The sequence below is a fragment of the Rhizobium sp. 10PS4 genome (assembly GCF_032464805.1).
Taxonomy (GTDB): Bacteria; Pseudomonadota; Alphaproteobacteria; order Rhizobiales; family Rhizobiaceae; genus Rhizobium; species Rhizobium laguerreae.
Genome location: NZ_JAWDIW010000002.1, coordinates 1 through 55,294, shown reverse-complemented (window position 1 = coordinate 55,294; position 55,294 = coordinate 1). Strand labels below are relative to the sequence as shown.

General features: G+C 61.4%; 55 protein-coding genes and 4 pseudogenes (1 of these 59 cut by a window edge). 33 read left to right on the top strand and 26 right to left on the bottom strand.

Features of this window, described 5'->3' with window-relative positions; genetic code table 11:
• Together RWJ89_RS03185 and RWJ89_RS03180 are read right to left on the bottom strand one after the other, a co-directional pair.
• Positions 1-421, bottom strand: partial view of a response regulator gene (locus tag RWJ89_RS03185; protein WP_011652933.1) — the 5' portion only. It extends 281 nt beyond the left edge of the window; 421 of the gene's 702 nt are visible here — the first part of the coding sequence; its start codon is at positions 419-421; its stop codon lies beyond the left edge, outside the window.
• Complete coding sequence (locus RWJ89_RS03180) at positions 422-913, bottom strand: MarR family winged helix-turn-helix transcriptional regulator (protein ID WP_017989072.1); 492 nt, start codon at positions 911-913, stop codon at positions 422-424.
• Between the two features lie 236 nt (positions 914-1,149).
• Here RWJ89_RS03180 and RWJ89_RS03175 point away from each other — a divergent pair.
• Positions 1,150-1,417: pseudogene (locus tag RWJ89_RS03175) on the top strand (aminotransferase class IV); the annotation flags it as partial.
• A 142-nt stretch (positions 1,418-1,559) separates the two neighbouring features.
• On the opposite strand, the gene RWJ89_RS03170 reads toward RWJ89_RS03175, so the two are convergent.
• A complete protein-coding gene (locus RWJ89_RS03170) occupies positions 1,560-1,829 on the bottom strand; it encodes a hypothetical protein (protein WP_003541697.1) in 270 nt (89 codons plus the stop codon).
• Positions 1,830-2,011: 182 nt separating this feature from the next.
• The gene (locus RWJ89_RS03165) at positions 2,012-2,629 is read right to left on the bottom strand and encodes a DUF1236 domain-containing protein (RefSeq protein WP_131630504.1); all 618 of its coding nucleotides are present in this window, start codon (positions 2,627-2,629) and stop codon (positions 2,012-2,014) included.
• Positions 2,630-2,916: 287 nt separating this feature from the next.
• On the opposite strand from RWJ89_RS03165, the gene RWJ89_RS03160 reads away from it, so the two are divergent.
• Positions 2,917-3,591 (top strand): MBL fold metallo-hydrolase, encoded by a 675-nt coding sequence (locus RWJ89_RS03160; protein ID WP_316030563.1) that lies wholly within the window; start codon positions 2,917-2,919, stop codon positions 3,589-3,591.
• Positions 3,592-3,621: 30 nt separating this feature from the next.
• Here the strand turns inward: RWJ89_RS03160 and RWJ89_RS03155 are convergent, their stop codons facing one another.
• The 4 genes from RWJ89_RS03155 to RWJ89_RS03140 all read right to left on the bottom strand — a co-directional run bounded on the left by RWJ89_RS03155 (position 3,622) and on the right by RWJ89_RS03140 (position 5,953).
• On the bottom strand, positions 3,622-3,963 hold the full coding sequence (locus RWJ89_RS03155; protein ID WP_131664610.1) for a tRNA-binding protein: 342 nt from the start codon (positions 3,961-3,963) through the stop codon (positions 3,622-3,624).
• A gap of 10 nt (positions 3,964-3,973) precedes the next feature.
• Positions 3,974-4,801 (bottom strand): pyrroline-5-carboxylate reductase, encoded by an 828-nt coding sequence (proC, locus tag RWJ89_RS03150; RefSeq protein ID WP_077978895.1) that lies wholly within the window; start codon positions 4,799-4,801, stop codon positions 3,974-3,976.
• Position 4,802: 1 nt separating this feature from the next.
• Entirely contained in the window at positions 4,803-5,303 is a 501-nt protein-coding gene (locus tag RWJ89_RS03145) for a YbjN domain-containing protein (protein ID WP_003541709.1), read from the bottom strand.
• A gap of 389 nt (positions 5,304-5,692) precedes the next feature.
• A complete protein-coding gene (locus RWJ89_RS03140) occupies positions 5,693-5,953 on the bottom strand; it encodes an accessory factor UbiK family protein (protein ID WP_003541711.1) in 261 nt (86 codons plus the stop codon).
• A 201-nt stretch (positions 5,954-6,154) separates the two neighbouring features.
• Between RWJ89_RS03140 and lgt the strand changes: the two genes are divergently transcribed.
• The 6 genes from lgt (at position 6,155) to RWJ89_RS03110 (ending at position 12,136) form a co-directional block, all read left to right on the top strand.
• On the top strand, positions 6,155-7,003 hold the full coding sequence (gene lgt / locus RWJ89_RS03135) for a prolipoprotein diacylglyceryl transferase (RefSeq protein WP_131664609.1): 849 nt from the start codon (positions 6,155-6,157) through the stop codon (positions 7,001-7,003).
• A gap of 18 nt (positions 7,004-7,021) precedes the next feature.
• Positions 7,022-8,122 carry a class I SAM-dependent methyltransferase gene (locus tag RWJ89_RS03130; protein WP_316030562.1) on the top strand — a complete coding sequence of 367 codons (1,101 nt, stop codon included), beginning with the start codon at positions 7,022-7,024 and terminating at the stop codon, positions 8,120-8,122.
• Positions 8,123-8,233: 111 nt separating this feature from the next.
• A complete protein-coding gene (gene pgeF, locus RWJ89_RS03125; RefSeq protein ID WP_316030561.1) occupies positions 8,234-9,028 on the top strand; it encodes a peptidoglycan editing factor PgeF in 795 nt (264 codons plus the stop codon).
• Between the two features lie 5 nt (positions 9,029-9,033).
• A complete protein-coding gene (locus RWJ89_RS03120; RefSeq protein WP_017961468.1) occupies positions 9,034-10,185 on the top strand; it encodes a M24 family metallopeptidase in 1,152 nt (383 codons plus the stop codon).
• 91 nt (positions 10,186-10,276) lie between these two features.
• Positions 10,277-11,098, top strand: coding sequence for a hypothetical protein (locus RWJ89_RS03115; RefSeq protein ID WP_316030560.1), 822 nt, complete (start codon positions 10,277-10,279; stop codon positions 11,096-11,098).
• A gap of 105 nt (positions 11,099-11,203) precedes the next feature.
• Positions 11,204-12,136 (top strand): ribose-phosphate pyrophosphokinase, encoded by a 933-nt coding sequence (locus RWJ89_RS03110; RefSeq protein WP_011652946.1) that lies wholly within the window; start codon positions 11,204-11,206, stop codon positions 12,134-12,136.
• A gap of 223 nt (positions 12,137-12,359) precedes the next feature.
• Here RWJ89_RS03110 and RWJ89_RS03105 read toward each other — a convergent pair whose 3' ends face one another.
• On the bottom strand, positions 12,360-13,895 hold the full coding sequence (locus RWJ89_RS03105) for a hypothetical protein (RefSeq protein WP_316030559.1): 1,536 nt from the start codon (positions 13,893-13,895) through the stop codon (positions 12,360-12,362).
• A 102-nt stretch (positions 13,896-13,997) separates the two neighbouring features.
• Positions 13,998-16,080, bottom strand: a pseudogene (locus tag RWJ89_RS03100) (putative bifunctional diguanylate cyclase/phosphodiesterase).
• A gap of 299 nt (positions 16,081-16,379) precedes the next feature.
• Between RWJ89_RS03100 and RWJ89_RS03095 the strand changes: the two are divergent.
• From RWJ89_RS03095 to RWJ89_RS03075, 5 genes and pseudogenes are all read left to right on the top strand, one after another.
• A complete protein-coding gene (locus tag RWJ89_RS03095; RefSeq protein ID WP_131664605.1) occupies positions 16,380-16,988 on the top strand; it encodes a 50S ribosomal protein L25/general stress protein Ctc in 609 nt (202 codons plus the stop codon).
• 183 nt (positions 16,989-17,171) lie between these two features.
• On the top strand, positions 17,172-19,523 hold the full coding sequence (locus RWJ89_RS03090) for an EAL domain-containing protein (protein WP_316030558.1): 2,352 nt from the start codon (positions 17,172-17,174) through the stop codon (positions 19,521-19,523).
• A gap of 25 nt (positions 19,524-19,548) precedes the next feature.
• A complete protein-coding gene (locus RWJ89_RS03085) occupies positions 19,549-20,262 on the top strand; it encodes a substrate-binding periplasmic protein (RefSeq protein ID WP_026265367.1) in 714 nt (237 codons plus the stop codon).
• A gap of 190 nt (positions 20,263-20,452) precedes the next feature.
• Positions 20,453-21,184, top strand: a complete 732-nt coding sequence (gene pth / locus RWJ89_RS03080; RefSeq protein WP_316030557.1) for an aminoacyl-tRNA hydrolase — start codon at positions 20,453-20,455, stop codon at positions 21,182-21,184.
• Positions 21,181-21,643: pseudogene (locus RWJ89_RS03075) on the top strand (N-acetyltransferase family protein). The gene pth and the pseudogene RWJ89_RS03075 overlap by 4 nt, the downstream one beginning before the upstream one ends.
• Before the next feature lie 28 nt (positions 21,644-21,671).
• On the opposite strand, the gene clpS reads toward RWJ89_RS03075, so the two are convergent.
• The 3 genes from clpS to RWJ89_RS03060 all read right to left on the bottom strand — a co-directional run bounded on the left by clpS (position 21,672) and on the right by RWJ89_RS03060 (position 22,745).
• A complete protein-coding gene (gene clpS, locus RWJ89_RS03070; protein ID WP_316030556.1) occupies positions 21,672-21,983 on the bottom strand; it encodes an ATP-dependent Clp protease adapter ClpS in 312 nt (103 codons plus the stop codon).
• 95 nt (positions 21,984-22,078) lie between these two features.
• Entirely contained in the window at positions 22,079-22,477 is a 399-nt protein-coding gene (locus tag RWJ89_RS03065; RefSeq protein WP_131664601.1) for a type II toxin-antitoxin system VapC family toxin, read from the bottom strand.
• The gene (locus RWJ89_RS03060; protein ID WP_131664600.1) at positions 22,467-22,745 is read right to left on the bottom strand and encodes an AbrB/MazE/SpoVT family DNA-binding domain-containing protein; all 279 of its coding nucleotides are present in this window, start codon (positions 22,743-22,745) and stop codon (positions 22,467-22,469) included. Before RWJ89_RS03060 ends, RWJ89_RS03065 begins: the two co-directional genes overlap by 11 nt.
• Positions 22,746-22,898: 153 nt before the next feature.
• On the opposite strand from RWJ89_RS03060, the gene ychF reads away from it, so the two are divergent.
• Entirely contained in the window at positions 22,899-24,002 is a 1,104-nt protein-coding gene (ychF, locus tag RWJ89_RS03055) for a redox-regulated ATPase YchF (RefSeq protein ID WP_221942435.1), read from the top strand.
• A gap of 16 nt (positions 24,003-24,018) precedes the next feature.
• Here ychF and RWJ89_RS03050 read toward each other — a convergent pair whose 3' ends face one another.
• Complete coding sequence (locus RWJ89_RS03050) at positions 24,019-25,098, bottom strand: hypothetical protein (protein ID WP_221942436.1); 1,080 nt, start codon at positions 25,096-25,098, stop codon at positions 24,019-24,021.
• 81 nt (positions 25,099-25,179) lie between these two features.
• Here RWJ89_RS03050 and RWJ89_RS03045 point away from each other — a divergent pair, with 81 nt between their 5' ends.
• Together RWJ89_RS03045 and RWJ89_RS03040 are read left to right on the top strand one after the other, a co-directional pair.
• Complete coding sequence (locus RWJ89_RS03045) at positions 25,180-25,671, top strand: MaoC family dehydratase (RefSeq protein WP_316030555.1); 492 nt, start codon at positions 25,180-25,182, stop codon at positions 25,669-25,671.
• Positions 25,668-26,135, top strand: coding sequence for a MaoC family dehydratase (locus RWJ89_RS03040; protein WP_131664597.1), 468 nt, complete (start codon positions 25,668-25,670; stop codon positions 26,133-26,135). The genes RWJ89_RS03045 and RWJ89_RS03040 overlap by 4 nt, the downstream gene beginning before the upstream one ends.
• Positions 26,136-26,156: 21 nt before the next feature.
• On the opposite strand, the gene RWJ89_RS03035 is transcribed toward RWJ89_RS03040, so the two are convergent.
• The 4 genes from RWJ89_RS03035 to petA all read right to left on the bottom strand — a co-directional run bounded on the left by RWJ89_RS03035 (position 26,157) and on the right by petA (position 29,585).
• The gene (locus tag RWJ89_RS03035; protein WP_131664596.1) at positions 26,157-26,699 is read right to left on the bottom strand and encodes an adenine phosphoribosyltransferase; all 543 of its coding nucleotides are present in this window, start codon (positions 26,697-26,699) and stop codon (positions 26,157-26,159) included.
• 115 nt (positions 26,700-26,814) lie between these two features.
• Positions 26,815-27,699 (bottom strand): cytochrome c1, encoded by an 885-nt coding sequence (locus RWJ89_RS03030; protein WP_131664595.1) that lies wholly within the window; start codon positions 27,697-27,699, stop codon positions 26,815-26,817.
• Between the two features lie 24 nt (positions 27,700-27,723).
• On the bottom strand, positions 27,724-28,992 hold the full coding sequence (locus RWJ89_RS03025; protein WP_131664594.1) for a cytochrome b: 1,269 nt from the start codon (positions 28,990-28,992) through the stop codon (positions 27,724-27,726).
• A gap of 14 nt (positions 28,993-29,006) precedes the next feature.
• A complete protein-coding gene (gene petA / locus RWJ89_RS03020; RefSeq protein WP_026265370.1) occupies positions 29,007-29,585 on the bottom strand; it encodes a ubiquinol-cytochrome c reductase iron-sulfur subunit in 579 nt (192 codons plus the stop codon).
• A gap of 283 nt (positions 29,586-29,868) precedes the next feature.
• On the opposite strand from petA, the gene RWJ89_RS03015 reads away from it, so the two are divergent.
• Entirely contained in the window at positions 29,869-30,801 is a 933-nt protein-coding gene (locus tag RWJ89_RS03015) for an endonuclease/exonuclease/phosphatase family protein (RefSeq protein ID WP_316030554.1), read from the top strand.
• On the opposite strand, the gene RWJ89_RS03010 is transcribed toward RWJ89_RS03015, so the two are convergent.
• Entirely contained in the window at positions 30,757-32,670 is a 1,914-nt protein-coding gene (locus RWJ89_RS03010; RefSeq protein WP_316030553.1) for an ABC transporter ATP-binding protein, read from the bottom strand. The two genes, RWJ89_RS03015 and RWJ89_RS03010, sit on opposite strands and share 45 nt — an antisense overlap.
• Before the next feature lie 161 nt (positions 32,671-32,831).
• Between RWJ89_RS03010 and RWJ89_RS03005 the strand changes: the two genes are divergently transcribed.
• Positions 32,832-33,062 carry a ribbon-helix-helix domain-containing protein gene (locus RWJ89_RS03005; RefSeq protein ID WP_026265371.1) on the top strand — a complete coding sequence of 77 codons (231 nt, stop codon included), beginning with the start codon at positions 32,832-32,834 and terminating at the stop codon, positions 33,060-33,062.
• 111 nt (positions 33,063-33,173) lie between these two features.
• Here the strand turns inward: RWJ89_RS03005 and RWJ89_RS03000 are convergent, their stop codons facing one another.
• Positions 33,174-35,030, bottom strand: coding sequence for an ABC transporter ATP-binding protein (locus RWJ89_RS03000; protein ID WP_221999395.1), 1,857 nt, complete (start codon positions 35,028-35,030; stop codon positions 33,174-33,176).
• A gap of 386 nt (positions 35,031-35,416) precedes the next feature.
• On the opposite strand from RWJ89_RS03000, the gene RWJ89_RS02995 reads away from it, so the two are divergent.
• Both RWJ89_RS02995 and RWJ89_RS02990 read left to right on the top strand, forming a co-directional pair.
• Positions 35,417-35,878 carry a tRNA (cytidine(34)-2'-O)-methyltransferase gene (locus tag RWJ89_RS02995; RefSeq protein ID WP_131664590.1) on the top strand — a complete coding sequence of 154 codons (462 nt, stop codon included), beginning with the start codon at positions 35,417-35,419 and terminating at the stop codon, positions 35,876-35,878.
• A 208-nt stretch (positions 35,879-36,086) separates the two neighbouring features.
• A complete protein-coding gene (locus RWJ89_RS02990) occupies positions 36,087-37,733 on the top strand; it encodes a Na/Pi cotransporter family protein (RefSeq protein ID WP_131664589.1) in 1,647 nt (548 codons plus the stop codon).
• A gap of 3 nt (positions 37,734-37,736) precedes the next feature.
• On the opposite strand, the gene RWJ89_RS02985 is transcribed toward RWJ89_RS02990, so the two are convergent.
• Positions 37,737-37,997 carry a hypothetical protein gene (locus RWJ89_RS02985; RefSeq protein WP_003541775.1) on the bottom strand — a complete coding sequence of 87 codons (261 nt, stop codon included), beginning with the start codon at positions 37,995-37,997 and terminating at the stop codon, positions 37,737-37,739.
• Between the two features lie 178 nt (positions 37,998-38,175).
• Here RWJ89_RS02985 and hemF point away from each other — a divergent pair, with 178 nt between their 5' ends.
• The 3 genes from hemF to RWJ89_RS02970 all read left to right on the top strand — a co-directional run bounded on the left by hemF (position 38,176) and on the right by RWJ89_RS02970 (position 39,760).
• On the top strand, positions 38,176-39,087 hold the full coding sequence (hemF, locus tag RWJ89_RS02980; protein WP_316030552.1) for an oxygen-dependent coproporphyrinogen oxidase: 912 nt from the start codon (positions 38,176-38,178) through the stop codon (positions 39,085-39,087).
• 103 nt (positions 39,088-39,190) lie between these two features.
• A complete protein-coding gene (locus tag RWJ89_RS02975; RefSeq protein WP_077978915.1) occupies positions 39,191-39,460 on the top strand; it encodes a hypothetical protein in 270 nt (89 codons plus the stop codon).
• A gap of 114 nt (positions 39,461-39,574) precedes the next feature.
• A complete protein-coding gene (locus tag RWJ89_RS02970) occupies positions 39,575-39,760 on the top strand; it encodes a DUF1059 domain-containing protein (RefSeq protein WP_003565542.1) in 186 nt (61 codons plus the stop codon).
• Here the strand turns inward: RWJ89_RS02970 and RWJ89_RS02965 are convergent, their stop codons facing one another.
• The 3 genes from RWJ89_RS02965 to RWJ89_RS02955 are packed head-to-tail and all read right to left on the bottom strand — an operon-like array spanning position 39,761 to position 42,281.
• A complete protein-coding gene (locus tag RWJ89_RS02965; RefSeq protein ID WP_077978916.1) occupies positions 39,761-41,014 on the bottom strand; it encodes a CCA tRNA nucleotidyltransferase in 1,254 nt (417 codons plus the stop codon).
• Positions 41,011-41,661 carry a CoA pyrophosphatase gene (locus RWJ89_RS02960; RefSeq protein ID WP_077978917.1) on the bottom strand — a complete coding sequence of 217 codons (651 nt, stop codon included), beginning with the start codon at positions 41,659-41,661 and terminating at the stop codon, positions 41,011-41,013. Before RWJ89_RS02960 ends, RWJ89_RS02965 begins: the two co-directional genes overlap by 4 nt.
• Positions 41,658-42,281 carry a DUF1285 domain-containing protein gene (locus RWJ89_RS02955; protein ID WP_168257513.1) on the bottom strand — a complete coding sequence of 208 codons (624 nt, stop codon included), beginning with the start codon at positions 42,279-42,281 and terminating at the stop codon, positions 41,658-41,660. The genes RWJ89_RS02960 and RWJ89_RS02955 overlap by 4 nt, the downstream gene beginning before the upstream one ends.
• Before the next feature lie 158 nt (positions 42,282-42,439).
• Between RWJ89_RS02955 and RWJ89_RS02950 the strand changes: the two genes are divergently transcribed.
• The 5 genes and pseudogenes from RWJ89_RS02950 to RWJ89_RS02930 all read left to right on the top strand — a co-directional run.
• Positions 42,440-43,450: an AAA family ATPase gene (locus RWJ89_RS02950; protein ID WP_017961495.1), complete on the top strand. Its 1,011-nt coding sequence runs from the start codon at positions 42,440-42,442 to the stop codon at positions 43,448-43,450.
• Between the two features lie 13 nt (positions 43,451-43,463).
• Positions 43,464-44,384, top strand: a complete 921-nt coding sequence (locus tag RWJ89_RS02945) for a DUF58 domain-containing protein (protein WP_077978919.1) — start codon at positions 43,464-43,466, stop codon at positions 44,382-44,384.
• Positions 44,381-47,194: a DUF4159 domain-containing protein gene (locus RWJ89_RS02940; RefSeq protein ID WP_077978920.1), complete on the top strand. Its 2,814-nt coding sequence runs from the start codon at positions 44,381-44,383 to the stop codon at positions 47,192-47,194. Before RWJ89_RS02945 ends, RWJ89_RS02940 begins: the two co-directional genes overlap by 4 nt.
• 1 nt (position 47,195) lies before the next feature.
• Positions 47,196-49,265: a hypothetical protein gene (locus RWJ89_RS02935; protein ID WP_077978921.1), complete on the top strand. Its 2,070-nt coding sequence runs from the start codon at positions 47,196-47,198 to the stop codon at positions 49,263-49,265.
• Between the two features lie 4 nt (positions 49,266-49,269).
• A pseudogene (locus RWJ89_RS02930) lies at positions 49,270-49,421 on the top strand (GNAT family N-acetyltransferase); the annotation flags it as partial.
• A gap of 52 nt (positions 49,422-49,473) precedes the next feature.
• Here RWJ89_RS02930 and RWJ89_RS02925 read toward each other — a convergent pair.
• Entirely contained in the window at positions 49,474-50,037 is a 564-nt protein-coding gene (locus RWJ89_RS02925; protein ID WP_316030551.1) for a GNAT family N-acetyltransferase, read from the bottom strand.
• A gap of 266 nt (positions 50,038-50,303) precedes the next feature.
• Between RWJ89_RS02925 and RWJ89_RS02920 the strand changes: the two genes are divergently transcribed.
• Positions 50,304-51,314 (top strand): glutathione S-transferase family protein, encoded by a 1,011-nt coding sequence (locus RWJ89_RS02920; protein WP_316030550.1) that lies wholly within the window; start codon positions 50,304-50,306, stop codon positions 51,312-51,314.
• Positions 51,315-51,395: 81 nt separating this feature from the next.
• Here RWJ89_RS02920 and RWJ89_RS02915 read toward each other — a convergent pair whose 3' ends face one another.
• The gene (locus tag RWJ89_RS02915) at positions 51,396-51,875 is read right to left on the bottom strand and encodes an NUDIX domain-containing protein (protein WP_017961501.1); all 480 of its coding nucleotides are present in this window, start codon (positions 51,873-51,875) and stop codon (positions 51,396-51,398) included.
• Positions 51,876-51,945: 70 nt separating this feature from the next.
• On the opposite strand from RWJ89_RS02915, the gene RWJ89_RS02910 reads away from it, so the two are divergent.
• From RWJ89_RS02910 to RWJ89_RS02895, 4 genes are all read left to right on the top strand, one after another.
• Positions 51,946-52,854, top strand: coding sequence for a metallophosphoesterase family protein (locus tag RWJ89_RS02910; RefSeq protein WP_017961502.1), 909 nt, complete (start codon positions 51,946-51,948; stop codon positions 52,852-52,854).
• A gap of 159 nt (positions 52,855-53,013) precedes the next feature.
• The gene (locus RWJ89_RS02905; protein WP_316030549.1) at positions 53,014-53,574 is read left to right on the top strand and encodes a tetratricopeptide repeat protein; all 561 of its coding nucleotides are present in this window, start codon (positions 53,014-53,016) and stop codon (positions 53,572-53,574) included.
• A gap of 187 nt (positions 53,575-53,761) precedes the next feature.
• Positions 53,762-54,271: an RNA polymerase sigma factor gene (locus RWJ89_RS02900; protein ID WP_017961504.1), complete on the top strand. Its 510-nt coding sequence runs from the start codon at positions 53,762-53,764 to the stop codon at positions 54,269-54,271.
• Positions 54,272-54,273: 2 nt separating this feature from the next.
• Positions 54,274-55,119, top strand: a complete 846-nt coding sequence (locus RWJ89_RS02895) for an anti-sigma factor family protein (RefSeq protein ID WP_077978924.1) — start codon at positions 54,274-54,276, stop codon at positions 55,117-55,119.
• The last annotated feature ends 175 nt before the right edge of the window (positions 55,120-55,294 follow it).

The window sequence follows — 55,294 nt, the reverse complement described above, 5'->3', positions numbered from 1 at the left end:
TCACCTGTTCGATCTTCGGTCCCTCGCCGCCGGCGTTGCGGCGCAGGATGTTGTTGATGCGCAGCACCAGTTCGCGCGGGTCGAAGGGCTTGGAAAGATAGTCGTCGGCGCCCGCCTCAAGGCCTTCGATGCGGTTGCCCGATTCTGCCAGAGCCGTCAGCATGATGATCGGGACGTTCTTGATGGCGCGAAGCCCGCGGGTAACCTCGATGCCGGATTCGCCGGGCATCATCACATCCATGATGATCAGGTCGAAATCGAGACCCGCAAGCTTGCGCTGCGCCTCAGCGCCGTCGGCGGCGACGGTGACGCGGAAGCCGTTCTCGGCGAGATAGCGATTGAGCAGCGCACGGATGCGGGAGTCGTCATCGACCACCAGCAAGTGCGCCGCATCGTCGGAAATATCTGTCTTGACCGCCATTCAATCCGCCTTCTGTCTGTCCCGCATGCCGCTGAGGAAAGCTTTTACGCCCTCCCGCACCTCCGCAGAAGCCCCTTCGAATGCCCGCTCAATGCGGCGCGATTGCGGCTCGGCAAGGGCAAGCGCCAGCTCTCGTCCCGATTTCGTCGGATAGAGCTTGCGCTGCCGCCGGTCTTCAGGACCTGCCACCTGGCGAATATAGCCTGAGTCGATCAGCTGTTTCAGCACCCTTGCAAGGCTCTGCTTGGTGATCTTCAGCGTTTCGAGAAGATCGGCTACCGTCATGCCGGGATTGCGGTTGACGAAATGTACGACGCGGTGATGCGCCCGGCCGAAGCCGCTCTTTTCGAGGATAGCGTCAGGATCGGAAACGAAGTCGCGATAGGCGAAGAAGAACAGCTCGATGATCTCGAAATCGATGATATCAGTATCTTCCATCGGCGTGGCTAGCGGCTCCGGCTTGCCTGCTTTCGGGCCGGTCTGTCGTGACACTCGGCATTTCCTTTCTTTTCCGCGCGCTGCCGGAAGCTTTCGCGAAGATATGTCAGCCTTATTGACATAAATTTGCGTCGCTATCAGCTTCCACGAACTCTGCGGGAGCCCGCACGGCCTCTCATTTCCCTGGCATTTCCCCGGAAAACAAGGCCCGTCCGGCACTCCGACGCAATACGCGATTTCCCCTTGCGTCTGTGGATAAAACGTAATGGGGATAACAATCAACAGGCATGGCGCGTGAAGCGCCGGAGGAGTCTGGGGAGATGATGCTCGATTATCTCGGTCAGGTCACTGATGCGACCGGCGCCAACATCTTCTTCATCAAGGATGGCGTCATTCACACGCCGACCCCGGGTTGCTTTCTGAACGGTATCACCCGCCAGACGTCATCAACCCGGTTTCCGAAATCGGCCCGTATCGCTTCACGCCATCGATGATCTCGAAACACGGATGAACGACCACATGAAGGAAGTCTATCCGGCGGCCGTCGCCGCCGAATAAGCCCCTCACGCAATCGGTCCGGCTACCGCATAATTCCTTAAATAGGAATCGATTTAAGGATGCAGCAGTTCAAAGTGCTACGGCGTCCTTTGCGGCTCTCGAAAAGACGTGCGGCGCTGTAGATACAGACCCATCGGGCCTTTTATCTATGCGCCCGTGCCATGACCAGTCCGGCGAGCGTCGAGAGAATGCCGCCGCCGATCAAGCCGCCGATGCCGTCGGCGATCAGGCCGGTCATAGCCGCTTCCCCACCGACCATGCTGAGCAGCATACCGCCGGCAACGCCGCCGATCGCACCCGCGATCGTACGGGCGACGACATTGATCGCCTGCTGCTTCAAAGCGGCGCTCGCGGCGTTGCCGCCGATTGCACCGGCAATCAATTGGGTGATGAGCGGAAGTAGCGCTTCCATGATTTCCTCCTCTGGCGATCTCCCCGACCGCCGATCCATGCCGAACCTTCGGCATATTAGTATATTATCATATTTCGGAGGAAAGCGTTAAGAAAAATCAACCGATGCGGGATTAAGGCAGGGAGAACCGCCCCGGAACGAGGCGGTCCGACGTCCGCCTCGCCTCGTTTCTGTCGATCACGTCACTGATAGACGTAGACGATCCGGCGTGTACCGGGATCGACCAGCACCGGCCGGTCGTTGATCCTGGTATAGCGATACTCGTAATCCGGGATCGACTGGAAGGTGACATCGGCAGGCACTTCCGCGCCGACGACGACGTCACCGCCGAGCTGCACCGTCTCACCCGGATTGGTCTCGATGTAGGTGCGGACTGTCTCCGGTGGGGTGATGGTCTCGACCGCACCGACGGGGCCGAGCAACTCGTCGCCCGGTGCCGGCTGCGGATCGGCCGGAACGACACTCGCGGTCGACTCGTAAGTCACGCTGGGAACGCCGATCTCGGCGCGGTGCTGTTCGACGATAACAGACGTGCCGCCATGATCGACCTGCAGATAATCAGCATAGACCCAGCCGCGCATGCCGTTGACGTCGACGCGGCACCAGCGGCTGCCTTCGATGCAGCCGTCGAGGACCGCGGTCGAGCCGCGGGTGGCAAGGCCGACCGAGGGATATTGCGGGCCCGGGCCGGCGCGAACGTTGAGATCATTGACCGTTGTCGCCATCATCTCCGCCTGCGCAAGACCGCCGCTCGCCAGGAGCACGGCTCCAGCCAACAGAATGTTTCTCTTCAACGTCATGTGAGCGTCTCCTTGGTTTCGATGCGCTGACAACGCGCGGGGTTCCCCGATGTTCCCCGGCACTCCGCCCAGCGAAACGCCGCTTGTCGGAGATTTCATCCAAGTACCTTGGAGAATTAAACAAAATTCGATTTTTCCGCTCTACGGCAGTGGCGAAGAGAGGCATAAACTCTTGTTTCAGTCCGTCTTTTTGCCGTGAGGCAGGCCGCAATGGCGGAAGATTCCGGCTGTCCTTGCCGTGGTTTCGGACTATACCCGAAGCAATAGAGACACGAAGCGAGGCACATATGGGCATGCTCCAGGCCGGCATCATTCCGGTGACACCCTTCCAGCAGAACTGCACGATCTTCTTCGATCCCGATACCAAGGAAGGCGTCGTCGTCGATCCCGGCGGCGACGTGCCGCTCATCCTGCAGGCGATTGCCCAGAACGGCCTGACCATCAATGAAATCTGGCTGACACACGGCCATCTCGACCATGCGGGCGGCGCCAGTGAATTGAAGGAGGCCCTCGGCGTCGACGTGGTCGGCCCGCATCAGGACGATCTGCCGCTGCTGCAACGGATCGAAACCCAGGCTGAAAAATACGGCATATCAGGATTGCGCGACGTCGTGCCCGACCGCTGGCTGAAGGACGGCGACAAGATCTCTTTCGGCGCCCATGAATTCGAAGTCTATCACACGCCCGGCCATGCCCCCGGCCACGTCATCTATTTCAACCGTGCGCAGAATTTCGCCCATCTCGGCGACGTGCTTTTCAACGGCTCGATCGGCCGCACCGACCTGCCGGGCGGCAATCATCAGCACCTTCTCGATTCGATCCGCGACAAGGTATTGCCGCTCGGCGACGACGTCGGCTTCATCTGCGGCCACGGCCCCGGCAGCCGCATCGGCGACGAGCGGCGAAGCAATCCATTCCTGCAGGAGATCAAACCTCGTGGAGGATCCGATCCTGCCACGTGAAGCCCGGAACAAATAGCTGTAAGCTCGCGCTCACATCATTCTTCTGCCGTTCGGCACCGGCTGTTCGACCGCAGCAAGCACGATCGCGCCGTTTTCGTCCTCGAATCCCAGCGTCAGCACTTCCGAGCGGAACGGCCCGATCTGGCGCGGCGGGAAATTGACGACGCCGAGCACCTGCCGGCCGATCAGGCTTTCCGTCGTATAATGCACGGTGATCTGCGCTGAGGACTTTTTGATGCCGATGTCAGGACCAAAATCGATCAGGAGTTTGAACGCCGGCTTGCGCGCCTCCGGAAAGGGGCTGGCTTCGATGATCGTGCCGACGCGGATATCGACACGCTCGAAATCGGCGTAGGTGATCTCTTCTGCCATATGGTCTCCGTCAGCCAGCCAGTTCCTCGGCTCGCTTGCGCGCCGCCGCAAGGGCTGCGTCGAACAAGGGCTGCATGCCGTCTTCGGCCATCAGCACGGCGAGCGCCGCCGCCGTCGTGCCGCCGGGAGAGGTCACATTTTCCCGCAGCCGCGAAGCGTCGTCGGGGGACTGGTGCATGAGTTCACCAGCCCCCGCGACTGTTTCCCGCGCAAGACGCATGGCGAGGTCCGCCTGCAGGCCGAGTTTACGGCCTGCCTCCGCCATACATTCGACGAGATAGAATACATAAGCCGGACCGCTGCCCGAAAGCGCCGTCACGGCATCGATATCGGCTTCCGCCGGCACCCATTCGACCGGCCCCGAGACGTGCAGAAGGGCATGGACGCGTTCGCGCTGCGGATCGCTGACCCCTGAATTCGCAAAAGCACCGGTGACGCCGCGCCCGACCATGGCTGGCGTGTTCGGCATGGCCCGCACCATGGCGGCCTTGCCGAGATGTTTCTCGAGGAAACCGAGCGTCTTGCCGGCCGCGACCGAGACGACGACCGTGTCCGGCCCGATGGCACTCTTCACCGCCGGCAGCACCGTCTCCATCACCTGCGGCTTGACTGCCAGAAACAGCACGCTTGCCTTCAAATCCGTAGGAAGCGCAGTCAGATGGGTCGCGCCAGCCTCGCTGATCGTCGAAAGCATCGCCGGCGACGGGCCCGGATCGACAACGATGACGGCCGAGCCCGGAACGCCGCTTTTCAGCCAGCCGGAGAGCATCGCCCCGCCCATGTTTCCGGCACCGATCAGAACGACGGGATGTGTCGAGGAGAAAGCCTTCGTCGGCATCTTATGCCTCGCCGACCGTTTCAAACAGCACGGCTTCCATCGCCTTCGTCGCTTCCATGCCGGACCAGACGACGAACTGGAATGCCTGGAAATAGGCCTCGCAGGTGTCAAGCGCGCTGGAAAGCAGCACCTCCACCTGGCGATTGGTAGGCTCCGCACCGCCGGCAAGCAGCAGCGATTGGCGGAAAATGACGACATCTTCCTGGCGCCAGAGGTCGAAATGACCCATCAGCACCTGCCCGTTGATCGCCGAGAGCAGCTTGACCACCTCGTTGACCCTGATGTCGGGAACTTTGATATCGAAGGCGCAGCCAAGGTGCAGCGCCTCGAATTCCTCCATCCAGGAGAAGGAGACGTGGTAGTCCGTCCAGCGGCCCTCGACCGTCATCGCGATCTCGTCCTCGCCGGACCGTTCGAACGACCAGTCATTGTTGGAGGCAACGTACTCGATCATATCGACCGGGTTCGACTGACGCTCGACTTCCAATTCCATCAGGTTCATGCAGCACCTTCTTGACCGGAACGAATGCGACCTAACTTGGTGTACGAACACAAGAAAGACACACGCAAAATACCGGAACCACCACTCGGATGATCGTTGAACCGCTGCCAGACTTAACGCAGATAACCTGCCCGGAGCTTACCACGTCGCTTCGAATCATCATTTAAAATCAGTGTATAGCGCCCCTGGTCCCCTGCCAGCCCCCTGAACCGAAAATAGGACCGACCACTGTGGAAAGGCTCTTCGAAATTCAATTCAGAAGGGAGAATAAGCGACTCTGCGAATTGGCTTTTTTGGCAGTGTCCACAGGTGGAAAACTCACCTGGTTTTTTTAAGGAAGATGCGGCGTGTGGCATGAAGGCAACGCCGCATCTGTGTCGTATCGGGACTTAAGCGCCCTCGCCGGCAAGCTTCGCCTCGAGTGCTGCGATGCGGGCGGCAAGCGCCTCGTTCTCGTCGCGTGCCTTGATCGCCATCTCGCGCACGGCCTCGAACTCCTCGCGCTTGACGATGTCCATGCTGTTCAGCCAACGCTCGGCCTGGGCGTTGAAGGCGGTTTCGATCTCCTTGCGGACGCCCTGGGCGGCACCGGCCGCATCGGTCATCAGCTTGGCGAATTCGTCCATGATGCGGTTCGTTCCGGTCGTCATGGCGTTTTTCTCCCTTCGCATGAGGTGAATTCAGCCCTTCAGGGCCTCGAGGATTGAGGTAGGGCTTCGCCATCGACGATGCAAGCGCTTTACACGGGATAAGCTTGCCGGAACCGGCCGGGAACGGGCCATCACGAACAATGGACTTGACCGTCCGGGATCGCAGCGGCATGTTCCGCGCAACTCAACAGGTGGAAAACCTTGCCGACAGCAGCCAATCTCCTTGCCATCATGCCTTTCCCGGATATCGATCCGATCGCCTTTTCGATCGGCCCGCTGGCGATTCATTGGTACGGTCTCGCCTATGTCGCCGGCATCCTGCTCGGCTGGGCCTATGCGCGTCGCATCGCCGCCAATGACAGTCTCTGGCCCGGCAACGTCTCGCCGATATCAAAGACGCAGCTCGATGATTTCATCGTCTGGGCAGCGCTTGGCGTCGTCCTCGGCGGTCGTCTCGGCTATATTTTCTTCTATGATCTCCCCGCCGTCCTGCGCACTCCCGTCCGTGCGCTCGAGATCTGGAACGGCGGCATGTCCTTCCATGGCGGTCTGACCGGCACGACGATCGCCATGATCCTCTTTGCCCGCCGTAACGCCATCCCGGTCTGGAGCCTGTTCGACATTGTCGCCGCCGTCGTTCCCTTCGGTCTGTTCTTCGGCCGCATCGCCAATTTCATCAATGGCGAGCTGTGGGGCCGGTTGACCGACGTGCCCTGGGCCGTTGTCTTCCCGACCGGCGGTCCCTTCGCCCGCCATCCGAGCCAGCTTTACGAAGCCGGTCTCGAAGGCATCGTTCTGCTCCTGGTGCTGGCCGCCTTCGTCTATGGCATGCGCGCGCTGAAAAGCCCCGGCTTCATTACAGGCGTCTTCGTCTGCGGTTATGCGCTGTCGCGCATCTTCGTCGAATTCTTCCGCGAGCCTGATGCCCAGCTCGGTTACCTCGTCGGCACGAGCTGGCTGACCATGGGCATGGTGCTCTCCTTCCCGATGATCCTGCTTGGCCTCTGGGCGATGCTGCGGGCCCGCCGCCAGGCTGCGCTGCAGCTCTGAAACGGCAGGACGCGCGACATGACCACCGCTCTAGGCGAAAAGATCAAGGCGATTATCCAGGCCAACGGCCCGATCAGCGTCACCGATTATTTCTCGCTCTGCCTCGCAGACCCCGAACACGGCTATTACCGCACCCGCGAGCCCTTCGGCCGTTCCGGTGATTTCGTCACCGCGCCGGAGGTCAGCCAGATCTTCGGCGAGATGATCGGCGTGTTCATCGTCCATGCGTGGCAGCGCCACGGCACACCGACAGACGTCCGCCTCGTCGAGATCGGCCCCGGCCGCGGCACCATGATATCAGACATGCTGCGCGTCATCTCCCGCATCGCTCCACCGCTTTTCGACGCCATGACCGTGCATCTCGTCGAAACCAGCGAGCGCCTGCGCGACATCCAGAGCCAGACGCTCGAACCCCACGGCGAGAAGATCACCTGGCACGATGGCTTCGACGAAGTACCACCCGGCTTCACGCTGATTGCCGCCAACGAACTCTTCGACGCCATCCCGATCCGCCAGTTCGTCCGCATGCCGATGGGGTTCCGTGAGCGCATGGTCGGTATCGACGCCGATGGCGAGCTGACTTTCGCCGCCGGCGTCGCCGGCCTCGATCCTACCTTGCTGCCCGAACCGGTGCAGAACGTGCCGGTCGGCACCCTCTTTGAGATCTCGCCTGCCCGCCAGGCGGTGATGATGGCGATCTGCGAGCGGCTGCGCGCCTTCGGCGGCACGGCGCTTACAATCGACTACGGCCATCTCGTCACCGGCTTCGGCGATACGCTGCAGGCCGTGCGCATGCATGAATTCGACCCGCCGCTCGCCCATCCCGGCGAAGCCGATCTGACGAGCCATGTCGACTTCCAGCAGCTCGCCGAAACGGCGCTTGCGGCCGGCCTCCATCTGAACGGCGCCCTGCATCAGGGTGATTTCCTGACCGGCCTCGGCATCATCGAGCGCGCAACCGCGCTCGGCCGCGATCGCGAACCGCAAACCCAGCAGGTCATCCAGGCGGCGGTCGAAAGGCTCGCCGGCGCCGGTGAAGGCCGGATGGGCGAACTGTTCAAGGTGATGGCGGTCTCCTATCCCCCCCTCGATCTCATGCCCTTTCGTCCGGTGGATTGACAGGGCGCACGCGGCTGGTTCAACATCGGCCCGAAACAAGAACTTGAAGCGCGCCGCATATGCGATGCGCTTGGGATAATAACAAACCCCTCGAAAACCCCGGAATCACAGATGCAGGACGCGGCCTCTCCCGCACCGATCGAAAGCGCGCTGCTGAACGAAGCAGCGGGCACCACGATCCGGCACGGTTATTTCACTCGGGCCGGCGGCGTTTCCGAAGGGCTGTATCGCGGCCTCAATGTCGGCCTCGGCTCCAGCGACGAACGCGACAAGGTCCTGGAAAACCGTCGTCGCGTCGCCGCCTGGTTCGGCCTGCCGGTTGAGCGGCTGGCAACCGTGCATCAGGTCCATTCCCCCGATGTCGTGACGATCGGCGCCGATTACGACGGCGCCCGCCCCGACGCGGATGCGATGGTAACGCGCACCCCTCGCATTGCGCTTGGCGTGCTCGCCGCCGATTGCGGACCCATCCTGTTTGCCGACCCGGACAATCGCGTCATCGGTGCTGCCCACGCCGGCTGGAAGGGCGCGCTGACGGGCGTGCTCGAAAACACCATCGCCGCCATGGAGGCACTGGGTGCGGACCGCGCTCGCATCGTCGCTTGCCTCGGCCCCTCAATCAGCCAGGCGAGCTATGAGGTCGGCCCTGAGTTCGTCGAGCGTTTCGTCGCCGAAAACCCGGAGGACGAGCGCTTTTTCGTGCCTTCCGCAACGCCCGGCCACGCCATGTTCGACCTGCCGGCGCTGACTGTCGACCGGTTGACGAAAGCCGGCGTGCGTGCGGAAAGCCTCGGCCTCTGCACCTATCCGGACAACGAGCGCTTCTTTTCCTACCGCAGGACGACACATCGCAAGGAGCCGGATTACGGCCGCCAGATTTCCGCGATATCAATCAGGGAGACTTGAGCAGAATGGCACTGCACTTCGAAAAGGCCGAATTCGCAAGCCGGCTTGCGCGCCTCACCGAGAAGATGAAGGAAGAAAAGCTCGACGCCTTGCTGCTCTTCGCCCAGGAAAGCATGTACTGGCTGACGGGCTACGACACCTTCGGCTACTGCTTCTTCCAGACGCTGGTCGTCAAGAGCGACGGCACCATGGCGCTGATCACCCGCTCGGCCGATCTTCGCCAGGCCAGGCATACCTCGATCCTCGAGGACATCCATATCTGGGTCGACCGGGTCAATGCCGACCCGACGCTCGACCTGAAGAACCTGCTGGTCGAGATGGACCTGCTCGGCGCCCGCATCGGCATCGAATATGATACGCACGGCATGACCGGCCGCGTCGCCCGGCTGCTCGACGCGCAATTGACCACCTTCGGCCAGATCGTCGACGCCTCCTACCTCGTCAGCCGCCTGCGCCTGATCAAGAGCCCGACGGAGGTCGCCTATGTCGAGCGTGCCGCCGTTCTCGCCGACGATGCGCTCGATGCCGCGATCCGGCTGACAAAACCCGGCGCCGACGAGGCCGATATCCTCGCCGCCATGCAGGGCGCGATCTTTTCCGGCGGCGGCGACTACCCCGCCAACGAGTTCATCATCGGCTCCGGCGCCGACGCCCTGCTTTGCCGCTACAAGGCCGGCCGCCGCAAGCTCGACGCCAACGACCAACTGACGCTCGAATGGGCCGGCGCCTATGCGCATTACCATGCCGCCATGATGCGCACGATCGTCATCGGCGAGCCGACGCATCGCCACCGCGAGCTATACAACGCCTGCCGCGAAACCATCGAGGCGATCGAGACCGTGCTCAAGCCCGGCCAGACCTTCGGCGATGTCTTCGACATGCATGCCAGGATCATCGACGAGCGCGGCCTGGCCCGCCACCGGCTGAATGCCTGCGGTTATTCGCTCGGCGCCCGCTTCTCGCCGTCCTGGATGGAGCATCAGATGTTCCATGTCGGCAATCCGCAGCCGATCGAGCCGAACATGTCGCTCTTCGTGCACATGATCATCGCCGATTCCGATACGGGAACGGCGATGACGCTCGGCCAGACCTATCTGACGACAGCGGATGCGCCGCGCGCGCTATCCCGTCATCCGCTCGATTTCATCGGGCTCTGACCGGTGAGAATCCGGAATTGACAGACGACCGTCCCCACCCGCATAAATTCGGGTGGGGCTGATTGCGATTGCGGGAAGGACGGACCAAGGGATGACGCGAGCTGCGATTGTGCCCACGCTCCTGTTCGTCATGGCTCTACTGATAGCCTGCAACACGACCGATGCGCTGACGCCACAGGTCGACATCGGCAATTCCTCCGGGGGCGCCCCGTCGAGCCCGGTGACGCAAAGCGAAGCCGAGCGCTTGGCAGGCACCCGCCAGCCGAGTTTCTCGGGAAACTCGCAGCAGGGCGGCTACCATCCAGCCTATGATCAGTCGCAGCGGGCCTATCGACCCGGCACCGGCGCGGCACCGACGACGATGCAGGAACAGGCAGATGCCCTGTCGAGAAGCGGCTCCTCACCGGCCGCCTCTGCCCCGATCGACGGACAATCGCTGCCCCCGCCGGCGGCCAGTGGTGAGCTTGCCGCACAGCCGGCTCCGCCGGCCGAGGCGCAACAGCCGCAGCAGACCGCCGCCCTCCCCCCCAGTTCCTCCTCCGCCCGCGGCAATACCGTGCGCTTCCTACCGATCATCGGCGCGCCGGTGCAGGCCGTGACACCGCTCTCGCGCCAGCTCGGTACCGAGGCGCGCGCGCACGGCCTTTCCATCAAAAGTTCGAACGATGCGAGCAGCGACTACATCCTCAAGGGCTACCTCTCCGCCTTCAGCGACGACGGCAAGGTCACCGTGGTCTATGTCTGGGACATTCTCGACAGCGGCGGGGGCCGCCTGCACCGCATCCAGGGACAGGAAAGCGTGCCGACGGCCGCGGCCGATCCCTGGGCGGGCGTTCCGGCTTCGGTGATGCAGCAGATCGCCTCGAAAACCATCGCGGAATTCACCTCCTGGCGGCAGGCTCAGGGCGGTTAGTCACAAACTTTTTGCAAATATGGAAGGCTGTGGCGCCTTTGCCCTTGCATTCACGGGGAAGCTGACTAAAAAGCGCGGCTATCAGCGCGTAACAGGCGGACCAAAATGAAGGTTTTCGCGGGCAATTCGAACCGGCAACTCGCCGAAGCGATCTGCAACTATCTCAACGTTCCCTTGGGGAAAGCCAGTGTTCGAAGGTTTGCCGATCAGGAAATCTTCGTGGAAATCCAGGAAAATGTGCGCGGCGAGGACGTTTTCCTTGTACAGCCCACCGCTTTTCCCGCAAACGACCACCTGATGGAACTGCTGATCATGATCGACGCTATGCGTCGTTCGTCAGCCCGCCGCATCACCGCCGTCCTTCCCTATTTCGGCTATGCCCGCCAGGACCGCCGAGCCTCCGGCCGCACGCCGATCTCCGCCAAGCTGGTCGCAAACCTCATTACCGAAGCCGGCGCCGACCGTGTCATGACGCTCGATCTCCATGCCGGGCAGATCCAGGGCTTCTTCGATATTCCGACCGACAATCTCTTCGCTATGCCCGTGCTGACGCGCGACATCAAGAGCCATTATGACCTCAGCAACGTCGTGGTCGTCTCGCCTGACGTCGGTGGTGTGGTGCGTGCCCGCGCGCTTGCCAAGCGGCTGGACTGTCTTCTGGCCATCGTCGACAAGCGTCGCGAGCGGCCGGGTGAATCCGAAGTCATGAACATCATCGGCGACATCACCGGCAAGGACTGCCTGCTGATCGACGATATCGTTGATTCCGGCGGCACGCTCTGCAACGCGGCCGACGCGATGCTGGCCAAGGGCGCATCCAGCGTCACCGCCTATATCACCCACGGCGTTCTCTCGGGCGGCGCAGTCACCCGCGTCACTTCCTCGAAGCTGCGCGAACTCGTCATCACGGATTCGATCCAGCCGACCACGGCGGTTCTCTCGGCGCACAATATCCGCATCGTAACGACGGCGCCGCTGATCGGCGAAGCCATCAGCCGAACGGCTCAGGAAGAGTCCGTCTCCAGCCTCTTCGATTAAAGAGAGCCGGCATTCGACCGGCTCTTTCAATTTCTGCATCAGATGGACTACCAAGCTATTACTGGGCATGCTCTTCGAGCCGCATGAATTGCTGGCCGTTGATAGTCGCCGAGCCGCGTTCGGTGACAACGAAAGCCCAGAATAAACCGCCGTTGCGATCGTTGGGCGCAAAAAAGCCGGCACAAGGCCGGCTTTTTCATTTCTGATCCTAATTTGATAATGCTCAAGGCTGCTGCGGCGGCGCAGGTACCGCGTCCTGATCCTGATCCGGTTCCTGCTCCTGGTCTGGCTCCTGATCCAGACTATCCGGCCCCTTGACCACCTGCCCGTTGACGGCGATCGCGCCGTCGCGGCTGACGCTGATGTCCCAGCGCGAGCGGCCATCTGCATCGGTCTTGGCGAAACCCTTCACCATCATGATGCCGAAGGAGACCTGGTTGAGATCGGGATCCGTCTTGGCAAGCTCCTGAACCGCGGCAATCGTCTTGTCGAGATCACGGGCAAGGATCGTCGCCTCCATCGAATAGTCCTTCTGGGTATCGACGCGTCCCTCGATCTTGCCGGTCATGTCGAGGTCATAGACATCGGACTTGGCGCTGACCTTCGGAAACTCGATGGCGAGCCGGCCATCGCGGAAGAGCTTCTTCGCCATCTCCTCGCCGCTCGTCTCCGGCGCCTCGGCGCTGCTGAAATCCACCGCCATGAAGGCGTCGCCGAAGGTGGCGAAATCCAGATTCGGCATGGCGAGTTGCAGCTCGAAGCTGGTCGGCATGAAAGGCGAATAGCTTGGCGGCATCAGCGGGCTGTCGAGTCTGATGTCCTGCGCATTCATGCCGAAGCCGAAACGCATGGCATCGCTCGGCCCATCGATGGCCAGGTTGTAACCAAACGCCTTGACGCCGCCATTGCCCATCTGGCTGCTGACGGTCAGATTGTTGACCCCGATTGTTTCGCTGAAAGAGGCAAGAATCGGGAAGGCTTGCTTGAGCATTCCCTTTATCTTGTCGCTATTCTCCGGGCTCAGTTCCTTCTCCTCGAGATGGTCGAGAACGAAAAGGACGATCTCGCGGATTTGCTTGGCCGGCAGGCCGTTCACCTTGGCATCGAAATCGATCGAATCGGCACGGATTTCAACGGGCGGCATTTGCAGGCCGGAAACCTGCTCCACGAAAGTGGACATCGAGCCGCTGCCCGCAAAATCGATACGCCCGTTGCCGCCTGCGCTGTCCGTCGAACTCAGCTTTTGGTCGATCGCGGCGATACTGGCATGGACTTCCTCGGTGTCGGACTTGCTGGTGACCTTGATGTCCTTGCCGGTGAAGGTGCCGGAGCGCAGATAGCTGATCGCCGGATCGAAGACGCCGGTGTAGACAAGCGAAGCGATGGAGTAGGAAAAGTCCGTCGGCTTCTGGTCGGGGCCTCTGAAATGGCCGGAAACGTTGAGGTTGTTGTCACCCTCGATGTTCCAGAGCCCGCTGTCGAGCGGCGTGGCGAACATCGAGAACGGCGTCAGCCCGTTGATCGCGAATGTCGCCGGATCGGCCTTGGCAAGCAGCTTCGCCAGATCGTAAATGATCTCATATCGCGCCCCCGCCGGATTGACGGTGATCAGGCCGCTCTTCGCCAGATCCTCGGGAAGCAGCTTCGTCAGCGTGTCCTTGACCGCATTGGCGCCATCCTGATTGATCTCGACACCCTGGGCCGTGGTGACAAGGCAAAGTGCCAGCAAGCTCGTTGCCGTGACAAGTTTGAGACGCATAGTCCGATTTCTCCTCAGCCGCTTTTTTGAATGCGGGCCATCCAAAGATGCGAAGCGCGCGGATGTCAACCTCAGCTGCGGCAGAGAAGGGCAATTTGCCGCTCACGCGGCCGCGGATTTCTTCACGACCGGCGCAAGAACCGTTTCGTGCTGTACGGCCGGCACCTCGCCGTTGACGATCGCCTCGATGCCCCGAGCGCGGTCCCGGCTTACCGAAGAGGAAGCCCTGCACTTGCAGACAGCCTTCCCGTCGCAGGAAGTCGATATGGTCTTCGTTTTCGACGCCTTCAGCAAGCACCGGTATGTCGAGGCTTGCTGCAAGAATTAGCGTCGAACGCACGATTGTCGCAGACTGCTTGTTGGTGACGACGCCGTCGACGAAGGCGCGGTCGATCTTGATCTTGTCGAACGGGAAGCTGTGCAGTGTCGACAGTGACGAATAACCCGTGCCGTAATCGTCCATCGCCACCTTTACGCCGAGCGCTTTCAGCCGGCGGATGGCCTGAAGCGCATGTTGATGATCGGCGATGATGCCGGATTCGGTGATTTCGATCTCGAGTCGCGCCGCCGGCAGGCCGGTCTCAAGCAGGATCTGATGCACGATCTGCGGTAGGCGGTTGTCGCCGAGCTGCTGCGGCGCGACGTTGACGGCGATGCGTAACGGGTTCTTCCAGGTCGCCGCTTCCGCGCAAGCGGCCCGCAGCACCCATTCACCAAGCTCAATGATAAAGCCGGTCTTCTCCGCGATCGGAATGAATTCGACGAGTGAGATGTAGCCGCGCACAGGATGTCTCCAGCGCAGGAGCACTTCCAGGCCAATGATGTCGCGCGTCACCGTGTCATTCTGCTGCTGGTAGAACAGCTCGAATTCGCCGCGTGCCAATCCCTCCCGCATCTCGCTCGCCAGCGCGTTGCGTTCGCGCGCTGCCTGGTCCATCGAGGGCTCGTAGAAGCATATGCTGTTGGTCGCTGTCGATTTTGCCCGATACATGGCCGTATCGGCCTGTGACAGCAGGTCGTCCAAAGTGTTCGCCTGTCCGGAATAGGTGGAGATACCGATACTGGAGCCGACGGTCAGCGCATGGCCGTTCCATTCGATCGGCCGGGCGATCTCGTCGAGCATGCGTTGCGCCAGTCCCTTGGCGTCCGAACGGACGAAATAATCGCACATGACCGCCACGAACTCGTCGCCGCCGACCCGCGCCACGAACCGGCCGTTCTGCATGATCCTGGACAGCCGTTCGGCGACGGCGCGCAGCACGGCATCGCCGGCGGCGTGGCCGTGAACGTCGTTGATTTCCTTGAAACGGTCGAGGTCGAAGGAGAGCACGGCGATATTGGCCGTCATGTCCTTCGGCTTGTTGACCAGCGCCGACAGATGCTCGTTGAAGGCGGCGCGATTGGCAAGATTGGTCAGCGGGTCATGCAGCGACAGATGGCGATAACGCTCGACGGCTGCCTGGGTCGACTGCATGTCGATGATATAGGTGGAGGCGCCCAGCGCCAGGATGATGATCATGACGGCGCTGACGAGACCGGTCATGATGCCGTCAGAGATGATCTCGGTGGGTGCCGCAACAGTGGCATCCGGCAGGATCGTCAGCCCCGCCATCCCGGTGAAATGCGTGAGCACGATCGCAAGGATCAGCGAAAGGGCAGCCCCGTGGCGGCAGAAACGCGTGATCGGCCGGCAGACGCGATTGGTGGCGACTGCGCCGAACAAGCCGGCCAAGACCAGCGAGGTGACGACATAGGAGGTCTGCCATTCGAGACGACCCTCGATCTCGTAACCGGCGATCCCGACATAGTGCATGACCGCGATGCCGAGGCCGACGATCACGCCGCCTGCCTCGATAAGCGCGCTCTTCTGCGCAATTGACGCGATGGCAAAGCCGATCATCGTCGTCGCGACGGCGGCAAACAGCGACAGCAGCGTCAGCGTCGGCCCATAGCCGTTCGCCACCGGCGTCTGGTAACCGAGCATGGCGATGAAATGCGTCGTCCAGATGGTCGAGCCGCCAACGAAACCGGAGAGAAACAGCCAGTTGGTTTTCTGCAGCCCCTGCGATCGGCGCACCCGGGTGAAGAGGCGCATCGACAGCATCGATCCGAGCACACAGATAACGGTGGCGAAGATCAGATGCGGAAGGCTGTGTTCGACTGTGATGCAGGAAAGGACGCGCAACGTGAGAGGCAACCGGCAAATTGAGACGGCCCTGCTTATATTGGCGGGTAAACGCAGGATTTATTAATCGCCGCCGATTTCGTTTTCGATGGTGAAACCTTGGCGAAAGCGTGTATATGGGCAAAAAACAACTCAAATCCGCAACTTGCGTTTCCGATCGACTTATAATATAGGCCACCGGTCCGTGTAGACACCCTTGGAGGCAACGCGGATGAGGTCGGGTCATCCCGCCTCCGGTTCGTCGGAACAAGGCTTTTGCCCGCCGCCGAACTCTCCAAATAACCTCGAAAGGAATAGCCATGAGCCAGGAAACTTACGAGCTCAAGGCCGAGGCGCGCGAACGGGTTGGTAAGGGGTCCGCCCGTGAACTTCGCCGCAACGGTTTGATTCCCGCTGTCATCTATGGTGACAAGCAGGCCCCCATTTCCATCGCTCTCAACACCAATGAGGTGACGAAGCGCATTCACGCCGGTGGTTTCATGACCACCGTGGCGACGATCGAAGTCGACGGCAAGAAGCACAAGGTTCTGCCGAAGGACTACCAGCTCGATCCGGTCCGTGACTTCACCATGCATGTCGATTTCCTGCGCGTCTCCGGCAACACCCAAGTGACCGTCGAAATCCCCGTGCACTTCATCAACGAAGAGAAGTCACCGGGCCTCAAGGTTGGCGGCGTTCTGAACATCGTTCGCCATGAAGTCGAAGTTCACTGCCCGGCCGATGCGATCCCCGAGTTCTTCAACATCGACCTCAGCGGCAAGAAGATCGGCGACAGCATCCATATCGCGGAAGTCACCCTGCCGAAGGGTGTCACCCCGGTCATCGACCGCGACTTCACGATCGCGACGATCATCGCTCCGGCTGCCGGCATCGATGAGAGCGCCGCGGAAGGCGAAGCCGAAGCCTGATCGCTTCGACCAATTTGTAAAGCATATGGCCCGCTTTCCCCTGGAAAGCGGGCTTTTCATTGCCCGGAAACACCCGTTTCAGCAACATTTAACAAATTCGTGAAAGCATGCTCCGTCAGCTGCGAAGAAGCCCGCCTCAACGCGCGACAGCAAATACGGCCGGCCCGGGGAGTAGACGGAACCATGAACAATTCCGTTGAGAACAGATTTTTTGCGATAGTTTGCGGAGCGCTGCTTGTTTTTGTCGCTCCCCTCTTTGTTCTCTTCCTTTTTCTTTCCTCGGAACGGGCCGACAAGGAAATACGCGACCATATCTCCGTTCTTCTTGTCGCCAATGCCCAGGCGCTGGCCAAACCCCTGTGGGACCTTGACGAGGACAGCGTCACCCAGATCAGCGCGACGGTCGTTTCCCAGGGCGCCATCGTCAAGGTCGAAGTGCGTGACCAGTCGGGCCAGCTCGACGTCAGCCAGTCCACCATTCCGCGCTCCTTCGACGGCAAGCTGGTGCAGGTGTCGCGCGCCATCATCTATAACAACGTCGACGGTCCGAAGAACCTCGGCAGCATCAGCGTCTATTATCCTGCGCTCGGCCTGTTTTCCGGCCTGAAGCAGGAAGAGGTCGTCTTCATCTCGATCTTCATCTTCGCGGTGCTGACCGTTTTCGGCACGGCGCTGATCGGCAACCGCTTCTTCGTCATCCAGCCGCTGATGCGGCTGACCGCGGCAATCGAGGCCACCCGCCAGTTGGGCTCCCGCCATCATGTCGACTGGCAGTCGAACGACGAGATGGGACGGCTTGCCCATAGCTTCAACGAGATGCAGACCAAGCTCGAAAGCGAGGAAAAGGAGCTGAAGTTCGCACACCGCCGCGCCACCGACATCTACAATCTGACGCCCGCCATGCTCTTCTCGCTCGACGAGGAAGACCGCATCACCGCCGTCAGCGATTATTGGCTGCTTGCCACAGGTTATAACCGCGCCGCCGTCATCGGCCGCAACTTCGCCAATCTCGTCACCCCCGCGACCCGCAACAAATTCGTCAAGCGCCGCCAAGCCGAAAGCGGCATGACCGTCACCGTCAAGTTCGTTTGCCTGGATGGCCGCACCATGGACGTCCTCATCATGGAATCGGAGGCGGGAGCTGGCGCTCAGGACCGCCTCTCGCTATCGGTCATGACCGATGTGACCGAACTCAAGGCGTCCGAGGACCGCAATCACCGCCAGGCAATCACCGATCACCTGACCGGGCTTCTCAATCGCCAGGGCTTCGAAGCCGTCCTCGACAACAAGATCGCCGCCGCCGATGCCGCCGGCCAGGAACTCGCCTGTCTCTTCGTCGATCTCGACCGTTTCAAGTGGATCAACGACAATATGGGCCATGCCGCCGGTGACATGGCGCTGGTCGAGCTAGTCGAGCGCCTGAAGACCCATCTTGCCCCCTCCGACGAGGCGGCCCGTCTCGGCGGCGACGAATTTGCCATCCTGCTGCCGGCCAAGGACGCCGAAAGCCGCGCCAAGGTGATGTGCGAGCAGATTGCCTCGATCTTCGAAACGCCATTCGCCCCCGACATGCATCTGAGCGCTTCCGTCGGCATCGCCATCTATCCGCATCATGCTGCAACCGCGGCCGAGCTGCTGCAAAAATCCGACATGGCGATGTATGCCAAGAAACGCGACGGCAAGAACGGCGCGCAGCTCTTCGACAATGCCATGCTCGACCGCGCTCGCAGCCGCGCCGAAATCGAGGCCAATATCGAAGCCGGCCTGGTCGACAACTGGTTCGAAGCCTTCCTGCAGCCGATCGTCACCCTGAACGGCCGCGGCATTGCCGGTTTCGAGGCGCTGATGCGCCTCAACCATCCGCAGAAGGGCATGATGCCGCCGGCCGAGATCATCAGCGTCGCCGAGGAAACGGCAAAGATCGTCCGCGTCGGCAACGTCATCATGGAAAAGGCGATCGCCAACCTCGCGAAGATTTCCCGCATATCAGGCATGCAGGATACCTATCTCGCCATCAACTTCTCGCCGCTGCAGTTCGAGCCGGCGCTGCCGGCCCGTCTTGCCGCCGTCATCGGCCGCCACGGCATCCGCCCCGAGCGCATCGTCGTCGAGATCACCGAAGCCGTGCTGATGCACGACAACCCGCAGATCCGCTTGATCGTCACGGAGCTTCGTCGTTTCGGCTGCCGCATCGCGCTTGACGATTTCGGCACGGGCTATTCGTCGCTGAGCTACCTCAACCGTTTCCCCGTCGACATCATCAAGATCGACCAGTCCTTCACTCGCGCGATCAACGACGGCGACGACGACGTGCGTCAGAAGAGCCGGATGCTGATCGAAGGCATCACCACGCTTTCCCACAAGATGAACTGCACCGTTATTGCCGAGGGCATCGAGACCGAAGAGGAATGCCGCACGCTCCACCAGATGGGGCTTGACTACGGCCAGGGCTATCTCTTCCATCGTCCGCAGCACGCCGCCACGCTGATCGACGAACTGACGGCCTCGCAATCGGCCGTCGCACGTGCCTCGTGAACGAAGAACCAAGGAGATGATACGGATGAAAAAGCTCCTGCTTCTCGCATGCCTGGCGCTGCCCTGCACCGCCCATGCGCAAACGGTGACGTTCACGACCGAGGACTATGCCCCCTTCAACTACCGCGAAGGCAAGGAGATCAAGGGCGCGACCGTCGAGCAGGTCGAAAAGGTGATGGCCGCGATCGGCGTCGACTACACGATCGAGATCATGCCCTGGGCGCGTGCTTTCAGCCTCGCCCGCACGGCGCCGATGACTTGTGTCTTTGCGACCGCCCACAACGGCGCACGCGACCCGTTGTTCAAGTGGGTCGAGCCGCTGCTCATCGACCGCAACATCCTGATCACCCGCAAGGGCTCGGGCGTCACCGCCGGCAATCTGGACGAGGCGAAGAAATATACGGTCGGCACGCAGCGCGAGGATTATACCGAGACGATCCTGAAGGAGAAGGGTTTCACCAAGCTCGATGTCGCCAGCGACTTCAATGCGACGCTGCGCAAACTGCTTGGCGGGCGCATCGACATGATGCCGATCTCCGAACTCTATTTCGAAAAACTGAAGGCCGACCAGCCGGTGGAATTGGTGACCGTGCTCTCCGCCCAGCCAATGGGCATCGCCTGCGAGAAGAACTTTCCGGACGATCTGCTCGCCAGGATGCAGGCTGCTCTCGATAAGCTGATCGCCGATGGCGACCAGAAGCAGATCTTCCTGAAATACGGCATGAACCTGTCGGAATGACTCCGGAGACAGCTGCCCTTTCCGCTTGACTTTGCTTTCATTTCGCGGTGGTGAACGGCGGGAAGTTCTAAAGCGCGTCGCGATCTTTCAGATTTGCTCCTCGCGCTTTAGGTCTTTGTTTTTACGCATGTGATTGTCGCAAAACCGCTGCACACTTTGCGCGACATGCTTTAGCGAGGAAAGACAGGCCATGCTGATCATCGCGGGTCTCGGCAATCCCGGCAGCAAATACGCCGGCAACCGCCACAATATCGGCTTCATGGCCGTCGACGCCATCCATCGGCGCCACGGCTTTTCGCCCTGGTCGAAGAAGTTCAGGGCCGAGATCGCCGAGGGCGAGGTCGGCGGCGAGAAAGTGCTGCTGATGAAGCCGCAGACCTTCATGAACCTTTCCGGCGAGTCCGTCGGCGAAGCGATGCGTTTCTACAAGCTCCAGCCGGCCGATCTCGTGGCCATCTACGACGAACTCGACCTTCCCCAGGGCAAGGCGCGGCTGAAGACCGGCGGCGGCCACAACGGCCACAACGGCATCAGGTCGCTCGACGCCCATTGCGGCAGGGAATACCGGCGGCTACGCCTCGGTATCGGCCATCCCGGCATCAAGGAAATGGTGCAGAACCATGTGCTCGGCGATTTCGCCAAGGCCGACAAGGCCTGGCTGGAGCCGCTTCTCGACACGCTCGCCGACAATGCCGACATGCTGGTGCGAAACGAAGATTCGCAGCTGATGAACAAGATTGCGCTGGCGCTCGGCGGAAAGGCCGAGGAGGAGAAACCGGCGAAAGAAAAGAAGGATGTCGAGAAGAAGCCGGCCGGCCAGTCGCATATCTATCAGGCCCGCAACCACAATCAGCCGAAGTTGCCGGCCACCGGCCCGATGGCCGACATGCTGAAAAAGATGTTCGGCAAAAAGGGCGATTGAGACCGATGCCGGATCAAGGCGTCATCATCCGCCCGGCTGCCCGCGGCGATCTCGCCGGTCTCATGACGCTTTACCGTCACCTGAACCCCGCCGATCCGGTTCTTGACGACGCCATTGCCGAAGAACGCTTTTCCGCCATCCTGGCCCAGCCCGGCATGACCATATTCATTGGTCTTGCGGGTGAGGTCGCCGTCGCCACCGTCACAAGCATCGTCCTGCCGAACCTGACACGGAACGGCGCGCCCTATGCGCTCATCGAAAACGTCGTCACCCATGCCGATCATCGCAAGCGCGGTTATGACCCGCGCCGTCATCGGCCACGCGCTTGCCGAGGCCTGGAACGCCGGATGCTACAAGGTGATGCTGCTTACCGGCTCCAAGAATCCGGCAACGTTGCGCTTCTATGAGAATTGCGGTTTCGTGCAGGAAAAGACCGGCTATCAGATCCGCCGGCCATGACTCCATCGGGGCGGCCCTCGGAAAGCGCCTATTCCTCCGGTTCGGTGGTGAACATCAGCGGAAAGCCCATGCCCTTGGCAAGGTCGATACCCTCCTTGGCCTTGGTCTCGGCGATATCCCTGGCGCAGACCACGACCACGCAGGAACCGAGCTTGTGCGCCGTCATCATCACCCGGTAACCCGTCTCCTCGCTCATGCGGAAGACGGCCTTCAGGATCATGATGACGAGTTCGCGTGGGGTATAATCGTCATTGACGAGGATGACCTTGTAGAGCTTCGGCTTGTCCAGCTTGGGCTTCACCTTGGTTTTCGGTTTCAGGGCAATGTCATTGTCACTCATCGGAAAAATCCACCCGTTGATGACATGGAAAAGGCGGAGAAAACGTCCACCACCAATATATTGCACCGTAAGCACGGCAGTTCAATGACGGAGTGTTATTCCGCGGAGAGCAGGAGGCAATTCTGACTGGCTATTTCCAGGATTGCGGCAGCCTTCTTGTCGAATGTCACGAATGTTTCGCCGCCAAGCCTGCGACCTTCGAAGACGATGATGCCATCGGCGAAGTCCCCGCCAGCATCGAGAAAGGATAATCCGGCTTCGACGGCAACTCTGTCGTAGACAACCTTCCTGTCCGATATCAGCAGCCGGATGGCCGCTGATATCTCTGAAGCGCTCTTGCGATAGACCCGGCTGGCGACCCAGACGAATTCGCAAAACGTCAGATTGGAAATGAACAGGCGTTCGGCCTCGCGCATGAACGTCCTTGCACGCTCAGTTTGCTTCGGATCGTCATGCACGGCCGAACGTACGAGCACATTCGTATCAACGATCATTGTCGACGCCGACCTCGCCTGCCCAGCCCGCCTTTATGGCCTCATCGATCTCTTCGAGCGTCGCATGTATATTCTCCTTGTTCTCCAGACTCCCGAAGAAGCTTTCCACCGAGCCCGCGACCGACCGCCTCTCAACAGCAATGACCTCGAGTTTGCCGCCAGGCAGGAGATCGACATCGATCCTGTCGCCAGGCCTGACCCCGAGATGCTGAAGCACCTCCTTTTTCAGGGTCACCTGCCCCTTTGCCGTCACAGTCAGAGTTGCCATGCTTATGGTATCCTTCGCTCCAAAAGTAAGGCTAAACCGCCTTACCTTCAAGCCGAGCGCCTCAGCTTTTTCGATTCATGTTGCGAACCCTTGACCCAGGGCGGCCATTCCCGCATAGGCAGGGCAAAGTTACCAATAGATATGGATCAAGCCATGGGCTTCAAATGCGGTATCGTCGGGCTGCCGAATGTCGGCAAATCGACCCTCTTCAACGCGCTCACCAAGACGGCGGCGGCACAGGCGGCGAACTACCCCTTCTGCACCATCGAGCCGAACACCGGCGAAGTCGCCGTTCCCGATCCGCGCATGCGCAAGCTTGCCGACGTCGCCAAATCGAAAGAACTGATCCCGACCCGCATCTCCTTCGTCGATATCGCCGGCCTGGTGCGCGGCGCCTCGAAGGGCGAAGGCCTCGGCAACCAGTTCCTCGCCAATATCCGCGAGGTCGACGCCATCGTCCATGTGCTCCGCTGCTTCGAAGACAGCGACATCACTCATGTCGAGGGCCGCATCAACCCGGTCGCCGATGCCGAGACGATCGAGACCGAGCTGATGCTTGCCGACCTCGAAAGCTTGGAGCGCCGCACCGAGCAGACGCGCAAGCGCGCCACCGGCAAGGACAAGGATTCGGTGGCGATGCTGCCGATCATGGAAGCGTCGCTGAAGCTGCTCAACGAAGGCAAGCCGGTGCGCACGCTGCTGTCGACGCTCGATGCGGAAGAGATCGTCATCCTCAAGAGCCTCAATCTTCTGACCTCGCATCCGGTGCTCTACGTCTGCAACGTCGCCGAAGGCGATGCCTCGACCGGCAACGAATTCACCGAGGTCGTCGCCGTCATGGCGAAGGAACAGGGTGCCGAAACCGTCGTCATCTCGGCGGCGATCGAAGCGGAAGTCGCCCAGCTTCCAGAAGAGGAAGCGAAGGAATTCCTCTCTGCCCTCGACCTTGACGAGGCGGGCCTCGACCGGCTGATCCGCGCCGGCTACAAGCTGCTCCACCTCATCACCTATTTTACCGTCGGCCCGAAGGAAACGCGCGCCTGGACGATCGAGCGCGGCACCAAGGCGCCACAGGCCGCAGGCGTCATCCATTCGGATTTCGAGCGCGGCTTCATCCGCGCCAACACCATCGCCTATGACGACTACATCAAATATAACGGCGAAGTCGGCGCCAAGGATGCCGGCAAGGCGCGCGACGAAGGCAAGGAATACGTCGTCCAAGACGGCGACGTCATCCACTTCCGCTTTAATACTTGATCAAATCGCTGCCGCCCTAACCAGGCGGCAGCCTGTTCGCGATTGCCGGAGGGAGTGCCCTAAGCAACAGCCGGCGCAGCGGCATCCAGCCCGTTCCGATAATGAGAACGATCGCGCCGACGACGATCAGCGTCGTGTAGATGTAGGTGTCGACAGTCGCACTTCCGTGCCGGAAGACGCTGAAGATCGCAACGCCGAGCGACAACAGCCCCGAAGTGACGAAGGCGCGGCGGTCGATGACGAGGCCGATCAGCATCAGCGCCGCCACCGTCGCCACGACCACAGGCGTCCGGGCCGACATGTTCGCCAAGTCGAAGATACGGCCGCCTTCCTCGAACGACAGCAGGGAAACGGTGCTGTAGAGCATCGCCGGCGCCGCGCCGAGATGCAGCCAGAAAGCGATATCCGAGCGCGTCGTCCGGCGCAGCCGGTCGCCGAGGTCGAAATAGAGCGCCGTCGCGAAGAGGCCGAGCGCGCAGACGAGCGAGACCGCAGCCAGCACGGCAAGATGGTCGGCGAAAAACGTCGGATTACCGCTTACCCATTGCACCAAACGCAAAAGCAGGGTGAGCACGAAGGCAAGCGTCGACATGATGGAGAGCGCCAGCGCCAAGGGCACGCGATAGCGGGCATAGTAAACGCCGAGGATGATCGGGAAGCCGGCAACGAGCTGTGTCACCTCCGCTCCGAAGGATCCGGAGGTCTGTGCCCACGGCGGGAAGAAGCCGGACATCAGCGGCCATGTCCAGCAGAACAGCGCGATCGTCAGGCTGACGGCCGGCAAAGCAAGCCGCTGACGCCGCACCAGGATTTCCGAAAGCACGATGATGGCAGCCGGCACGGCGTAAAGCGGCGCAAGGCCCCAGAGGCCGACGAGCGCGACGATAACGCCGATGGTGATCAGCACGTCGTGGAAGCCTCGCACGAAACGCGGCGTCTCCGTATCCGACCAGGCCTGCTCCTCGGCCACCATTCCAGGCGCCCCAGCGACGGCCACGCCCCGCTCAATGAGGAACGGCAAAAGCCGCCCGCCCGCCTCCGGCGAAATCAGCTCCTGGCGCACGGCCTCGTCGAGTATCGACCTTAGTTCAGTCATGCCGGTTTATCTCCCCGGAATCATTGAGCCCGCGCGGATGCTATTGTAAGCATTGTGCGCTGCATATGGCGGGAGGAGTGAATGTCGGCAGAAAAGCTTTCCTTCGAGGATTTCCAGCCCGGCCGCTGCTTCGCGCTTGGCCCGAAGCCGGTGACCACCGAGGAAATCATTGAGTTTGCAAGCGAATTCGACCCGCAACCGATGCATCTCGATGAGGCTGCCGGCCGCGCCAGCATTCTCGGCGGCCTTGCCGCCTCCGGTTGGCATACCTCTTCGATGTTCATGCGCATGATGGCCGACAGTTATGTGCTGCATTCGCTCTGCGAGGGTGCGCCGGGCGTCGATCTGATGGAATGGCGAAAGCCGGTGCTTGCCGGCGACACGCTGTCCGGCCATTCGACCGTGCTCGAAGCCCGGCCGATGCGCTCGCGCCCCGGAATGGGCATTGTCAAGTTTCGCCACGAGGTGAAAAACCAGCGCGGCGAACTCGTCTGCGTCTCGGAGAATTCGGTCATGTTCGGCATGCGCGTCCGGCCCGCGGATATCGGCATAAACCCGGAGACGTCAGCATGAGGATGTCCGAGCTTTACGCGGTTGGCGAGAAGGCCGAGATCGGCAGCTATACTTTTACCGAGGAAAACATCATCCGTTTCGCGACACGCTACGATCCGCAGCGTTTCCACCTCGACAAAGAAGCCGCCAAAGGCACCCTCTTCGGCGATCTCTGCGCCTCGGGCTGGCACACCACCGCAGGCTGGATGCGAACCTTCCTCGCCTTTTGGGAAAGACAGAGCGCCGCACTCGCGCAAAACGGCCTGACGTCGCCGAACCTCGGCCCCTCACCCGGTTTCCAGAAACTGCAATGGCTGCGGCCGGTCTTCGCAGGCGACGTCGTGACCTATTCCGTCGCCTTCCTCTCCAGCCGCGCACTCGCGTCGCGGCCGGGATGGCACCTCAACACCATCCTCTGCGAGGGCGTCAATCAAAACGGAGATGCCGTTATCCGCTTCGAAAGCAGCGTCCTCGAATTCGACTGACACAGCCGGAATGGCACCCGGTCAGTGACCGGAGAATTCGACCAGTGTGTGCACGACGACGCCGAGCTCTTCCAGCTTCCTGCGACCGCCAAGATCCGGCAGGTCGATGACGAAACAGGCACCGACGACTTCCGCACCAATCTGGCGCAATAGCCTCGTCGCGCCGACCGCGGTGCCGCCGGTGGCGATCAGGTCGTCGACCAGGATCACCTTCTCGCCGGGTTGGACAGCATCGCGATGCATCTCCATCTCGTCGACGCCATATTCCAGGCTGTAGGCGATGCGCACGGTCTCGTGCGGCAGCTTGCCCTTCTTGCGGATCGGTACGAAGCCTGAGGAAAGCTGGTGCGCCACCGCGCCGCCGAGGATGAAGCCGCGCGCCTCCATGCCGGCGATCTTGTCGATCTTCGTGCCGGCATAGGGCTGCACGAGTTCGTCGACCGCCCGGCGGAAAGCCCGAGGGTTGCCGAGCAGCGTGGTGATGTCGCGGAAGATGATGCCGGGCTTGGGATAGTCAGGAATGGAGCGGATGCTGGCTGCGAGCTCCGAAGTCGTATTATTCATGGAAAATCCATATCTGCGAACGCATGAAACTGGCCGCACCCTACCAATTACGAGGGGCGGAACCAACAAAAAAGGCGGCCCGTAGGCCGCCTTTCGAAATCCGGCGGGGAACCGCTTAATGTTCCTTATTGGCGTAGATCGAGCGCTTCGTCAGGTAGATCAGCACCGTGAAAATCGCCAGGAAGATCATGACCATGAAGCCCGTGCGTTTGCGCTCCTCAAGATGCGGCTCCGCCGCCCACATCAGGAAGGCGGTGACATCCTTCGAATACTGGTCGACCGTCGCCGGCGCGCCGTCGTCATAGGTCACCTGGCCGTCAGAGAGCGGCTTTGGCATGGCAAGGACGGCGGCAGCATTGAAATAAGGGTTATAATGTCCCCCCTGCGGCACCTGGAAACCGGCCGGCGGCTCTTCATAGCCGGTCAGCAGTGCGTGGATATAGTCCGGGCCGCTTTCCTGATATTGCGTAAAAATGTCGAAAACGAACTGCGGAAAGCCGCGCTCGACTGAGCGGGCCTTGGCAATCAGCGAAAAATCGGGCGGAGCCGCGCCATTGTTGGAAGCAGCCGCGGCTTCAGCATTGGGGAAAGGCGACGGGAAGTAATCGGAAGGAACCGCCTTGCGGGTAAACATCTCGCCACTGGCGTCGGGACCATCCTGGACCTCGTAGTTCGCGGCGAAGGCCTTCACCTGCGCCTCGGAATAGCCGAGCTCGTCGAGCGTGCGGAAAGGCACGAGCTTCATCGAATGACAGGCTGCACAGACTTCCGTGTAGACCTTGAGGCCGCGCTGGAGCTGGCCCTTGTCGTAATGGCCGAACGGACCGGCGAAAGACCATTCCTCCTCCTTCGGATGCTTCAGCGGATAGTGAGGCGTTTCGCTTTCCTCGTGATGGGCCGGAGCTGCACCGTTGGCGGGCGTCGCCTCCTGAGCCAGCACGGCACTGCCGAAACTGGCGGCGAATGCGAACGAAAGAATGCTTGTAACAAGCGTTTTCATATTTCTATTCCCTTCCGTCGCTCGCTATGCCTTGACCACTACGGTCTTGTTGCGCTTTTCGAGCACCGCTTCGGTAATCGAGTTCGGGATGCGGCGCGGTGTTTCCACCAAGCCGAGAACCGGCATCGCGACCAGGAAGAAAGCGAAGTAGAGGAGCGTGCAGATCTGCGAGATCGTGGTGAACAGGCCCTCCGCCGGCTGCGAGCCAAGCCAGCCGAGGATGATCGCGTTGATCACGAACAACCAGTAGAACAGCTTGTACCAGGGACGGTAGACGGCGGAACGGACCTTTGAGGTATCGAGCCAGGGCAGGAAGAACAGTACGATAATCGCGCCGAACATCACCAGCACGCCGCCGAGCTTGGAATCGATCGGGCCGACGTTGAAGGTGATCGAGCGCAGCATCGCATAGAACGGCAGGAAGTACCATTCCGGAACGATGTGGGCCGGCGTCTTCAACGGATCGGCCGGGATGTAGTTGTCGGCATGACCGAGGAAGTTCGGCAGGTAGAAGACGAAATAGGCATAGACCAGCAGGAAGATCGATACGCCAAGCGCATCCTTCATCGTCGCATAAGGCGTGAAACGCACCGTATCCGTCTTCGTTTTGACCTCGACGCCCGTTGGGTTCGTCTGGCCGGTGACGTGCAGCGCCCAGATATGCAGGACGACGACGCCGGCGATCATGAAGGGGAGCAGGTAATGCAGCGAAAAGAAGCGGTTCAGCGTCGGCTGTTCGACGGCAAAGCCGCCGAGTAGGAACTGCTGCAACCATTCGCCAATCAGGGGAAAGGCCGAGAAGAAGCCGGTGATGACGGTGGCGCCCCAGAAGGACATCTGGCCCCACGGCAGAACGTAACCCATGAAGCCGGTCGCCATCATCAGGAGATAAATGACCACGCCGAGAATCCAGAGAATTTCGCGCGGCGCCTTGTAGGAGCCGTAGTAGAGGCCGCGGGCAATATGCAGGTAGACCGCGACGAAGAAGAAAGACGCGCCATTGGCATGCATATAGCGCAGCAGCCAGCCATGATTGACGTCGCGCATGATCTTTTCAACGGAGTTGAAGGCAATCGTCGTCTCGGCGGCATAGTGCATGGCGAGAACCACACCCGTCAATATCTGCAGGATCAGCATGACGGAGAGCATTGCGCCAAAAGTATAGGCATAGTTCAGGTTACGCGGAACCGGATAGGCGACGAAACTATCATAGACCATGCGCGGCAGTGGAAGGCGCGCATCGACCCATTTCTCGAGGCCGGTTGATGGCTCGTAGCTGGAATGGCCACTCATATATCAGTCTCCCCTCAACCGATCTTGATTTTGGTATCGGACACAAATGAAAAGGTCGGAATCGGCAGGTTCTCGGGCGCAGGACCTTTGCGAACGCGGCCGGCCGTGTCGTAGACCGAGCCATGGCAGGGACAGAACCAACCATTGTATTCGCCGGCCTGGCCGAGCGGTACGCAGCCGAGATGCGTGCAGGTGCCGATCATGACGATCCAGTTTTCCTTGTCCTTGCCGCCCGAACGGTCAACACCCGTTGCCTGAGCGTCGGCGGGAAGGTTTGCATTGCGCGCGATCGGGTCCTTGAGATCCGACAGCGGAACATCGGCTGCGGCCGTTACTTCTTCCGGGGTGCGATTGCGGATGAAGATCGGCTTGCCGCGCCATTTGACCGTCAGCGACATGCCGGGTTCCAGGCTGGCAACGTCGACTTCGATTGAGGCGAGAGCGAGCGTCGAAGCGTCAGGACGCATCTGATCGATGAACGGCCAAGCGACCGCGACGGCGCCGACGGCGCCCGCCATACCAGTGGTGAGATAAAGGAAATCACGGCGAGTGGGTTCGCCCGTGCCCTCGCTTGTCGTTTCGTGTTCGCTCACGGCTAACATCCTCTGCGCAATTTTCGCGGAATTCCGCCCTACCCCTCTACCGGCGAATCTCTCTAGACACAATTCGGCCATAGATTCCCCAGCAATCCGGCGCGTTCTATGCTTGATCGCAAATTATGTCCAGCCTTGGCAAGGGGATGAGGGCACAATGTCGCGGGAAATTTGGGATGAATTTTTTAAGGCAAACACGCGCTTGCCATTATGTTGCATTGCAACAAAAATGCCCTCGTGATAGGCGCAGTCCGAGCCATGCAAGTGAGCCGGAACGGAGCGGATGAGAGACACGATTTTTTGCGTATTCAGCGTTCTCACGACGCTCGTTCTCGCCATTATCTCCCTGCGATACATCACCGATTTCTATTTGCTGTCCTTCTTTTACAGCTTCCAGGTTCATCTGGCGGCAGCCGGCGCGGTTGCCTCGGTTGCTGCCCTTCTCGTCAAGCGGCACTGGTATGGCCTGCTGACCCTCTCGGTATCGGTGGTTCTTGCAGTCCATGGCATCGTGATGATGCGCGAGTTCGTCGAACCATCAGTTGAAGAGAGCCGCCCGGCCCTGTTCAGGCTGATGTCCTTCAATATCGAGAACGATAATTTCGCAAACGGCCCTGACATCGCCGACATGGTCATCGCCTCAGGCGCCGATGTCGTCAACATCCTGGAGGGCGAGCCGCTGCTGTCGGAACTGCCGCGGTTGTTGAAGACCTATCCCTATTATATCGGCTGCGGTGTCGGCATGGAGCAATGCGATACGCTGGTGCTGTCGAAGCGTCCGCTGATCGAACCCCGCATCCGCAATCTCGGCCTGCTCTGGCGCAACCGGCTGACGATCTCGACGATCGATTTCGAAGGCCAGAAGGTCAATTTCCTCGCCGCGCACCTGACCAAACCTTATTACGACGAGTTCCACGGTCTGGAGATCTGGGATCTCGCGGAGGTCATCCCTACCCTTTCGGGACCGCTCGTTCTGGCCGGTGATTTCAATACATCGATTCTCGCGCCCGACGTGCAGTATCTCATGCGCACTCAAGGCTTGGGCACGGCATCGCTGGAGCCCGCGACATGGCCGATCCGCGCCGGCGCCTTCGGTATTCCGATCGATCATATCTTTGCCCGCGCGCCGCTGCGGCTGAAATCGGTCCGCCGCATCGAAAACGGCTTCGGATCAAATCATTTTGGCCTCATGGCGGAATTCGTCGTCGACCCTTGAGCCCACGTCATCATCCGCAGCAAGGAAGCCGCCGGACTGGCGCGCCCAAAGTTCGGCATAGAGCCCGCCGTGGCGAAGCAGTGCATCATGGCTGCCTTCCTCGATGATCCGTCCGAGATCGACGACGATCAGCCGATCGAGCGCGGCGATCGTCGACAGCCGATGGGCGATCGCAAGCACCGTCTTGCCTTCCATGATCCGGTGGAGATTGGACTGGATCGCTTCTTCCACCTCCGAATCGAGCGCCGACGTCGCTTCGTCGAGAACGAGGATCGGCGCGTCCTTCAGCATGACGCGGGCAATGGCGATACGCTGCCGCTGCCCGCCGGACAGTTTGACGCCGCGTTCGCCGACATGCGCATCGAAACCTCTGCGGCCCTGCTGATCCTGCAGGCGTTCGATGAAGTCGATGGCTTCGGCGCGCCTGGCCGCCTCGACCAGCCCCTCCTCGCCGGCATCCGGCCGCCCGAACAGGATATTGTCGCGCACCGAACGATGCAGCAGCGAGGTGTCCTGGCTGACGACGCCGATCTGCATCCTGAGGGATTCCTGCGTCACGGCTGATATATCCTGGCCGTCGATGAGAATGCGGCCGTCCTGAATGTCGTAGAGGCGCAGCAGCAGGTTCATCAGCGTCGATTTCCCCGCGCCCGAACGGCCGACGATCCCGACCTTCTCGCCGGGCCGGATGGTCATGGAAAAATTCTCGACCACCGTCTCGTGGCCCTTGCCGTAGCGGAAGGAAACATTGTCGAAGCGGATGCCGGGCTGCCGGATCACCAGCGTCTTCGCATCGGCCCGATCGACGAGCCCCAGAGGCTGGGAGATCAACTCTGCGGCGTTCTGGATGGTGCCGAGGTTGCGCATGATGCCGTTGAATTGCGTCATCAACCGTCCGAGCAGGAAATTCAGCCTGAGCACCAGCGCCAGCGAAAACGCCACCGCACCCGAGCTGATGAGGCCGCGCAGCCAGAGATCGACGCTCAACCCCGCCATCGTCACGATCATCAGGCCGGAAAGCAGTGCCATCGAGGCCCTGACGCCGGTGATGAACCGCGTGAAGCGCAGCACCGTATCCTGATAGATATCGAAGCCTTGCCGCATGTAGCGGTCGGCCTCCTCGTCGCGTGCAAACAGCTTCAGCGTCTGCATGTTGCTGTAGGAATCGACCATCCTGCCGTTCAGCATCGATCCGGCTTCCGCCGTTTCGCGAGAATGATGGCGGATCCGCGGGACGAAGTGGCGGGCAAGCAGGCTGAAGGCGCCAAGCCAGAACAGCACGACAGCGGCAAGGGAAAAGTCCAGCCGGGCGACGAGCACGAGCGTCGTTACGGCATAGATGCCGACGAACCAGACGCTTTCCATCAGCGAGGTGACGAGATCGCCGGTGGCCTGCCCGGCCGACCAGACCTTTGTGACGATGCGTCCGGAAAAATCGCTCTGGAAAAACGACAATGACTGCCTGGAGACGTGGAGATAGGATTGCCAGCGTGCGAGATTGTAGAAGCCCGGCGTGATCACCTGCTGGTCGACCAGCGCGATCAGGAAGGCGATGACGAAGCGCACCAGCCCGATGAGGGCGAGCATGCCGAACAGCTCGCCGCCATGGGCAGCGAGAAGGCCGCTCCAGCCGGCGCCCGGTGTGATGCTACCGAGGATATCGACGAGCCGCCCGACGAACCAGAAGAGCGCAGCCTCGATCGCCGCCGACGCACCGCCGAGAACGAGCATGGCAACGAACGGCATCCTCGCCTGACCGATATAAAACCAGATGAATCCGAGCGTCGAGCGCGGCGGCTGGAGATTGGCGCGTGGGCGGAACGGATCGATCCAGGTTTCGAACCGGCGGAGGATGGGCTTCAGCAACATAGAAGCGATATAGGCGGAATAGCCGGACCGGCAAAGAGAATGAAAAGCGGACAGAGTGTTATATTTTGGTAATTATCGGTAACATCGGCGGCATACCCATTGAATGCCCCCGAACCGGTCACAATCTGACGTTACGATCGCGCTTTACCGGAGATACTCCCATGGAAACGAAAGTGCTCGATGCGCATATTCCGCTTCCGCTTGCAGAAAGGCTGGATGCTCTGGCATTCGCCCTGGGGTTGCCACGCGACGAGATCGTCGCTGAGGCCATTACCGCCTGGCTGGACCAGGAAGAGCAGCGTCGTCTCGTCGCACTGCGCACGATCGCAGCCGCCAACACCATGATCGTCGTCGAACATCACCGCGTGATCGATTGGGCCGACAGTCTTTGAACGGATAAGAGGCAAACGCCAGTCAGGCCTTCAGCAACCGTCCGGCAAGCTTATAGCCATCCTAAGAAAAAGAGGCCCTCCCCGCTTTCGCAGGGAGGGCCTCATTTCATCTTATTCCGCCGCCACTTCCGCTTCGTCGGCGTGATCGGAGAGGAAGCCGCCGGACTGGCGGTTCCAGAGGTCGGCATAGATACCGCCTGCTTCGATCAGTTCGCTGTGCGAGCCGGCCTCGATGATCCGGCCCTTGTCGAGCACGATCAGCCGATCCATCTCCGTCAGCGTCGACAGCCGGTGGGCGATTGCGATCACCGTCTTGCCCTCCATCAAGGCGAAGAGGTTTTCCTGGATCGCCGCCTCGACTTCCGAATCGAGCGCCGAGGTCGCCTCGTCGAGCACCAGGATCGGCGCGTCCTTCAGGAAGACGCGGGCGATCGCGACACGCTGCCGCTGGCCGCCTGACAGTTTGACGCCGCGTTCGCCGACCTGCGCGTCGAGCCCCGCGCGGCCCTGCATGTCGACGAGGCCTTCGATGAACTCCCAGGCGTTGGCGCGTTTGGCGGCCTCGATCACCTCGTCATCCGTTGCTTCGGGACGACCATAGGCGATGTTGTCGCGGATCGAGCGATGCAACAGCGAGGTGTCCTGCGTCACCACGCCGATCAGCGAACGCAGGCTTTCCTGCGAGACACCGGCGATATCCTGCCCGTCGATGGTGATGCGGCCGGCCTCCAGATCGTAAAAGCGCAGCAGCAGGTTCATCAGCGTCGTCTTGCCGGCACCGGAACGGCCGACCAGACCGACCTTCTCGCCTGCCTTGATGTCGAGCGACAGGTTGTCGATGACGCCCTTGCTCTTGCCGTAGTGGAAGCGGATGCGGTCGTAGTGGATCGCGCCCTTCTTCGCCATCAGGGTGGGTGCGCCCGGCTTGTCGACGATGTCGTGCTGTTTGCTCATCATCTCCATGCCGTCATAGACCGTGCCGATATTCTCGAACAGCGCCGAGACTTCCCACATGATCCATTGCGACATGCCGTTGACGCGCATGGCAAGACCGATAGCGATGGCGATGGCGCCGATCGAGATCGCCCCGTTCAGCCAGAACCAGATCGACAGGCCCGAGATGACGAAGAGCGCAACGCAGTTGTTCACGTAGACGAAGATGTGGAAGAGCGTCACCTTGCGCATCTGCTTGTGCACGGTCTGCAGGAACTCGTCCATGCCCTCCTTGGCATAGACCTCCTCGCGGCCCGCATGCGAAAACAGCTTGACCGTCGCGATATTCGTATAGCTATCGACCACGCGGCCCGTCATCATCGAACGCGCATCCGCCTGCGCCGCCGCGATCTTGCGAAGCCGCGGCACGAAATAGGCGACGATGCTGATATAGACCGCGAGCCAGACTAGGATCGGGATCATCAGCCGCCAGTCCGCCGCCGCAATCACGATGATCATCGTCAGGAAGTAGGTGACGACATAGACGAAGACGTCGAGGATTTTCATCACCGTTTCACGTACGGCAAGCGAGGTCTGCATCACCTTGGTGGCGACACGCCCGGCAAACTCGTTGGCAAAGAACGACATGCTGTGGCGCAGCAGGAAGCGGTGCATCTGCCAGCGTGCGATCATCGGATAATTGCCGAGCATCATCTGATGCATGATGAGCGAATCGAGCCCGGCTACCGCAGGCAGGCCGATCAGCACAAGCGCCGCCATCCAGAAAAGCTTGTGGCCTTCTCTCTCCAGGAATGTGGCGCGGTCGGCATTGGTCAGCCAGTCGACGATGTCGCCGAGGAACTGGAAGAGCGCCACTTCGCCGATGGCGATCAGCGCCGTCAGCACGGCCATCAGGCCGAGCCAGGGCGCAGCCGGCTTGCTGTAATGCCAGCAAAAGGCAAAGAGACCTTTCGGCGGAGCGACAGGGTCCTCGCTTGGAAAGGGATTGAGTCGCTGCTCGAACCAGCCAAACATGAAATTGCTCCGAAACGTCAGCGTTCCGGCTCCCGGCTTCGCGCCATCCCAGCGCCATGCAAGCACATATGGGAACCGAACGTTCAAGGGGCGAGGCTGAGACAGCCGCACAATGGATCAAAAAAGGAAATTCAGGGAAGAAACCCGCCCTATCGGCGGAAAATCGCACTGCTTGGCATCATGGCCGGGAGGCGCACATACAGCAAAATATTCATTCTGGCGCTCCTTGCTGGCGATTGAAGATATGCACCGATAACGCGAAAACGAGGAATTTTCCAGCCCTGTTGTGCCAAAAATTTCATCTCGTCGGGTCAAAACGCGCCCTGTTGCGCCGAAATCACAGTTGCATTAGGCCTTGAGCGGCGAAAGCGGGAAAACGGCGCATCATGACTTCACTCAGACTGGCACTCTATCAGCCGGATATAGCAGGCAATACCGGCACCATCCTGCGTCTTGCCGCCTGCCTTGGCTTCGCGGTCGATCTGATCGAGCCCGCCGGCTTCGACATCTCCGACCGCAACCTGAAACGGGCCGGCATGGACTATATCGCCGCCGCCGCCCTCACCCGCCATGTCAACTGGGACCGCTTCGAGGCCTGGCGTCTGAGCACCGGCCGCCGCCTGATCCTCGCCTCGACCAAGGCGGCGGATCGCTATACCGATCTTGCCTTCCGCCCGGACGACATCCTGCTCTTCGGTCGCGAAAGCGCTGGCGTGCCGGATCAGGTGCATGAAGCAGCCGATGCGCGCGTCCTGATCCCGATGGTCGAAGGCCAGCGCTCGATCAACGTCGCCGTCTCGGCCGCGATGATCGTCGGCGAGGCGATGCGCCAAACCGTCTGGGCTTGAGAGACATCAGACTGGCGGAGCATAGGCGGGCGCAATCGCAAATCAGCTTGGCATTGTCGGAAAATGACATTGCCAAGCCGTCAAACCGGTTTATATTTATTAGCCGAACAATAAAAACTGCTCCACGACCTCTAAGATTCCAACGGCTTGGGAAGATTTATTTAGAAAACCACGATCTTAGGACGTGAAAGAAGAATAAAACAACAAAATGGACTCCACGATTATCATGATCAATCTGTTCGGTGCCGTGGCTTTGCTGCTGTTCGGCCTCGCGCAGGTGAAGGATGGCGTGACCAGGGCCTTTGGCGCCCGCCTGAGAACAGGTCTGGCGACCGGCACACGCGGCAGCCTTCGTTCTTTCCTGTCAGGCCTCGGCGCAACCATCGCGCTGCAGAGCTCCACGGCAACGGCACTGATGACGGCCTCCTTCGTCGAGCGTGACCTGATCAAGCCGCGCATGGCGCAGATCGTCCTGCTCGGCGCCAATGTCGGTACCGCGATCACCGCCTGGATCGTGGCAACGGGCATCGAATGGCTCTCTCCTCTCCTGATTCTTGCCGGCATCGTGCTTTGCCGCGGCCGTTCAAGCACCAGCCAGGGTGGCGGCACAGCGCTGATCGGCATCGGCCTGATGCTGCTGTCGCTGCACCTGCTTGGCCTTGCGACGGAACCGATGCGCGCCTCTCCCGCCCTTGCCGCTTTCATCGGCCTGCTGGACGGCGCCCTGCCCGTGGCGATGATCGTCTCGGCAACACTTGCCTTCGCATCCTCGTCGAGCCTTGCGGTGGTGGTGCTCATCCTGTCACTCGCCTCGGCCGGCGTGATTTCCGCCGAACTCGTCATCGTGCTCGTCCTCGGCGCCAATCTCGGCGGCGCTATACCACCTGTCGTCGCGACATTGTCCGGCCCGGCTTCGGCGCGGCGCGTCACCCTCGGCAATCTCGCCGTCCGCGCGCTCGGCTGCCTCATCGCTCTACCGCTGGCTGGATATGGCGCGGAACTCATCCAGATGCTGCCCTTCGGTCCCGCCAAGCTGCCGGTCGACGCGCATCTTGCCTTCAACCTTCTGCTGGCAGCGGTTGCCTGGCCATTCTCCCGGCCGCTCGCCGCCCTGATGACCCGGCTGGTGCCGGATCAAGCCGAGCCTGAGAGCGCCCCGAAATATTTAGATGCGCAGGAGCTTTCGACGCCGGTCGTTGCCCTTGCCAGCGCCACGCGCGAAGTGCTCGGCGTCGGGGATCTCATCGAGCGCATGCTGATCCGGGTCTCCGAAGGCTTCGAGCAGGGGGAGGCATCTAAGCTTGCCGAGATTCCGGCTCTCGAAGAGCGCGTCGACCGGCTGCAGCAGGCGGTGAAGGTCTATCTTTCGAAGCTCGGCCGCGAGGGACTCAGCGACGAAAACGCCCGCCGCTCGATCGTCGTCATCGATTACGCGATCAATCTCGAACATATGGGCGACATCATCGAGAAGGGCCTGGCGGAGCAGGTGGCGAAGAAAATCTCTCTCGGTTTGAAATTTTCCGAGGACGGTCATCAGGAACTGCGCAAGCTGTTCGATCTGACGATCGACAATCTGCGCGTCGCCCAGACGATCTTCGTCACCCGCGATTTCAATCTGGCGCGCCAGATGATGGAGGTAAAGGTCGAGGTGCGCCGGATGGAGAAACAATCGGCCGAGCGCCACCTCGAACGCCTGCGTGACGGCCGCGCCGACAGCCTGCAGACGAGTTCGCTGCATCTCGACATGCTGCGCGACCTGAAGCGCCTCAACGCTCACATCGTCTCCGTGGCGCATCCGATCATGGATGAAAACGGCCTGCTGATCGAAAGCCGCGTACGGGCGACTGCGAAGTGACGGTCAGTCGGCCGAAGGCAGGCGGCGCATGGTGAATTCGATCTGGTCGCCGTCGAGCTGGCGCCAGCTTTCCACCTCGGTCCAGTAAGCGGCTTTCGGATATTCGTCGAACCATTCGCGCGCCTTGGCGCGTGCGTCCATGAGGCCGAGGCAATATGTCTCACGCACGAAATGGTCTTTCTTGCTCGGGGGATTTTCCGCCCGATGTCTTGCTATCCTGCGCTTCAGGCCGTCGAAGGACGGAGGCCCTGGAACTTTCTTCATCAAACCTACCTCCTCGGAAAAGGTAGTATCGAAATTCTTGATTTGCGAGTCGAATCTTGGAAGTGCTCGGCGGTGCTTGCCTCGGCTTGGCGAGATGCAACACCAACTGCTAATCATGGCGTGCAATCAAGAATGAGCGAGTCGCCTCCGAAGGAGATGTCGACCGTCGGAGGCGTAAATGGAAAGACCGGAACTGCCGATCGGCTTGCCTGACGATATTGAAGAGAAGAAGGCTGCTGCCCGCAATTGGTTCGAGGGATTGCGCGATACGATCTGCGCCTCCTTCGAAGCCATCGAGGATGAGTTGGAAGGGCCGCTGTCCGACCAGGAGCCCGGCCGCTTCGTCGCCAAGGACTGGTCACGCGAAAACGGCGCTGGCGGCGGTGGCCGGATGTCGATGATGGAAGGCCGCGTCTTCGAAAAGGTCGGCGTCCATACCTCCACTGTCTACGGCGAATTCGCCCCGGATTTCCGCGCCCAGATACCCGGCGCCAAGGATGATCCGCGTTTCTGGGCCTCCGGCATCTCGCTGATTGCCCATCCTGTCAACCCCAACGTTCCGGCGGTGCACATGAATACCCGCATGGTCGTCACCACCAGCCGCTGGTTCGGCGGCGGGGCCGACTTGACGCCGGTGTTGTCGCGCCGCCGCACGCAGGAGGACGAGGACAGTCAGCTCTTCCACAAGGCCATGGAGATCGCCTGCCGCAATCACGCCGTCGCCGATTATGATGCCTATAAGGCCTGGTGCGACGAATATTTCTTCCTGAAGCACCGCAACGAGGCTCGTGGCATCGGCGGCATCTTCTACGACTGGCTGCATTCAAGCGAGGAAGTTGGCGGCTGGGACGCCGATTTCGCCTTCACCCGTGATGTCGGCCGGGCCTTCGCCATGGTTTATCCGAAAATCGTCCGCTCCAACTTCGATAAATTGTGGACAGAGGCCGATCGCGACGAACAATTGATCCGCCGAGGCCGCTACGTCGAATTTAATCTGCTGTATGATCGCGGCACAATCTTCGGCTTGAAGACCGGCGGCAACGTTGAATCCATTCTCTCATCGCTGCCCCCCGTCGTCCGCTGGCCATGAAACTGTGATATCTCATCGATAAATTCGAGGTGATAGACCTTCACGAAAACTCAGTGCGTCCTAACTTTATATGTATGTGCGTAACAATCGGAGGAGGATTGTCATGACGATACAAGGTGGCTCGCCTGCGTCCACGGATGTCCAGGAAACATCCCGCACGATCGACACGCCTGAGTTTCTGACGCGCATCGCCGAGAAACTGCGGGCCAAGAGCGGCTCGGATCTGCCGCTGTCCTGCTTCATCGAGCAGGTCAAGCTACAACTGGCCGGCGGAAAGACGCCGGAACAGCTGCAGAATGAAGCGGCCGCCGCCAACAGCAACATGCCCGGCCACCTCTTGGATACCTACAAAGCCTGGGCGATGCCCGACTGACACGGCCTTTACCGGCCGGCATGTCGATGCCGGTCGGAACCTTCCCTCCCCCCGCACATTCATAAATCGCGTAAGATCGCGATCGTCGTTGTGTTTCGAACAGAGGAGAAGACCATGCGACTTTTCGAATGCGGCACTCTCGTTCCGGGCTGCGCCTGGCATACACGGGCAGATAGCGACGCCGAGGTGGTCCGCCGTGCCGTCGAGCACCTGAAAAATGCTCACGGCGAAACCACGATCCGCGAGAACATGGTGGATAATATCAAGGCTCGCATTCGCGACGAGGTGAACGCAGCCTGATTATTGCACGCGTTCCTGCAGCCGGGCGAGCAGCGCCGCCCGGTCGGCAACGAAATTTTCCTCCACCCATTGGCTTTCCAGACCGGCAAGCAGTTCGCCGACGCGCGGGCCGGAGGCGATTCCTGCCGAAATCACGTCGCCGCCGTTCAGCGGAAATTGTGGCTTCTTCCAGTGCATTGCCCTGTCCAGCAGCTTGATAAGCCGCGCCGACCGCGCCATTTCGTCGAAATCACCTTCAGCCTTGCCGCGCGCAACCGCAAGCGCCAGCTTCAGCCGCGTCGTGATGCCGTCGGCACCGTTGCGGTAAAGCAGCCGTTCGAAGGCGGCCGACGACATGTCGTCATTAACAGGCGCTGCCGTTGACCAGGCCTTGAGAGTGGCCGCTTCCGCATTCGAGAGCTTGAGCCGGGCTGCGAGCGCCTCCATGCGCGCCGCATCGGGCGGCACGATCGCCGCAAGGCGCAGCAACGGATCGGGCGTCCAGCGGAGCGCCTTTTCGGTGGCGATCAGCGAAGGGATCGCATCGATCCCCCATCGTTCCGATTCCGGCAGGATTTCCGTCAGCACCGCCACCTGCCGCATCCAGAGCAGCGCCCGGCCAGGATCGGCAGCACCTAGCAACTTTCGCAGTTCAGACCAGACGCGTTCTGCCGAAAGCGTCGTCAGTTTCGAACGCGCGACGGAACACGCCTTCAGCCCCTCGGCGTCCGGCCGCCCGGAACCGTAATAGGCAAAGAAGCGAAAGAAACGCAGGATGCGCAGATGGTCCTCGGCGATGCGCCTTGCAGGATCGCCGATAAAGCGGATGTTGCGCGTCTCGATATCGGCAAGCCCGCCGACGAGGTCAACGATCTCGCCCTCGGCATCGGCATAAAGCGCGTTGATCGTCAGATCCCGCCGCTCGGCATCTGCCGTCCAGTCGGTGCTGAAGGCAACCTTGGCATGGCGTCCGTCGGTCTCGACGTCGGTGCGAAGGGTCGTCACCTCGAAGGGCTTGCCGTCGATGACCAGCGTCACCGTGCCGTGCTCCAGGCCGGTTGGGACCGCTTTGATGCCGGCCGCCGCCGCGCGCTCCATCACAGCCTCCGGTCTAAGTGTGGTGGCTATGTCGACATCATTGACCGGCAGGCCCATCAGGCTGTTGCGCACCGCACCGCCGACCACTCGCCCTTCCCCGCCATCGGCGTTGAGAAGTGCCAAGATCCGGCCGAGGGCCGGGTCGCGAAACCATGCTTGGTCGGCGATGCCGGTCATGCATAAAGCCTTTCGTAAAGCGTGCGGACGATGCCGGCGGTGATGCCCCAGATCATTCTGCTTTCATAGGGCACGCGATAGAAATGCCGGTCGATGCCGTCGATGACACGTTTGTCGCGGGTGTGATTGGCAGGATCCATCAGGAAGGAAAGCGGCACCTCGAACACGTCGTCCACCTCGGTCGGGTTCAGCGTCAGCGCAAAGCCCGGCGAGACGACGCCGAGCACCGGCGTAATGCGGAAGCCCGTCGAGGCAAGGTAATTCGGCAGCCGCCCGACGGTTTCGACGAAGGAGCCGGCCAGGCCGATCTCCTCTTCCGTTTCTCGGATCGCCGCCATTTCGGGCGAAATATCGGCGGGATCGATCGAGCCGCCGGGAAAGGCGATCTGCCCGGAATGTTTGCGCAGCGTCGCCGTGCGCTTGGTGAAGATCACATGCGCTTCCTCGCCGTCGTCGACGACGGGCACGAGCACGGCGGCGTCGCGCAGCTCGAAGGTCTCGACCTCGGCGACGATATCGGGATTGAGGATGTGGTCCCCGTGATCGCGCCAGGCATGATCGACCGGCCCACCATTCTGGTTGAGCGCGCGGCGGCGGAATTCGGCTGCGGAAAACAGCGGATAACGTTGGGTAATCGCATCATTCATCGGGAAAGCGCATCCAGTTCATCGGCCGGCATCATCGCAAAGACTTCTCCGGCGGAGCGGACAGCGAACATCGCCTGTCCCTCGACCTCGAGCGGCTCGCCGAGCGCCACCAGTTCATACATCACCGCACGCGACACCAGCGCCTCCAGCCGCCCGCGCACATGCAGATAGGGTTTCAATTCGGCATTCTCGCCCGCAATGGCAAAGCGCAGTCGATGCTCTCCTCCCGCCTCCACGACATCGCCGACATTGGTGCGGAAGGTCAGTACCTGTTGGCCTTGCCGCTCCGTCACGCTCATCTCCACGGCGATGAAAGGCGCGTCGACGACCCTAATACCGACCTTTTCCACAGGAGTTACGAGATAGGTCTTCTGGTCGTCGTCTTTTCTTAAAACCGTCGAGAACAGCCGCACCAGCGCCGGTCGGCCAATCGGCGTGCCCATGTAGAACCAGGTACCGTCCGCCCGGATTTCCATGTCGATATCGCCGCAGAAAGGCGGATTCCACCGCTCGACCGGCGGTAATCCTCGTTTTTTGCCGGCATTTTCCTGAGACGCGCGCGAAATCAGTGCGGCAAGTCCCGCCGCATCCGCCTGTCCGCTGATTTCCTCGGCTGCCATTCTTCCGTCCCGGTTTGTCCTTAACGAAGTAAAGTCACGAGATAGTCATTCGCAACGAACTTGTCAGCCCGTCACATCTCCATAACTCTATCGGGCATGAGGCACATGTATAAGTCCGCCGATTCGCTGCCGAATGATTTCAGCCGTTGGAGATACGCATGGGTATGATGAAGACCGAAGCCAGCCTCGATGAAAAGGCGATCGTCGCCGCCGCCGAAAAGGCGCTCTCCGATATCGCCGCCATCCGCGGTGAAGTCTCGAAAGTAATCTTCGGCCAGGAAAGCGTCGTCGAGAACACCATTCTCGCCGTGCTGTCAGGCGGCCATGCCCTGCTCGTCGGCGTTCCCGGCCTTGCCAAGACCAGACTGGTGACGACGCTCGGCGAGGTGCTCGGCCTTGCCGCCAACCGCATCCAGTTCACACCTGATCTGATGCCCTCGGATATTCTCGGCTCCGAGGTGATGGACCAGGACGACAGTGGACGCCGCTCCTTCCGTTTCGTCAAGGGCCCGGTCTTCGCCCAGCTCCTGATGGCCGACGAGATCAACCGTGCCTCGCCGCGTACCCAGTCGGCCCTCCTGCAATCCATGCAGGAATACCATATCACGATCGCCGGCCAGCGTTATGACCTGCCGGCGCCCTTCCATGTGCTTGCCACCCAGAACCCGCTCGAGCAGGAAGGCACCTATCCCCTGCCCGAAGCCCAGCTCGACCGCTTCCTGCTGCAGGTCGACGTCAATTACCCTGAACTCGCCGCTGAGCGCCAGATCCTGCTTGAGACGACGGGCCTGGGCGAAACCCGGCCGGAAGCCATCATCGATGCACAGAGGCTGCTCGAGATCCAGACCCTGGTGCGCCAGATGCCGGTGAGCGACACGGTCGTCGATGCCATCCTGGCGCTGGTGCGTTCCGCCCGTCCAGGACAGGGCAATGCCTCGACCGACAAGAATGTCGCCTGGGGCCCCGGCCCGCGCGCCGGCCAGGCGATGATGCTCTGCGCGCGTGCCCGCGCGCTCTACGAAGGCCGTCTCGCCCCGTCTCTGGACGATATCTTCGCGCTCGCCGAACCCATTCTTCAGCACCGCATGGCGCTGACTTTCGCCGCCCGCGCCGAAGGCATGTCGGTGCGTGATGTCATCGCCGGACTGGTCAAGCAGGCAAAGGGATAAGGAAGCCGGACGCGTGGCATCTATCGGACAGATCGTCAATCCGACACCCGGCAGCGATGCCCTTTCCCGCGCCAGGCAGCGGGCCGCCCTGGTGCCGGACTGCCTGGTGGAAGCCAAGCGGATCGCCAACACGGTGATCGCCGGCTGGCATGGCCGCCGCAAGCGCGGCATCGGCGAGAATTTCTGGCAGTTCCGTCCCTATGCCGAGGGCGAGAGCCTGTCGCGCATCGATTGGCGCCGCTCCGCCCGCGACGACCATACCTATGTGCGCGAGCGCGAATGGGAGGCAGCGCACACGATCTGGCTCTGGTGCGACATGTCGCCCTCGATGATGTACAAGTCGAGCTATGGCAGCGTCTCCAAGGAAAGCCGCGCGCTGGTCATCATGCTGGCGCTTGCCGAAATCCTCGCCCGCTCCGGCGAGCGCATCGGCTGCCCCGGCATCATGGAGCCCGCCTCCTCCCGTAACGCCGCCGAACGCCTCGCAGCCGCTCTCACGCACACGCCGCTGACCGGCGGCCTGCCGGAAACGGCGATGATCCGCGGCTGGAGCGACCTCGTCCTTATCGGCGATTTCCTCGACGATGCGCCGGCTATCATGGAACGGCTCGGCCCGCTTGCCCGCCGCGGCCTACGCGGCCACGTGGTCGAGATATCAGATCCCGCCGAGGAGATATTCCCCTATAGCGGCCGCACCGAATTCACCGATCCGGAGAGCGGCGCCAAGCTTATCTCCGGCCGCGCCGAACATATCCGCGAGGCCTATCGCACCGCCTATCTCGCCCGCCGGGACAGCCTCGGCCAGTCGCTGCGCCATCTCGGCTGGACCTTCGCGAGCCACCGCACCGATCACCTTGCGTCGGAGGCGCTGGTCGCGGTGCACATGTACCTGTCCGGCATGCCGGCCAAGGCTACGCATGGAGGGCAGCTATGAACGCCCTTCCCTTCGCTTTCGCCTATCCCGCCATTCTGGGCGCGCTCCTTGCCTTGCCCGTCATCTGGTGGCTGCTGCGGCTGACGCCGCCACGTCCGAAGACCGAAGTCTTTCCGCCGCTGAAAATTCTAGCCTCGGTGCTGAAGCGCGAGGAGACGCCGGCGCAAAGCCCGTGGTGGCTGACGCTGCTGCGCATGCTGCTTGCTGCCGCCATCATCCTTGCGATCGCCGATCCGGTTTTCAATCCGCGCACCAGTTCACTCGCATCAGGTGGCCCACTCGTCCTCTTCGTCGACAATAGCTGGGCCGCCGCAACCGACTGGGAGCGCCGCATCCAGACCGCCGACGCGTTGATAGACGACGCCGAATCCGCCGGCACGCCTGTGTCGATCGCCTTTACCGCCGACCCGACCAACGACGCCGTGCCCGGCACCGCCGCTGCCGCCCGCGACAAGCTGCGCGCCGCCGAGCCACGACCGCTTGTGCCGGACCGCGAACGCGCCTTCCAGGCGCTGCGCGCCGCGCTGAACGGCATCAAGCCCGGTACCCTCGCCTTCTTGACCGACGGCGCCGCCGCCAAGCCCGACGACGCCACGGTGCGCAGGCTCGCCGAACTCCAACCCGCCGACCTGCGCCTGATCGAGGGCGATGCCGCGCGGACAGTCGCGATCACGGCGGCCAACAATGCGGCGGATGCCATGACCGTCAAGGTCACGCGGCTCAACAGTGCGCAGGCCGCATCGGTCGCGCTGAACGCCGTCGATACCCAGGGGCGCTCGATCGCCAATGGCAGGGCGGACTTCCGCCCCGGCCAGAGCGTCGCGACGAGTTCGATCACCGCCCCCTTCGAGATGCGCAACGATTTCGCGCGCGTCAGCGTCGACAATGGCGCGACGGCAGGCGCCGTCCACCTTCTCGACGACGCATTCAAGCGCCGCCGCGTCGTCTTGCTGTCAGGTGAAGGAGGGGACGAGTTCCAGCCATTGCTCTCACCGCTCTATTATATCCAGCGGGCGCTGCAACCCTATGCGGATCTGATCCAACCTGCCGATTCCGATCTTTCGGTCGCGATACCAAAACTTCTCGCCAGCAATCCCTCGATCATTATCATGGCCGATATCGGCCGGCTGCCGGAGGAGACCTACGAGCCTTTGACGCGCTGGATATCGAATGGCGGCATGCTCCTGCGTTTTGCCGGCCCGCGCATGGCGGCAGCCCCTGCGGACGATCCGCTGATCCCTGTCATCCTGCGTCAGGGAGAACGGGCGCTGGGCGGCACCTTGTCTTGGAGCGAGCCGCAGTCGCTGGCCGAATTTCCGAATATTGGGCCTTTCGCCGGCATAGCGCGTCCCGCCGATGTCGTCGTCAAGCGGCAGGTGCTTGCCGAACCGACGCCCGATCTTGCCGAACGCACCTGGGCAAGCCTGGCTGACGGCACGCCGCTCGTCACGATGAAGCAGCTCGCCTCCGGCCAGATCGTCCTGTTTCACGTCACCGCGGAAGCAACCTGGTCCGATCTGCCGATCTCAGGCACTTTCGTCGACATGCTGCGCCACCTCCTGCAGATATCGCGCTCGGGCGGCGTGACATCGGAGGCGCGCGGCAATGCGCGTGTCTCCGAAACTCTGCCGCCATTCCGCATGCTGACGGCCAAGGGCACGCTCGTCTCCGAGACGGGATCGGCGCGGCCGCTCATTCCACAGGCCGGAGTCGAACCGACGGCAAATTTCGACAACCCTCCGGGGCTCTACGGTTCGGAGGATGGTTTCACTTCGCTCAACGTACTGCCGGAGAACGCCGAACTGACGCCGCTCGACACAACAGGGACCAATGCCGTGCGCGAAGGCCTGATCGGCGGCGAAAGCTGGTCGGCAAAACCCGCGCTCTTTCTCGCAGCCTTCCTGTTGCTCTTGGCCGATAGCCTGATCGTCCTCTTCATGAATGGCGCGTTCTCGCGATTGCGCCCGACTGTCCGCACCGCCGCGATGATCGCGGTCGCCGTCGGCGCCGGCTTCCTCATGCAACCAGGCACGCTTCACGCCGACGACTCCAAGCCCGGCGACGACATCATCCTGCAGAGGCTTGACAACACCCATCTCGCCTATGTCGTCACCGGCGAACAGGATGTGGACAATATTTCCGAGCGTGGCCTCGAGGGCCTGACCCAGTTCCTGACCTTTCGCACGACGCTGGAGCCGGCGCCGCCCGTCGGCATCGACCTCACCAAAGACGAGCTCTCCTTCTATCCGATCATCTACTGGCCGGTTTCGGCAACGGCGCCCATGCCATCGTCGGCGGCAGTTAGCCGTATCGATGCCTATATGCGCAATGGGGGCACCGTGCTCTTCGATACGCGCGATCAGATCAGCGCATTGGACAATGGCGGCAATGTCAGCGCCAACGGTGAGAGGCTGCAGGCAATCCTCGCCAATCTGGACATTCCGGCGCTGGAGCCCGTACCGTCCGATCACGTGCTGACGAAATCCTTCTATCTCCTGTCGAGCTTTCCCGGTCGTTATGCCGGCAGCCCTCTCTGGATTGAGGCCCGGCAAGGCGGTCAGGGGCCGAGCGAAAAATCGGCGGCGACGGCCGACGGCGTTTCGCCGATCCTGATCACCGGCAATGATTTCGCCGGCGCCTGGGCGATCGACGAGAACGGCGTACCGATACTGCCGACCGTGCCGTCGGATGAATCGCAGCGCGAATATGCCTACCGTTCCGGCGTCAACATCATGATGTACATGCTGACCGGCAACTACAAGACCGATCAGGTCCATGTTCCCGACCTCCTCGAACGGTTAGGACAATGAGATGACATTCGACTTTTCGCCCTTCCTGCCCTGGTCGGTTCTGGCTGCATTGGCTGTCGTCAGCGCGATCATCGCCGTCCTCGCGATCTGGCGCGGCATTCGCGGCGCCTGGATCAGAACGCTGGCAGCACTCGCCATGCTGACCGCGCTTGCCAATCCTGTGCTGCTGCAGGAAGATCGGGATCAGTTGTCGACGATCGTTCCCGTTCTTGTCGATCGAAGCCAGAGCCAGCAGACGCCCGATCGCGTCAAGATGACCGACGATGCGCTTGCGGCCTTGAAGGGACAGCTCGCCCGTTTCCCCCAGATAGAGCCCCGCTTCGTCGATGTCGAAGGCGACGTTAATTCCGACGTGCCGTCCACGCGCTTGTTCGACGCGCTGTCGGCCAACATTGCCGATGTCCCGCCCGCCCGTATCGGCGGCGCCATCATGCTGACCGACGGTGAAGTCCATGATGTTCCGGGCGCCAATCAGGCGCTCGGCTTCGACGCGCCGATTCATGGCCTCGTCACCGGCAAGGCCAACGAATTCGATCGCCGCATCGAAGTCATCAAGGGACCGCGCTTTGGCATCGTCAACGAAGAACAGCAGGTGATCTTGCGCGTCTTCGACGACGGCCCAAGCCCCGGCGGCACGGCCGATGTCACGGTAAAGCTGAATGGTGACGAGATCGCCACCCTGCAGGCGACACCCGGGCAGGATACACCGTTTTCCTTCAAGGTGCCGGGCGGGGGCAGCAATGTGCTGGAATTCTCCGTCGCGGCACTTCCCGGCGAAGTCACCACCGCCAACAACCGCGCCGTCCACGTGATCGACGGCATCCGCCAGAATCTCCGCGTCCTGCTCGTCTCCGGCGAGCCGCATGCCGGCGAGCGCGCCTGGCGCAACCTGCTGAAATCCGATGCCTCGGTCGATCTCGTCCATTTCACCATCCTGCGTCCACCGGAAAAGCAGGATGGCACGCCGATCAACGAGCTGTCGCTGATCGCCTTCCCGACCCGCGAGCTCTTCGTCGACAAGATCAAGGATTTCGACCTGATCATCTTCGATCGCTACCAGCACCGCGGCGTGCTGCCGCTGCTCTATTACGATTACATCGCGCAATATGTCGACAATGGCGGCGCGCTGCTGATTGCCGCCGGTCCCGAGCATGCCGGCCCAGATTCGATTGCGCTGACGCCGCTTTCCACGGTCCTGCCGGCGACGCCCACCGGAGAGATGATCGAGAAGGCCTTTTATCCCCGCCTTTCCGAGGAAGGCCGCAAACACCCCGTCACGCGCGGTCTGGACGGTTCGGGCGAGGACCCGCCGCATTGGGGCCGCTGGTTCCGCAGCGTCGATGTCGACCGGCCGCAGGGCGAGACGATCATGCTCGGTGCCGACAATCATCCGCTGCTGGTGCTGAACCGTGCCGGCCAAGGCCGCGTCGCCATGCTGCTTTCCGATCAGGGCTGGCTCTGGGCGCGCGGCTTCGAAGGCGGCGGTCCGAACGTTTCGCTCTATCGCCGTATCGCCCATTGGCTGATGAAGGAGCCGGCGCTCGAGGAAGAAGCGCTGACGGCGCGCGCCTCCGGCCGGACCCTTGAAGTCACCCGCCAGACGATCGGCGACAATCCCGGCAATGCCACCGTGCGTTATCCCTCCGGCAAGACCGAAACCCTGCCGCTCACTCAGTCCGAACCAGGCCTCTATAAGGCCGAGAAGAGGATGGACGAAATCGGCCTCTTCGAAATCCGCAACGGCAGGCTGTCGACGCTTGTCCATATCGGCGCTGTCGACGCACCGGAATTCAAGGCGATGATCTCGACGACCGATGTACTGCAGCCGGTCGCCGACAGAAGCAAGGGTCTCGTCACCCGCGTCTCCAATGCTAATGGCGCGATCTCGGTGCCGCCGATCCTACCGGTGCGCGGCCAGGTCCGAGTCTCCGACAACGATCGCATGATGATCCGCATGACCAACGAGACGGTCTTGAAGGGCATCAACACGCTGCCGCTCTTTGCCGGGTTCGCCGGCGTCGGCATCCTGCTGCTCGCCTTCGGCGCCATGTGGTGGCGCGAAGGGCGCTAATCTCATGCCGGAAATCGAGATCACCGCCTCGCCCTCGCCGGAGGAATTGGCGGTGATTCCCGATGCGCTCTCAGCCTTCAACACCAGCGATGTTGGCCCTCGGATCGCCGCCCGCTCGCCGTCCTCATCCGCGATACCGACGGCAAGGTGACCGGAAGGCCGCACGCACAGCTTCCTCCGGAAAAGCCTGTAGCGGGCTGTTGCAAGATCATTCGCGCCAGGCGATCGTGCCCTTCAGCCGCGCGTGTACGCCCTCGGCGATCGGAACGACGAGTACACGGCCGGGATCGACCGGGCCTGGAAAAGACAGCGCGTTATAGGCAGCCTTCTCGAAGCCGAGCGGGCCGTAATAGGGTGGATCGCCGACGAGGATGACGGCTTCCGAGCCTTTGCGTCTTGCCGCCTCCACCGCAATCCGCACCAGTTCCCGGCCGATGCCCTTGTTCTTGTGGGAGGGGCGGACGGCGAGCGGACCGAGCAGATGGCCCTTCACCGTGCCGGCCAGCACCGGCGTCATCCGCACGGAGGCGATCGTCTCACCATTATCGGTGCAGATGAAGGAAAGCGACAGATCATGAGGCCCCTGCTCACGGATGCGCGCGGCAGCGCGGGTGAAGCGGCCGGGACCGAAGGCTTCTTCGTTGATGTGTTCGATGGCGGCGTCATGAGACGCGTCTTCAGTGAGGTAGACGAGATCGTGCTTGTACATGATGACAGAAACCGGATGGACAAATTGATGGGTCTCGAACACGCCTTGGGCGTTCGGGAGCATCAGCGTCGTCGCGGGTTTCTGGAAATGAACATCAGGGCAGGGGTCCGAAAATCGTGAAAAGCCCGATAGCAGGAAAAATTTCCGTCGTCCAACGCAAAATGCACGACCACAGCGCCGCGCATCCTTTCGAGAGTTACAAAGGACGCTGCAACACTGCATTATGCGGTGCCCGAACGATGTGACGCACTGTTCAATCTTTGCCGCCTGTAAAGCCCTGCCATCTGCGATATCTTCCGTTCCAACACGCAATCAAGGGAATGAAGATCATGGGAATGTTGATGGACGGCGTCTGGCACGACGCCTGGTACGACACGAAGGAGAGCAAGGGCCATTTCAAGCGGCAGCCCTCGCAGTTCCGCAACTGGGTGACACCGGACGGCGGGGCCGGCCCTTCCGGCAGCGGCGGCTTCAAGGCCGAGGCCGGGCGTTACCATCTCTATGTCTCGCTCGCCTGCCCCTGGGCGCACCGCACGCTGATCTTCCGCAAGCTGAAGAAGCTCGAAGAGCTGATCTCGGTTTCCGTCGTCGATCCACTGATGCTCGAGAACGGCTGGGAGTTCAAGGTCGGCGACGGCGCCACCGGCGACCACCTCTTCGGCGCGTCCGCGCTTTGGCAGGTCTATGTCAAGGCTGATCCGCACTATTCCGGCCGCGTCACCGTTCCTGTGCTCTGGGACAAGAAGACCGGCACGATCGTCAACAACGAATCCGGCGAGATCATTCGCATGTTCAACGGCGCCTTCGACGGGCTGACCGGCTCGACAGCCGATTTCTATCCCGAGGACCTTCGCGCCGAAATCGATGCGCTGAACACCACCGTCTACGACACCGTCAACAACGGCGTCTACAAGGCAGGCTTTGCCACCACCCAGGAAGCCTATGCCGAAAACGTCGTCACGCTGTTCGAAACACTCGACATACTCGACGAACGCCTCGGCAAGGGCCGCTACCTCTTCGGCAACCGTCAGACCGAGGCCGACTGGCGCCTGTTCACCACGCTGGTGCGCTTCGATGCCGTCTATGTCTGCCATTTCAAGTGCAACATCCGCCGCATCGCCGACTACCGCAACCTGCCTGACTATCTTCGCGACCTCTACCAGACGGCGGGCGTTGCCGAGACGGTGAACCTCAACCACATCAAGCAGCACTATTACCGTAGCCACAAGACGATCAATCCGACCGGCATCGTTCCCGTCGGCCCGGCGCTCGATCTCGACAGTCCGCACGGCCGTGCCACAGCGCCGCGCGTCTTTTCAGACGCGCATCGGACGCTGTAACAATTTGAACGGCTGAATAATTTTATCCTTAAATCGATTCCGATTTAAGGAATCATGTAGCGGACTTGCCGGGGCATGAACTTACCAGCGATGGTCGGGCTCCTGCTCGCCCCGAAGCTCGGCAAGACGGCGATGGGTGGCATCGGTCGTGCCCTCGGGCAGGCTGTCGAGGGAGAAGAAGCCGCTGTCGGAGATCTCCCAGTCCGGCGGCCGCGGCGCGGTCTGCTCGACTGTCGCCCGGTAGAACACGACATGGTCACGCTTTGTGGTCGTGGTGTTGAAATAGACCTGAACCAACTCCGGTTTGCCGATGATCCTGAGGTTGCCCTCCTCGCGCAGCTCCTTGACCAGCGCTTCTTCGGCCGTCTCGTTGCGCTCCAGTCCGCCGCCGGGCATATGCCAGCCGCCGATATAGCTGTGGCGCACCAGGAAAATACGACCGTCCGCATCGAAGCAGGCGGCCCTGACACCCACGGTCATGCCGCGGGCAAAGGAGAAATAGACATGCAGGAGGCGCAACGCCAGCCTGATGTGAGGGGGCCGCTTCTCTTTATCCACCATCGTTCCGTTTCGGCTCTTCATCGCGCCGGATGTGTTTGATTTGTCAATAAGCTGGTCTATGTCTCGTAGAATGTTCAAGCTCGCGCATATTTCCGACGTCCACCTCGGGCCGTTGCCCAGTCTTTCCATTCAAGAGCTGTTTTCAAAACGCATAACAGGCTTTGTGAACTGGCATCGAAATCGACGCAAGCACCTTTTCGGCAGCACGCTGGATCTGCTGCTCGACGACATCCGCGCCCATCAGGCCGATCACCTGGCCGTCACCGGGGACCTCGTCAATCTGGCGAGCGGCATCGAGATCCGCTCGGCCGCCGCCTGGCTGCGCGCGCTCGGCGATCCTGCAGACACGTCGGTCGTTCCCGGCAATCACGATGCCTATGTACCCGGCTCCTACGAGAAGTCGATGCGCGCCTGGTACGATTATGTCCGCGGCGATCTCGCTCCACCGCAATGGCAGGACGACCGCCATATCTTTCCTTATCTGCGCGTTCGCGGCAAAGTCGCGATTGTCGGCTGTTCGACGGCAGTCGCCACCCCTCCCTTCGCCGCCTCTGGCTTTTTCGGCGCGCGACAGGCCCGCGATACTGTCAACATACTGCGTGCGGCTGGCGAAGCCGGCCTCTTCCGCGTCGTCATGATCCATCACCCGCCGATCCGCGGCGCCACGGCCTTCTATAAACGGATGATCGGCATCCGCCGCTTCGCCGCCGTGATTTCGACGGGCGGCGCCGAACTCGTGCTGCACGGACATACGCACCTGAACACGCTAAATTGGCTGCGCGGCCAGATGCAGCCGGTGCCAGTTGTCGGTATCGCCTCTGCCTCGCAGGGACCGGGCAGCATCAAGCCGCCCGCAGCCTACAACCTCTTCTCCATCGATGGCTCTCCCGGTGCCTGGGAGCTCAGCGGCGAGCGCTTCAGCCTCAACAGGGCTGGCGACGCGGTGATGCCGGAAAGCGCCGATATTTTCGCGTCTTAGCTCCAGTTCCGGACTCTTTTTGTGCAGCACTTGAATCGATCTGCGAGGACGTCCTGCCGCCGCCGCAACATTTGCCGCAGAGGTTGCTTACCCTCTTGGTATTTTTAGTGGTAAGCGTACAATCCGAGCAACTGCATTGCCTGAGAACGGAGCGCGCCGATGACTTTTTCTTTCCGCCACCTGTCCAGACTTTCGCTCGCCGCCGGCTTTGCCTTCGGCATCGCCGCGGCCGCTTTCGCGGCCGGCGACAGCAACGATGACACCAATCCGCCGCCGAAGACCCAGACGACCAAGACCTGCACCGGCGGCAAGGTCTGGGACAAGGCCAAGAAGGAATGTGTCACCCCGAAGAAGAGCAGCTTCAACGACCACGATCTCTATCAGTTCGCCCGCGAGTTTGCCTATGCCGGCCAGTATGACAACGCCATCACCGTGCTCAATCTCGCTCGCAACCAGAACGACCCGCGCGTCCTGAACTATCTCGGCTACGCCAACCGCAAGGCCGGCCGCATGGAACTCGGCATGTCCTACTACCGCAAGGCGCTGCAGGCGGATGAGAATTATATCCTCGCCCGCTCCTATATGGGCATGGCGCTGGTGGAACAGGGAGACATCCAGGGTGCTCGCGTCCAGCTTGTCGAAATCCGTGATCGCGGCGGCGAAGGCACCTGGGCCTATCGCTCCCTGCTGCAAAGCTTGAACGGCTACAAGACATATTGACGCAAGCTTTGCAGGCCACAATACGAAAATCCCTTGGGAAAGAGGGATGAAGATGACCGGATGCTTGCGAAGTGCAGGAGACTTGTTTCATAAAGCGCATGCATCGACGGCGTCGATAAAGTCGGTTTCGCGCCCGACGGCGAACCCTTCGTCCGCGAAACCATTGTGAATGCTTCTTGGATAGACAATGCGTCAGCCCGCAACGACCATCGATCTCCGGCGTGATCTCGTCGGCCTCCTGCCCCGCCTTCGCCGCTTCGCGATCACGCTCGCGGGCGAGGTTGCCGTGGCCGATGAACTCGTTCAGGCCGTCTGTCAGCGCGCCGTCTCCAAAGGTCATCAATGGAGCGGCGAAGGCCGGCTGGAAAGCTGGATCTACACGCTTGCCCGCCAGCAATGGACCGACGACAACCGCAAGCGCAAGCCGAAGGCTTCCGTCCGCGGCAACGTCACCGATATTCGCGAGGCCGCGCGCGATCGCTCGGCCGCGGTCGATCCCGACACCATCCATCACATGATTTCCGATATGCCGGATGGCGTTTCCAGCATGTTCCTGCTGGTCGACGTCGAAGGCCACAGCTACCAGCAGGCAGCCGACATCATGGGCATTCCGGTGGCAAACGTCGTCTCGCAGCTCGCGACCGCGAGGCTGCATTTCGCCGGGCTTGCCGGCACCCACCCGATCCACAGGTTTTGAATTTGCTCGATCTTAGGAAATTGCCGCTCGAAGCCCAGCTCACCGCTCTTCTCGACGGCGAAGTCTCGCCCGAACAGCGGCAAGAACTGGAGCAGCGTCTGGCAAGCGACGAGAATGCACGCCGACTGCATGAGAAGCTGCGTCACGGGGCTGATTTCGGCCGCCGCCGCCTCGACGATATCCTGAAGGAGCCTGTACCGCTCGCCCTCGTCCGCTCGATCAAGAGCACGCAGCCGCCGAAAACGCCGATCGCCCAGCGCGCCACGCGCCCGCAAGTGAAACTGGCGCCGAGCGGCCCGCAGGCACTGGCCGCCGCGCTCATCCTCTTTGTCGTCGGTTGCGGTATCGGCTATTTCGTCGGCACCGCGCCGGATGCCGACGAGATTGCCAGCACGGCTACCACCAATGCGGCACCGGCCAATACCAGCGACTGGCTGGGCGACGTCACCGCCTTTCAACGCCTGCTAATCCGCCAGCCCCGTCATCTCGTCGAAGTGCCCGCCTCGCAGGCCGAGGAAATCTCCAGCTGGCTGACGACGGCGATCGGCGTGCCCTTCCGCGTGCCGGATCTGAGCGCCGAAGCCTGGACCTTCCAGGGCGCACGCGTCATCCTTGGCGATAGCCGCCCTGTCGGACAGCTCGTCTATTCTAATTCCGATGGCGACATCATCTCCATTTGCTTCCGCAAGGACGCACAGCCGCCGGAGACCGACGACTTCAAGGAAACGATCAAGGACGAGATCGGCCTCGTGACCTGGCACAATGCCGGCACCTCCTATGTGCTTGCCGGCCCCTCCGCCGAAGCAACCCTCGGCCAGCTCGCCATGGAGATCGCCACGGCGATTTGACATATTTTATCGACGTACTTTTCAACGGTGGTGCGCCAGCCGAACGAAAGCGGGAGGGTGGAAAATCGATCATCGGCACCAACCTCGACCCGTCCTTCAGGCCCCGCTGGTGTCGCATTATTGGTGAGACGGTAAGGCTTGCTCCCTCTTCTCCCCTCGGGGAGAAGGTGCCCGA

Excerpts from the sequence above, each read along its gene's own strand:
- RWJ89_RS03155 (WP_131664610.1), bottom strand. The coding sequence starts at position 3,963 with ATGGCAGAAGAGATCACCTACGCCGATTTCGAGCGTGTCGATATCCGC.
- RWJ89_RS02985 (WP_003541775.1), bottom strand. The coding sequence starts at position 37,997 with ATGAAGAAAGTTCCAGGGCCTCCGTCCTTCGACGGCCTGAAGCGCAGG.
- RWJ89_RS03120 (WP_017961468.1), top strand. The coding sequence starts at position 9,034 with ATGGCACTGCACTTCGAAAAGGCCGAATTCGCAAGCCGGCTTGCGCGC.
- RWJ89_RS03045 (WP_316030555.1), top strand. The coding sequence starts at position 25,180 with ATGTCGGCAGAAAAGCTTTCCTTCGAGGATTTCCAGCCCGGCCGCTGC.
- RWJ89_RS03115 (WP_316030560.1), top strand. The coding sequence starts at position 10,277 with ATGACGCGAGCTGCGATTGTGCCCACGCTCCTGTTCGTCATGGCTCTA.
- RWJ89_RS03090 (WP_316030558.1), top strand. The coding sequence starts at position 17,172 with ATGAACAATTCCGTTGAGAACAGATTTTTTGCGATAGTTTGCGGAGCG.
- proC (WP_077978895.1), bottom strand. The coding sequence starts at position 4,801 with ATGCCGACGAAGGCTTTCTCCTCGACACATCCCGTCGTTCTGATCGGT.
- RWJ89_RS02940 (WP_077978920.1), top strand. The coding sequence starts at position 44,381 with ATGAACGCCCTTCCCTTCGCTTTCGCCTATCCCGCCATTCTGGGCGCG.
- RWJ89_RS03170 (WP_003541697.1), bottom strand. The coding sequence starts at position 1,829 with ATGGAAGCGCTACTTCCGCTCATCACCCAATTGATTGCCGGTGCAATC.
- RWJ89_RS03040 (WP_131664597.1), top strand. The coding sequence starts at position 25,668 with ATGAGGATGTCCGAGCTTTACGCGGTTGGCGAGAAGGCCGAGATCGGC.
- RWJ89_RS02995 (WP_131664590.1), top strand. The coding sequence starts at position 35,417 with ATGACTTCACTCAGACTGGCACTCTATCAGCCGGATATAGCAGGCAAT.
- RWJ89_RS03015 (WP_316030554.1), top strand. The coding sequence starts at position 29,869 with ATGAGAGACACGATTTTTTGCGTATTCAGCGTTCTCACGACGCTCGTT.
- RWJ89_RS03060 (WP_131664600.1), bottom strand. The coding sequence starts at position 22,745 with ATGGCAACTCTGACTGTGACGGCAAAGGGGCAGGTGACCCTGAAAAAG.
- RWJ89_RS03095 (WP_131664605.1), top strand. The coding sequence starts at position 16,380 with ATGAGCCAGGAAACTTACGAGCTCAAGGCCGAGGCGCGCGAACGGGTT.
- RWJ89_RS03050 (WP_221942436.1), bottom strand. The coding sequence starts at position 25,098 with ATGACTGAACTAAGGTCGATACTCGACGAGGCCGTGCGCCAGGAGCTG.
- RWJ89_RS03105 (WP_316030559.1), bottom strand. The coding sequence starts at position 13,895 with ATGCGTCTCAAACTTGTCACGGCAACGAGCTTGCTGGCACTTTGCCTT.
- RWJ89_RS03030 (WP_131664595.1), bottom strand. The coding sequence starts at position 27,699 with ATGAAAACGCTTGTTACAAGCATTCTTTCGTTCGCATTCGCCGCCAGT.
- RWJ89_RS03025 (WP_131664594.1), bottom strand. The coding sequence starts at position 28,992 with ATGAGTGGCCATTCCAGCTACGAGCCATCAACCGGCCTCGAGAAATGG.
- RWJ89_RS02970 (WP_003565542.1), top strand. The coding sequence starts at position 39,575 with ATGCGACTTTTCGAATGCGGCACTCTCGTTCCGGGCTGCGCCTGGCAT.
- RWJ89_RS03140 (WP_003541711.1), bottom strand. The coding sequence starts at position 5,953 with ATGACGACCGGAACGAACCGCATCATGGACGAATTCGCCAAGCTGATG.
- RWJ89_RS02950 (WP_017961495.1), top strand. The coding sequence starts at position 42,440 with ATGGGTATGATGAAGACCGAAGCCAGCCTCGATGAAAAGGCGATCGTC.
- RWJ89_RS02900 (WP_017961504.1), top strand. The coding sequence starts at position 53,762 with ATGCGTCAGCCCGCAACGACCATCGATCTCCGGCGTGATCTCGTCGGC.
- RWJ89_RS02955 (WP_168257513.1), bottom strand. The coding sequence starts at position 42,281 with ATGGCAGCCGAGGAAATCAGCGGACAGGCGGATGCGGCGGGACTTGCC.
- clpS (WP_316030556.1), bottom strand. The coding sequence starts at position 21,983 with ATGAGTGACAATGACATTGCCCTGAAACCGAAAACCAAGGTGAAGCCC.
- RWJ89_RS03065 (WP_131664601.1), bottom strand. The coding sequence starts at position 22,477 with ATGATCGTTGATACGAATGTGCTCGTACGTTCGGCCGTGCATGACGAT.
- ychF (WP_221942435.1), top strand. The coding sequence starts at position 22,899 with ATGGGCTTCAAATGCGGTATCGTCGGGCTGCCGAATGTCGGCAAATCG.
- RWJ89_RS02905 (WP_316030549.1), top strand. The coding sequence starts at position 53,014 with ATGACTTTTTCTTTCCGCCACCTGTCCAGACTTTCGCTCGCCGCCGGC.
- RWJ89_RS03035 (WP_131664596.1), bottom strand. The coding sequence starts at position 26,699 with ATGAATAATACGACTTCGGAGCTCGCAGCCAGCATCCGCTCCATTCCT.
- RWJ89_RS02990 (WP_131664589.1), top strand. The coding sequence starts at position 36,087 with ATGGACTCCACGATTATCATGATCAATCTGTTCGGTGCCGTGGCTTTG.
- RWJ89_RS03005 (WP_026265371.1), top strand. The coding sequence starts at position 32,832 with ATGGAAACGAAAGTGCTCGATGCGCATATTCCGCTTCCGCTTGCAGAA.
- RWJ89_RS02915 (WP_017961501.1), bottom strand. The coding sequence starts at position 51,875 with ATGGTGGATAAAGAGAAGCGGCCCCCTCACATCAGGCTGGCGTTGCGC.
- RWJ89_RS03000 (WP_221999395.1), bottom strand. The coding sequence starts at position 35,030 with ATGTTTGGCTGGTTCGAGCAGCGACTCAATCCCTTTCCAAGCGAGGAC.
- RWJ89_RS03110 (WP_011652946.1), top strand. The coding sequence starts at position 11,204 with ATGAAGGTTTTCGCGGGCAATTCGAACCGGCAACTCGCCGAAGCGATC.
- RWJ89_RS02965 (WP_077978916.1), bottom strand. The coding sequence starts at position 41,014 with ATGACCGGCATCGCCGACCAAGCATGGTTTCGCGACCCGGCCCTCGGC.
- RWJ89_RS02910 (WP_017961502.1), top strand. The coding sequence starts at position 51,946 with ATGTTCAAGCTCGCGCATATTTCCGACGTCCACCTCGGGCCGTTGCCC.
- RWJ89_RS02925 (WP_316030551.1), bottom strand. The coding sequence starts at position 50,037 with ATGCTCCCGAACGCCCAAGGCGTGTTCGAGACCCATCAATTTGTCCAT.
- RWJ89_RS03085 (WP_026265367.1), top strand. The coding sequence starts at position 19,549 with ATGAAAAAGCTCCTGCTTCTCGCATGCCTGGCGCTGCCCTGCACCGCC.
- RWJ89_RS03160 (WP_316030563.1), top strand. The coding sequence starts at position 2,917 with ATGGGCATGCTCCAGGCCGGCATCATTCCGGTGACACCCTTCCAGCAG.
- RWJ89_RS03165 (WP_131630504.1), bottom strand. The coding sequence starts at position 2,629 with ATGACGTTGAAGAGAAACATTCTGTTGGCTGGAGCCGTGCTCCTGGCG.
- pgeF (WP_316030561.1), top strand. The coding sequence starts at position 8,234 with ATGCAGGACGCGGCCTCTCCCGCACCGATCGAAAGCGCGCTGCTGAAC.
- RWJ89_RS02960 (WP_077978917.1), bottom strand. The coding sequence starts at position 41,661 with ATGAATGATGCGATTACCCAACGTTATCCGCTGTTTTCCGCAGCCGAA.
- RWJ89_RS02920 (WP_316030550.1), top strand. The coding sequence starts at position 50,304 with ATGGGAATGTTGATGGACGGCGTCTGGCACGACGCCTGGTACGACACG.
- RWJ89_RS02935 (WP_077978921.1), top strand. The coding sequence starts at position 47,196 with ATGACATTCGACTTTTCGCCCTTCCTGCCCTGGTCGGTTCTGGCTGCA.
- hemF (WP_316030552.1), top strand. The coding sequence starts at position 38,176 with ATGGAAAGACCGGAACTGCCGATCGGCTTGCCTGACGATATTGAAGAG.
- pth (WP_316030557.1), top strand. The coding sequence starts at position 20,453 with ATGCTGATCATCGCGGGTCTCGGCAATCCCGGCAGCAAATACGCCGGC.
- RWJ89_RS02975 (WP_077978915.1), top strand. The coding sequence starts at position 39,191 with ATGACGATACAAGGTGGCTCGCCTGCGTCCACGGATGTCCAGGAAACA.
- RWJ89_RS03010 (WP_316030553.1), bottom strand. The coding sequence starts at position 32,670 with ATGTTGCTGAAGCCCATCCTCCGCCGGTTCGAAACCTGGATCGATCCG.
- RWJ89_RS03145 (WP_003541709.1), bottom strand. The coding sequence starts at position 5,303 with ATGAACCTGATGGAATTGGAAGTCGAGCGTCAGTCGAACCCGGTCGAT.
- RWJ89_RS03130 (WP_316030562.1), top strand. The coding sequence starts at position 7,022 with ATGACCACCGCTCTAGGCGAAAAGATCAAGGCGATTATCCAGGCCAAC.